This window comes from Bdellovibrionota bacterium (genome assembly GCA_035292885.1).
Taxonomy (GTDB): Bacteria; Bdellovibrionota_G; JALEGL01; order JALEGL01; family DATDPG01; genus DATDPG01.
In genome coordinates this window covers 1-55936 of record DATDPG010000164.1, presented here as the reverse complement: position 1 = coordinate 55936, position 55936 = coordinate 1, and the positions used below count along the sequence as shown (strand labels likewise).

At 55.9% G+C, this 55936-nt stretch carries 65 protein-coding genes, 1 tRNA gene and 1 pseudogene (1 of these 67 cut by a window edge); 37 read left to right on the top strand and 30 right to left on the bottom strand.

What is annotated here, in order from left to right; translation table 11 throughout:
- The 3 genes from VI895_12170 to VI895_12160 all read left to right on the top strand — a co-directional run.
- Positions 1-677 carry the 3' portion of a thiolase family protein gene (locus VI895_12170; protein ID HLG20554.1) on the top strand. It extends 502 nt beyond the left edge of the window, so 677 of the gene's 1179 nt are visible here — the last part of the coding sequence; its start codon lies off the left edge, out of view; its stop codon occupies positions 675-677.
- Between the two features lie 68 nt (positions 678-745).
- Positions 746-976 carry a CopG family transcriptional regulator gene (locus VI895_12165; GenBank protein HLG20553.1) on the top strand — a complete coding sequence of 77 codons (231 nt, stop codon included), beginning with the start codon at positions 746-748 and terminating at the stop codon, positions 974-976.
- Entirely contained in the window at positions 963-1220 is a 258-nt protein-coding gene (locus tag VI895_12160; GenBank protein HLG20552.1) for a type II toxin-antitoxin system RelE/ParE family toxin, read from the top strand. Before VI895_12165 ends, VI895_12160 begins: the two co-directional genes overlap by 14 nt.
- A 12-nt stretch (positions 1221-1232) precedes the next feature.
- Here VI895_12160 and VI895_12155 read toward each other — a convergent pair whose 3' ends face one another.
- Complete coding sequence (locus VI895_12155) at positions 1233-1445, bottom strand: zinc-binding dehydrogenase (protein ID HLG20551.1); 213 nt, start codon at positions 1443-1445, stop codon at positions 1233-1235.
- Between the two features lie 119 nt (positions 1446-1564).
- Between VI895_12155 and VI895_12150 the strand changes: the two genes are divergently transcribed.
- Together VI895_12150 and VI895_12145 are read left to right on the top strand one after the other, a co-directional pair.
- Positions 1565-4255 carry a membrane dipeptidase gene (locus tag VI895_12150; protein ID HLG20550.1) on the top strand — a complete coding sequence of 897 codons (2691 nt, stop codon included), beginning with the start codon at positions 1565-1567 and terminating at the stop codon, positions 4253-4255.
- A gap of 16 nt (positions 4256-4271) precedes the next feature.
- On the top strand, positions 4272-4955 hold the full coding sequence (locus tag VI895_12145; GenBank protein ID HLG20549.1) for a hypothetical protein: 684 nt from the start codon (positions 4272-4274) through the stop codon (positions 4953-4955).
- 58 nt (positions 4956-5013) lie between these two features.
- Here the strand turns inward: VI895_12145 and VI895_12140 are convergent, their stop codons facing one another.
- Positions 5014-6045 (bottom strand): zinc-binding dehydrogenase, encoded by a 1032-nt coding sequence (locus tag VI895_12140; GenBank protein ID HLG20548.1) that lies wholly within the window; start codon positions 6043-6045, stop codon positions 5014-5016.
- Between the two features lie 28 nt (positions 6046-6073).
- Between VI895_12140 and VI895_12135 the strand changes: the two genes are divergently transcribed.
- The 3 genes from VI895_12135 to VI895_12125 are packed head-to-tail and all read left to right on the top strand — an operon-like array spanning position 6074 to position 8936.
- Positions 6074-6988, top strand: a complete 915-nt coding sequence (locus VI895_12135; GenBank protein HLG20547.1) for an amidohydrolase family protein — start codon at positions 6074-6076, stop codon at positions 6986-6988.
- Between the two features lie 32 nt (positions 6989-7020).
- Positions 7021-8067 carry a zinc-binding dehydrogenase gene (locus VI895_12130; protein HLG20546.1) on the top strand — a complete coding sequence of 349 codons (1047 nt, stop codon included), beginning with the start codon at positions 7021-7023 and terminating at the stop codon, positions 8065-8067.
- On the top strand, positions 8064-8936 hold the full coding sequence (locus VI895_12125; protein ID HLG20545.1) for a 3-hydroxyacyl-CoA dehydrogenase NAD-binding domain-containing protein: 873 nt from the start codon (positions 8064-8066) through the stop codon (positions 8934-8936). Before VI895_12130 ends, VI895_12125 begins: the two co-directional genes overlap by 4 nt.
- Positions 8937-9035: 99 nt before the next feature.
- On the opposite strand, the gene VI895_12120 is transcribed toward VI895_12125, so the two are convergent.
- Together VI895_12120 and VI895_12115 are read right to left on the bottom strand one after the other, a co-directional pair.
- On the bottom strand, positions 9036-10955 hold the full coding sequence (locus tag VI895_12120) for an alkaline phosphatase family protein (protein HLG20544.1): 1920 nt from the start codon (positions 10953-10955) through the stop codon (positions 9036-9038).
- A 638-nt stretch (positions 10956-11593) separates the two neighbouring features.
- Positions 11594-12166, bottom strand: a complete 573-nt coding sequence (locus tag VI895_12115) for a pyridoxamine 5'-phosphate oxidase family protein (protein ID HLG20543.1) — start codon at positions 12164-12166, stop codon at positions 11594-11596.
- Positions 12167-12231: 65 nt separating this feature from the next.
- On the opposite strand from VI895_12115, the gene VI895_12110 reads away from it, so the two are divergent.
- The 8 genes from VI895_12110 to VI895_12075 are packed head-to-tail and all read left to right on the top strand — an operon-like array spanning position 12232 to position 19005.
- Positions 12232-12840, top strand: a complete 609-nt coding sequence (locus VI895_12110) for an MBL fold metallo-hydrolase (GenBank protein HLG20542.1) — start codon at positions 12232-12234, stop codon at positions 12838-12840.
- Positions 12837-14588, top strand: coding sequence for an NADH dehydrogenase (quinone) subunit D (gene nuoD / locus VI895_12105; GenBank protein ID HLG20541.1), 1752 nt, complete (start codon positions 12837-12839; stop codon positions 14586-14588). The genes VI895_12110 and nuoD overlap by 4 nt, the downstream gene beginning before the upstream one ends.
- Entirely contained in the window at positions 14585-16585 is a 2001-nt protein-coding gene (locus VI895_12100; protein ID HLG20540.1) for a 2Fe-2S iron-sulfur cluster-binding protein, read from the top strand. Before nuoD ends, VI895_12100 begins: the two co-directional genes overlap by 4 nt.
- Positions 16576-17061 (top strand): NADH-quinone oxidoreductase subunit NuoI, encoded by a 486-nt coding sequence (gene nuoI / locus VI895_12095; protein HLG20539.1) that lies wholly within the window; start codon positions 16576-16578, stop codon positions 17059-17061. Before VI895_12100 ends, nuoI begins: the two co-directional genes overlap by 10 nt.
- Positions 17058-17432 (top strand): DUF2203 domain-containing protein, encoded by a 375-nt coding sequence (locus VI895_12090; protein ID HLG20538.1) that lies wholly within the window; start codon positions 17058-17060, stop codon positions 17430-17432. Before nuoI ends, VI895_12090 begins: the two co-directional genes overlap by 4 nt.
- A gap of 4 nt (positions 17433-17436) precedes the next feature.
- Entirely contained in the window at positions 17437-17742 is a 306-nt protein-coding gene (locus VI895_12085) for a 2Fe-2S iron-sulfur cluster-binding protein (protein HLG20537.1), read from the top strand.
- Positions 17742-18548, top strand: a complete 807-nt coding sequence (locus tag VI895_12080) for a hypothetical protein (GenBank protein ID HLG20536.1) — start codon at positions 17742-17744, stop codon at positions 18546-18548. Before VI895_12085 ends, VI895_12080 begins: the two co-directional genes overlap by 1 nt.
- 1 nt (position 18549) lies before the next feature.
- Positions 18550-19005 carry a hypothetical protein gene (locus tag VI895_12075; protein HLG20535.1) on the top strand — a complete coding sequence of 152 codons (456 nt, stop codon included), beginning with the start codon at positions 18550-18552 and terminating at the stop codon, positions 19003-19005.
- Positions 19006-19021: 16 nt separating this feature from the next.
- On the opposite strand, the gene VI895_12070 is transcribed toward VI895_12075, so the two are convergent.
- The 4 genes from VI895_12070 to VI895_12055 all read right to left on the bottom strand — a co-directional run bounded on the left by VI895_12070 (position 19022) and on the right by VI895_12055 (position 22795).
- The gene (locus VI895_12070) at positions 19022-19450 is read right to left on the bottom strand and encodes a helix-turn-helix transcriptional regulator (protein HLG20534.1); all 429 of its coding nucleotides are present in this window, start codon (positions 19448-19450) and stop codon (positions 19022-19024) included.
- Positions 19447-19641: a type II toxin-antitoxin system HicA family toxin gene (locus VI895_12065; GenBank protein HLG20533.1), complete on the bottom strand. Its 195-nt coding sequence runs from the start codon at positions 19639-19641 to the stop codon at positions 19447-19449. The genes VI895_12070 and VI895_12065 overlap by 4 nt, the downstream gene beginning before the upstream one ends.
- Before the next feature lie 59 nt (positions 19642-19700).
- The gene (locus VI895_12060; protein ID HLG20532.1) at positions 19701-20852 is read right to left on the bottom strand and encodes a citrate synthase; all 1152 of its coding nucleotides are present in this window, start codon (positions 20850-20852) and stop codon (positions 19701-19703) included.
- Positions 20853-20980: 128 nt separating this feature from the next.
- Positions 20981-22795 carry a (Fe-S)-binding protein gene (locus VI895_12055; GenBank protein HLG20531.1) on the bottom strand — a complete coding sequence of 605 codons (1815 nt, stop codon included), beginning with the start codon at positions 22793-22795 and terminating at the stop codon, positions 20981-20983.
- A 44-nt stretch (positions 22796-22839) separates the two neighbouring features.
- Between VI895_12055 and VI895_12050 the strand changes: the two genes are divergently transcribed.
- Genes VI895_12050 through VI895_12030 form a run of 5 tightly spaced genes read left to right on the top strand, consistent with a single transcriptional unit; the run spans position 22840 to position 27017 of the window.
- The gene (locus VI895_12050) at positions 22840-23421 is read left to right on the top strand and encodes a molybdopterin-dependent oxidoreductase (GenBank protein HLG20530.1); all 582 of its coding nucleotides are present in this window, start codon (positions 22840-22842) and stop codon (positions 23419-23421) included.
- Positions 23422-23455: 34 nt separating this feature from the next.
- Positions 23456-24544 carry a DHHA1 domain-containing protein gene (locus VI895_12045; protein ID HLG20529.1) on the top strand — a complete coding sequence of 363 codons (1089 nt, stop codon included), beginning with the start codon at positions 23456-23458 and terminating at the stop codon, positions 24542-24544.
- A 55-nt stretch (positions 24545-24599) separates the two neighbouring features.
- On the top strand, positions 24600-25109 hold the full coding sequence (locus VI895_12040) for an NADH-quinone oxidoreductase subunit B family protein (protein HLG20528.1): 510 nt from the start codon (positions 24600-24602) through the stop codon (positions 25107-25109).
- Between the two features lie 9 nt (positions 25110-25118).
- Positions 25119-25481, top strand: coding sequence for a nuclear transport factor 2 family protein (locus tag VI895_12035; protein HLG20527.1), 363 nt, complete (start codon positions 25119-25121; stop codon positions 25479-25481).
- A 12-nt stretch (positions 25482-25493) separates the two neighbouring features.
- Positions 25494-27017: an FAD-binding oxidoreductase gene (locus tag VI895_12030; protein HLG20526.1), complete on the top strand. Its 1524-nt coding sequence runs from the start codon at positions 25494-25496 to the stop codon at positions 27015-27017.
- Positions 27018-27028: 11 nt separating this feature from the next.
- On the opposite strand, the gene VI895_12025 is transcribed toward VI895_12030, so the two are convergent.
- The 6 genes and pseudogenes from VI895_12025 to VI895_12000 all read right to left on the bottom strand — a co-directional run bounded on the left by VI895_12025 (position 27029) and on the right by VI895_12000 (position 31276).
- A complete protein-coding gene (locus tag VI895_12025) occupies positions 27029-27280 on the bottom strand; it encodes a hypothetical protein (protein ID HLG20525.1) in 252 nt (83 codons plus the stop codon).
- A 7-nt stretch (positions 27281-27287) separates the two neighbouring features.
- Positions 27288-28295: a quinolinate synthase NadA gene (gene nadA / locus VI895_12020; GenBank protein HLG20524.1), complete on the bottom strand. Its 1008-nt coding sequence runs from the start codon at positions 28293-28295 to the stop codon at positions 27288-27290.
- 3 nt (positions 28296-28298) lie between these two features.
- A complete protein-coding gene (locus VI895_12015) occupies positions 28299-28574 on the bottom strand; it encodes a type II toxin-antitoxin system Phd/YefM family antitoxin (GenBank protein ID HLG20523.1) in 276 nt (91 codons plus the stop codon).
- 3 nt (positions 28575-28577) lie between these two features.
- A pseudogene (locus tag VI895_12010) lies at positions 28578-28688 on the bottom strand (type II toxin-antitoxin system RelE/ParE family toxin).
- 60 nt (positions 28689-28748) lie between these two features.
- The gene (locus VI895_12005) at positions 28749-30131 is read right to left on the bottom strand and encodes a M20/M25/M40 family metallo-hydrolase (GenBank protein ID HLG20522.1); all 1383 of its coding nucleotides are present in this window, start codon (positions 30129-30131) and stop codon (positions 28749-28751) included.
- The gene (locus VI895_12000; protein ID HLG20521.1) at positions 30128-31276 is read right to left on the bottom strand and encodes an acyl-CoA dehydrogenase family protein; all 1149 of its coding nucleotides are present in this window, start codon (positions 31274-31276) and stop codon (positions 30128-30130) included. Before VI895_12000 ends, VI895_12005 begins: the two co-directional genes overlap by 4 nt.
- A 110-nt stretch (positions 31277-31386) precedes the next feature.
- Between VI895_12000 and gspG the strand changes: the two genes are divergently transcribed.
- From gspG to VI895_11985, 3 genes are all read left to right on the top strand, one after another.
- Complete coding sequence (gene gspG, locus VI895_11995; protein ID HLG20520.1) at positions 31387-31857, top strand: type II secretion system major pseudopilin GspG; 471 nt, start codon at positions 31387-31389, stop codon at positions 31855-31857.
- A 193-nt stretch (positions 31858-32050) separates the two neighbouring features.
- Positions 32051-32203 (top strand): hypothetical protein, encoded by a 153-nt coding sequence (locus VI895_11990; protein HLG20519.1) that lies wholly within the window; start codon positions 32051-32053, stop codon positions 32201-32203.
- Between the two features lie 109 nt (positions 32204-32312).
- Positions 32313-32409: transfer RNA gene (locus VI895_11985), tRNA-Sec, on the top strand.
- 13 nt (positions 32410-32422) lie between these two features.
- On the opposite strand, the gene VI895_11980 is transcribed toward VI895_11985, so the two are convergent.
- Positions 32423-32776 (bottom strand): HepT-like ribonuclease domain-containing protein, encoded by a 354-nt coding sequence (locus VI895_11980; protein ID HLG20518.1) that lies wholly within the window; start codon positions 32774-32776, stop codon positions 32423-32425.
- The gene (locus tag VI895_11975; protein HLG20517.1) at positions 32689-33990 is read right to left on the bottom strand and encodes a hypothetical protein; all 1302 of its coding nucleotides are present in this window, start codon (positions 33988-33990) and stop codon (positions 32689-32691) included. The genes VI895_11980 and VI895_11975 overlap by 88 nt, the downstream gene beginning before the upstream one ends.
- A 180-nt stretch (positions 33991-34170) precedes the next feature.
- Between VI895_11975 and VI895_11970 the strand changes: the two genes are divergently transcribed.
- Together VI895_11970 and VI895_11965 are read left to right on the top strand one after the other, a co-directional pair.
- Complete coding sequence (locus tag VI895_11970; protein HLG20516.1) at positions 34171-34569, top strand: nucleotidyltransferase domain-containing protein; 399 nt, start codon at positions 34171-34173, stop codon at positions 34567-34569.
- On the top strand, positions 34563-34991 hold the full coding sequence (locus VI895_11965; GenBank protein HLG20515.1) for a HepT-like ribonuclease domain-containing protein: 429 nt from the start codon (positions 34563-34565) through the stop codon (positions 34989-34991). Before VI895_11970 ends, VI895_11965 begins: the two co-directional genes overlap by 7 nt.
- A 14-nt stretch (positions 34992-35005) precedes the next feature.
- Here VI895_11965 and VI895_11960 read toward each other — a convergent pair whose 3' ends face one another.
- The 9 genes from VI895_11960 to VI895_11920 are packed head-to-tail and all read right to left on the bottom strand — an operon-like array spanning position 35006 to position 39855.
- Positions 35006-35410 carry a hypothetical protein gene (locus tag VI895_11960; protein HLG20514.1) on the bottom strand — a complete coding sequence of 135 codons (405 nt, stop codon included), beginning with the start codon at positions 35408-35410 and terminating at the stop codon, positions 35006-35008.
- A 41-nt stretch (positions 35411-35451) separates the two neighbouring features.
- A complete protein-coding gene (locus VI895_11955) occupies positions 35452-35658 on the bottom strand; it encodes a hypothetical protein (protein HLG20513.1) in 207 nt (68 codons plus the stop codon).
- The gene (locus VI895_11950; GenBank protein HLG20512.1) at positions 35655-36416 is read right to left on the bottom strand and encodes a TlyA family RNA methyltransferase; all 762 of its coding nucleotides are present in this window, start codon (positions 36414-36416) and stop codon (positions 35655-35657) included. The genes VI895_11955 and VI895_11950 overlap by 4 nt, the downstream gene beginning before the upstream one ends.
- Complete coding sequence (locus VI895_11945; GenBank protein HLG20511.1) at positions 36413-36826, bottom strand: DUF86 domain-containing protein; 414 nt, start codon at positions 36824-36826, stop codon at positions 36413-36415. Before VI895_11945 ends, VI895_11950 begins: the two co-directional genes overlap by 4 nt.
- On the bottom strand, positions 36801-37229 hold the full coding sequence (locus VI895_11940) for a nucleotidyltransferase domain-containing protein (GenBank protein HLG20510.1): 429 nt from the start codon (positions 37227-37229) through the stop codon (positions 36801-36803). Before VI895_11940 ends, VI895_11945 begins: the two co-directional genes overlap by 26 nt.
- A gap of 38 nt (positions 37230-37267) precedes the next feature.
- Positions 37268-38269 carry a farnesyl diphosphate synthase gene (locus VI895_11935; protein ID HLG20509.1) on the bottom strand — a complete coding sequence of 334 codons (1002 nt, stop codon included), beginning with the start codon at positions 38267-38269 and terminating at the stop codon, positions 37268-37270.
- Between the two features lie 49 nt (positions 38270-38318).
- Positions 38319-38540 carry an exodeoxyribonuclease VII small subunit gene (xseB, locus tag VI895_11930; GenBank protein HLG20508.1) on the bottom strand — a complete coding sequence of 74 codons (222 nt, stop codon included), beginning with the start codon at positions 38538-38540 and terminating at the stop codon, positions 38319-38321.
- 35 nt (positions 38541-38575) lie between these two features.
- Positions 38576-38791 (bottom strand): hypothetical protein, encoded by a 216-nt coding sequence (locus VI895_11925; protein HLG20507.1) that lies wholly within the window; start codon positions 38789-38791, stop codon positions 38576-38578.
- Between the two features lie 44 nt (positions 38792-38835).
- Positions 38836-39855, bottom strand: a complete 1020-nt coding sequence (locus VI895_11920; GenBank protein HLG20506.1) for a hypothetical protein — start codon at positions 39853-39855, stop codon at positions 38836-38838.
- A gap of 143 nt (positions 39856-39998) precedes the next feature.
- Between VI895_11920 and VI895_11915 the strand changes: the two genes are divergently transcribed.
- From VI895_11915 to VI895_11885, 7 genes are read left to right on the top strand one after another with little or no spacing between them, the layout of a single operon-like run.
- Positions 39999-40847 (top strand): carotenoid biosynthesis protein, encoded by an 849-nt coding sequence (locus VI895_11915; GenBank protein HLG20505.1) that lies wholly within the window; start codon positions 39999-40001, stop codon positions 40845-40847.
- 6 nt (positions 40848-40853) lie between these two features.
- Positions 40854-43481 (top strand): pitrilysin family protein, encoded by a 2628-nt coding sequence (locus tag VI895_11910; GenBank protein ID HLG20504.1) that lies wholly within the window; start codon positions 40854-40856, stop codon positions 43479-43481.
- A complete protein-coding gene (locus VI895_11905; GenBank protein ID HLG20503.1) occupies positions 43478-43858 on the top strand; it encodes a hypothetical protein in 381 nt (126 codons plus the stop codon). The genes VI895_11910 and VI895_11905 overlap by 4 nt, the downstream gene beginning before the upstream one ends.
- A gap of 59 nt (positions 43859-43917) precedes the next feature.
- The gene (locus VI895_11900; protein ID HLG20502.1) at positions 43918-45438 is read left to right on the top strand and encodes a peptide ABC transporter substrate-binding protein; all 1521 of its coding nucleotides are present in this window, start codon (positions 43918-43920) and stop codon (positions 45436-45438) included.
- A gap of 27 nt (positions 45439-45465) precedes the next feature.
- A complete protein-coding gene (locus VI895_11895) occupies positions 45466-45627 on the top strand; it encodes a hypothetical protein (protein ID HLG20501.1) in 162 nt (53 codons plus the stop codon).
- A gap of 45 nt (positions 45628-45672) precedes the next feature.
- Positions 45673-47046 carry a pyridoxal-phosphate dependent enzyme gene (locus tag VI895_11890; protein ID HLG20500.1) on the top strand — a complete coding sequence of 458 codons (1374 nt, stop codon included), beginning with the start codon at positions 45673-45675 and terminating at the stop codon, positions 47044-47046.
- Positions 47043-48218, top strand: coding sequence for a cystathionine gamma-synthase (locus tag VI895_11885; GenBank protein ID HLG20499.1), 1176 nt, complete (start codon positions 47043-47045; stop codon positions 48216-48218). The genes VI895_11890 and VI895_11885 overlap by 4 nt, the downstream gene beginning before the upstream one ends.
- A gap of 313 nt (positions 48219-48531) precedes the next feature.
- On the opposite strand, the gene ispH is transcribed toward VI895_11885, so the two are convergent.
- The gene (gene ispH, locus VI895_11880; protein ID HLG20498.1) at positions 48532-49503 is read right to left on the bottom strand and encodes a 4-hydroxy-3-methylbut-2-enyl diphosphate reductase; all 972 of its coding nucleotides are present in this window, start codon (positions 49501-49503) and stop codon (positions 48532-48534) included.
- 6 nt (positions 49504-49509) lie between these two features.
- Here ispH and VI895_11875 point away from each other — a divergent pair, with 6 nt between their 5' ends.
- Positions 49510-50433 (top strand): HEAT repeat domain-containing protein, encoded by a 924-nt coding sequence (locus VI895_11875; GenBank protein HLG20497.1) that lies wholly within the window; start codon positions 49510-49512, stop codon positions 50431-50433.
- On the opposite strand, the gene VI895_11870 is transcribed toward VI895_11875, so the two are convergent.
- Positions 50427-51962, bottom strand: coding sequence for a serine/threonine-protein kinase (locus VI895_11870; GenBank protein ID HLG20496.1), 1536 nt, complete (start codon positions 51960-51962; stop codon positions 50427-50429). The two genes, VI895_11875 and VI895_11870, sit on opposite strands and share 7 nt — an antisense overlap.
- Before the next feature lie 15 nt (positions 51963-51977).
- Positions 51978-52490, bottom strand: a complete 513-nt coding sequence (bamC, locus tag VI895_11865; GenBank protein ID HLG20495.1) for an outer membrane protein assembly factor BamC — start codon at positions 52488-52490, stop codon at positions 51978-51980.
- 120 nt (positions 52491-52610) lie between these two features.
- On the opposite strand from bamC, the gene VI895_11860 reads away from it, so the two are divergent.
- Complete coding sequence (locus VI895_11860; protein ID HLG20494.1) at positions 52611-52892, top strand: HU family DNA-binding protein; 282 nt, start codon at positions 52611-52613, stop codon at positions 52890-52892.
- Between the two features lie 122 nt (positions 52893-53014).
- Here VI895_11860 and VI895_11855 read toward each other — a convergent pair whose 3' ends face one another.
- Positions 53015-54670 (bottom strand): sigma 54-interacting transcriptional regulator, encoded by a 1656-nt coding sequence (locus VI895_11855; protein ID HLG20493.1) that lies wholly within the window; start codon positions 54668-54670, stop codon positions 53015-53017.
- Positions 54671-54714: 44 nt separating this feature from the next.
- The gene (locus VI895_11850; protein HLG20492.1) at positions 54715-54996 is read right to left on the bottom strand and encodes an HU family DNA-binding protein; all 282 of its coding nucleotides are present in this window, start codon (positions 54994-54996) and stop codon (positions 54715-54717) included.
- Between the two features lie 132 nt (positions 54997-55128).
- Here VI895_11850 and VI895_11845 point away from each other — a divergent pair, with 132 nt between their 5' ends.
- Positions 55129-55578 (top strand): hypothetical protein, encoded by a 450-nt coding sequence (locus VI895_11845; GenBank protein ID HLG20491.1) that lies wholly within the window; start codon positions 55129-55131, stop codon positions 55576-55578.
- Between the two features lie 7 nt (positions 55579-55585).
- Positions 55586-55936: aromatic amino acid lyase (locus tag VI895_11840; GenBank protein HLG20490.1), on the top strand; the 351-nt coding region annotated here is incomplete at its 3' end.

The following is a 55936-nucleotide window of genomic DNA, read 5'->3' as shown; positions in this document are numbered from 1 at the left end:
AAGAAGGGATCACTCGGGCGGATCAAGATGCGTATGCCGCCGAAAGCCAGAAAAAATGGCTCGCCGCGGATCAGTCGGGCCGTTGGAATCGGGAAATCGCGCCGGTCGAAGTCGCCGCAAAGGGCGGGATAAAGATGGTCACGAAGGATGAACATCCCCGGCCGGACTCCACTGTGGAATCGATGGCGAAACTTCCCCCGGTCTTCGTCAAGGACGGTTCGGTCCATGCCGGGAATTCCTCCGGAATTACGGATGGCGCAGCGGCATGCATCGTGACTACGGCGGAAAAGGCTAAGAAGTTAGGTCTGAAGCCGATGGCTCGTCTTGTGGCCCACGCCACGGTCGGCGTTGATCCGTCGATCATGGGGATCGGTCCGGTCTCGGCCGTCGAGAAACTTCTGGCCAAGACGCAGTTAAAGCTCAGAGAAATCGACCTCATTGAACTCAACGAAGCCTTTGCGGGACAGGTTTTGGCCTGCGCCAAACATCTCGAGCTCGATTTGTCGAAGGTAAATGTCTCCGGCGGGGCCATCGCCCTCGGTCATCCGATCGGCGCTACGGGGGCTCGTATCGTCACAACGCTTCTTCACGAGATGGAAATTCTGAACGCCAAGCGCGGAATCGCCACGTTGTGCGTGAGCGGCGGAATGGGGATCGCCGCTTTGTTTGAGCGCTAAGGCCGGGATATTCTTAAGACATTCAAGCGTCTTGACGTTATAAGGCTATGATGCTTTAATGAATTTTAATGGCAAACACTTCGAGAACGACCATTTACTTTGATCGCGACCTTCATAAAGCCCTGAAACTCAAGGCCGCCGAGATTGAAAAATCGGTGTCGGAGATTGTGAACGAAGTGATTCGGCTCAATCTTTCCGAGGACCTTGAGGATCTGGCCTCGTTCGACGAGCGCAAAAAAGAGAAGAGCCTCCCGTTTGAAGATGCGTTGAAGAGACTGCGCTCGAGTGGAAAATTATAGTCTCTCCATCAAGCCATCGGCGCTCAAGGAGCTCGAGGGTTTTCCAAAGAAAATTGTTCAACAGATCGTCGCGCGAATCGAAGGCTTATCTTTGAATCCCCGGCCGCCCGGCTCGCAGAAGCTTTCAGGCGAGGAAAAATACCGGCTGAGACAAGGACCTTATCGAGTCGTCTATGCTGTCGATGACGCCCGCAAAGTTGTGGACGTCGTGAAGATCGCCCATCGGAGTGAAGTGTATCGGTAGCGGGAACCGGATCTACGGGATCAACACGATTTTTCCGAAAGACTTCCGCTCTTCAATTCGGCGATGAGCTTTCGCGGCGTCTTTCAACGCGAACGTCTGATCGAGGAAGACTTTTAGACGCCCCTCGAAGCGGATATCGATGCGAATCCAAAGCGTGTGGTTTCGCACCTTGACCGAAATCGCTCGGACATCGCGGAGTCCATCGATCTCCTCGGCCACACCCATTCTCGCCCCAATACAACCGCCGGATTCTTGAAATTTCCTAGGAGGTTTACCTTGACTAGGAGCGTCATGTTTGACATGGGAGGCCGATGCGCCCTCCTCGGCAACCGAAGAGACCGCTCGTGGGCGTTTTTCTACCCCTTCTTGGATGGTTAATCGTCGCATTCGCCTTCACGAACGGTCTCGGCGTCCGTGCCGCGACGGTCGCTGGCAACACCCAGAAGCATAACCCTAACGGGCCTGGCGGCGGAGGGGGGCTGAATGTTCAGACTCAAGTCATGGGCTTCGACTCGTTCGCCTTGTTCACCCAATCGGCCAATGGATCGATCACGCCGGTCAGCGGCGGAAATGCGTCGGCCGGGAGCGCCGCCGCGGCGTCCATCGTTACCAACGATCCTTTCCTTTACATTACCGCTTGGGGCGACGATGTCGGCACGCAGGGCCTCCTGTTTCAAATTCAGGTCAACCGTAAGATGATTTTGAGCGGGGACCCATTGGTCCAGGTGGTCCCCTCTCTCATTGATCTTGACCAGCCGTTTCCCTCACAGGGGCCCGGTTCGGCGGACATTCGCTCGATCGCCGGCGACGCGGATACGAATCTCAAATGGCGAATCCCGACGATCGGGGGCGTAAACAACGGAACCTTTCCCGTGGAGAGCCCGTTTCCAGTAGTCCCAGCCATTTCATCCAACGCACATTGGATTTGGTTTAACAGTGGAAACGACACCAGCCACGCGTCGGCTCCATTCTATCCCGGGTTTAATCACAAAGAGTACCTGATCTTTCGCGTCCCCCTGTCGAACCAAGCGGCCGCGCTGAGTCCGGTCCCTGGGTTTGCCGATACGCACATTCACACGTTTTCCGAACTCGCCTTCGGCGGGAACTGGCTTTGGGGAAACGCCGCTGGACCCGAGGATATCGCTCTCGCGCCATGCGACGGTTTTAGCCATGGTCGAATGTTCTTGGAGCGTCTGACAGCGCTCAATCCGTGCGCTCACGCGACAACGATTTTAATCCACGTGCTGGACTTCGTACTTTCCGAAATTTTGGGGAAAGACACAGGCTTTCACCTTTTGCGAACGTTCGGCTATCCGACGTATACCGGCTGGCCCCGTTGGGATGTCTCGGCTCACCAGCAAGTTTGGGAGGGGTGGTTAAAGCAGGCGCACGACCGGGGACTTTCGTTAATGGTCATGTCAGCCGTCGATAACGCTTTTTTGTGTAATCTGAACCCGCCGACGCTATTCAACCCCTTCTGCGATGAGATGTTCGCCGTCGAACAAGAGATCAACATGGCGCACAACTTTGTTCAAAATCACCCATGGGCCGAGATTGCGCTCACACCGCAAGATGCGCGGCGGATCATTCATGAGGGAAAACTCGCGATCATCCTGGCCATTGAAGCTTCCCGCCTGTTCGAAGGCGCGCCCGACTATATGGCTGAGCTCCGTCGTTTTTACGACCTGGGCGTTCGATCGGTTCAGCCGGTGCACCAATTCGACAATCAGTTTTCAGGCGCGGCCCCTCATCACACCGTTTTCTTCATCGGCGAATTCATGGACACGTGTCACATCGAAACAGACTGTTCGGATCGATATCCCTTCGGTTTTGATCTTGACTCAAGTTGCAAGAACGTAAAGGGCCTTACGGCGGACGGTGTCGCCCTGGTCAACGAGATGATGAATCTCGGGATGCTCATCGATCTCTCCCATGTATCCGAGAACGCTGTGAACGAAATCTATAACATCTCCGTCGCGAGAAACTATTACCCCCTCTTCATGTCCCACGGTCACTTCCGCGAGATCATGACACCAAAAAAGCAGTTGGAAGAGAAAACGACACCCGCGAACATCGTAGACATTGTGAAGGAGACGGGAGGAATTTTCGGCCTTCGAACGGCTAATGAAGAAGTTCTTCACTATCAGCCAGCCTTGGTTCCGAACGACTGTCACGGATCCGCTAAATCATTTGCGCAAGCGTATGCCTTGGGGCGCAACGGATTAAACGTCGACATCGCTTTCGCCACGGACCTTAACGGTTTCATCACACAGACCCGCCCGCGGTATGGAAACACCGACGCCTGCGAGACGTATGGAAAAACCGATCCCTGCTCCGGAAGCGGTATCCGGAGAGAAAGCCGCTGTCAGGCTCGAGCGGAATGCAAACGGTCCTTTAACGGCGTCGGGACCGAGTTCGATATCCTGGGTCTCGGCCACGAGGGGCTCCTCCCGGATCTGGTACATCAGCTCGACAATTTCGGAATCGACACGACGAACATCGAAAATTCATCGGAGAAATTCATTCGTATGTGGGAACGAAGTATCGGACCTCGGACCGGCCCTGTGGCAACGGCCCCATCGGATCTTTCCGGCATTCAAGCGTACGTATCCAAAAAAGATCGGAAACGCGCGTACCGCCAACAGAAACAAAGTTGTAAGCCGAATCGCCACACCTGCCGAACGGGGTGCAGAGACTCGTTCCAGTCCTGCAAGAGCGACTGCAAGACTGTGAAAGGTCTGTGCGTTCAAACCTGTGAAACACAAAAGGCGAGCTGCTCCACTTCATGCGTAAATACCAAAGACACATGCTACGCCAACTGCGATCAGTACACGGGGTCGCAGCGCAGAAAGTGCCGGAGGGAGTGTAGACAGGACAAACGGGAGTGCAAACAGACCTGCCGACAAACCAAGCGGGATTGCAAGCAAACGTGCAAGGACACCAAACAAGCATGCAAACAGCAATGCAAAGACGCCAAAGCGTCCTGCAAGGCGGGCTGCAAAGATACTTTCCAATATTGTCGTTGCAACATCTAGATCGGAGGATTGAAAGATGAACCCATTTGCGAAAAATCGGAAAGCGACTAGAGGAAAACGCCTACCATCCGCAGCGTCCATCGCGTGCAGCGTCGGATTTCTGTTGACGCTCTCTGGCGCCCAGGCACAGGAGCCATGTCCGAACCTCACTCAGGACGCCATCGACGATCTGACGCTTCAGGCGGCGGATGTTATAAGCGAATCCACGGCTACGTCGACCGATATCCTAAATGAATTGGCGCTTTTGGAATCGGACAATACGCATAACAGCGAGTTCAGCGAAAGCGAGTATGCGGAGGACGCCCTGGATGCGGCAAACAACGTGATCGCGGACTACAGCGAACAAGACACCGATTCGGATGGGGACCTCTCCGAGGCGGTAAGCGACGAGATAAATGACACGTTCAACGATCCCACGATCGTTCAATGCAAATCTGAAAATTATCTCACACAAACCTTTGCGAATACGTCGGGAACCGCCGTGACGGCGGCCAACAATCTGATAGCGGCGTTGCAAAACGCGAATTCTCGGATTGGGAGCGTTGATGCCGCCACGACGACCGCGATCAACCATGCGATCGCTTCGGTGCAAGCGCACGTCGGAAAATTGACGACGGTGACCACCGCCATTTGCTGCAGCAGGACACTAACCAAGCCCGCGAACAGCGTAAAACAATCCGGAAAATCCAAATCCCGGTAAGGCCGAACTTCGCAGGAGATCTCTTTCGCCAGATCCGTATCGGTAGCGGAAACCGGATCTACGGGATCAACACGATTTTTCCGAAAGACTTCCGCTCTTCCATTCGGCGATGAGCTTCGGGTGCCTGTTTAAGGGGGAAACTCTTATCAATGATTGGTTTCAGTCGGCCTTCGAACACAAGTTTCAGGACTGAATGCAGTTCCGCGTCGTTTCCCATCGTCGAGCCCAAAATCCGGAGCTGCCGAAAAAAGATTTGGCGGAGATCTTCTTTCGGCTCGAAACCGGCCGTCGCTCCGCACGTGACGAGCGTTCCACCCTTCCGAAGAGAACGAAGCATCGGAAGCCACTGTTCACCCCCGACATGGTCGATGATGACGTCGACGCCCCGTTTTTCCGTCAGGGTTCGAATCTCTTTGTCGATCGGCGTCGTCGTGTAATCGATGACGACGTCGGCGCCCGGGTCCTTTTTGGCCCGGTCGGCCTTCTCCGGCGTACTCGCGGTGGCAAAGACCTTCGCGCCCAGCATCTTGCAGATTTGGATGGCCGCCGTACTGACGCCAGAGCCGGCGCTCATGACGAGCACGGCATCTCCCGCTCGTACACGAGCCTTCGACACGACCATGCTCCAAGCCGTTAGATAGGCCAATGGCGCCGCGGCCGCCGTTTCAAAGGATACGGAATCCGGGATCGGCAAAGCATTGACGGCCGGGATCGCGATTTTTTCGGCATATGTGCCGTTGCCGTGCTCTCCCAGAATTTGGTAGCGGTGACATAGGCTCTTTTCTCCGGCGCCGCACTGCTCGCATACGCCACACGAGGTCCCTGGATTGATGGTCACTCGCTGACCCGCTTCAACGTTCGTGACGCCCGCGCCGACCGCGTCGACGATCCCGGAGCCGTCACAACCCGGGATGTGGGGGAGGGGAGTTTTCATTCCGGGAATGCCTCGGCGGATGTGAATGTCGATGTGATTGATTCCGGCGGCCTTGAGACGCACAACGGCCTGCCCCGGGCCGGGCACTGGGTCCGGAAGATCGACGTAGGCAAGGACTTCCGGCCCGCCGTGCCGCGAATATTGAATGGCTTTCATCGGCGATTGTTTTATTCTGTTCCCACGCGTGACGAAAGCGAAAAAAGAGACGACAAATCCGAAACGGAAAGCTTCGGGAGCGCAGGTGCGGCGACGGGAGGGGATTACCGATTTTCATGTGCATGTTCAGCCCTGGTACATGTTCAAACCGGAAGCGCTGCAGAAAATGCGGCAAAAGAGACCCGATGCCGATTTAATCGCCCGCTACGGAGAAGATCCACTGGAGTTTATCGATCACATCGACCGCGTCGGTATCGATCGTGTGTGCGTCGTCAATTACGTGAGTCCCGACATCATGGGATTCACCGACGACGTGAATTCGTGGGTTTCAAAGTTCTGTTCGGTCTCTCCGGCGCGGCTCTTGGCTGTCGGCTCGGTGCACCCGCGCCTTTCCCCGGCCCCGCAAGATCTGATGGACAAACTTTGCGGTGATCTGGGAATCCGGATGATCAAAATCCATCCGCCGCATCAGCTGGTGTTCCCGAACGAATACCGCGGCGGTCTTCACGCTCTTGGAGTGATCTACCGGAAGGCGGAAGAATATCGCGTTCCGGTCATGATCCATACCGGGACGTCGATTTTCCCGGGCGCGAGGAACAAGTATGGAGATCCCATGACCTGCGACGACATCGGCGTTGATTTTCCGAACCTCCGCGTGGTGCTGGCCCACGGCGGCCGGCCGCTTTGGATGAACACCTGTTTCTTTCTGGTCCGGCGACACCCCAATTTCTTCATGGACATTTCCGGCATACCTCCGAAGTCGCTGCTCTCCTATTTCCCACGCCTGGAGGAGATCGCGGACAAGGTTCTCTACGGCACGGACTGGCCGGGTCCCGGCGTCCCCGATATGGCGGAGAATCTTGCGGTGTTCGAGTCCCTTCCGCTTTCGGAAGAGGCCAAACAAAAAATGCTGGTCGAAAACGCCCGAAAAGTTCTTCCTTAGTAAAACGCGGAACATCCGGTAGATTCCGCGACGTGAAGGCGGTTCGAATTCATAAACATGGCGGGTTGGAACGCCTGACGTACGAGTCTGTTCCCGACCCCAAGATTCAACCGAACGAGGTCTTGGTTGCCGTAAAGGCGTGTGCGCTCAATTATCTCGACCTTTGGACCCGGCAGGGCATTGCTGGAATTAAAATTCCGCTGCCCGTGATTCCCGGCACCGACATTTCAGGAGTAGTGCATGAAACAGGGGACATGGTCAGTGGAATCAAAAAGGGGGACAAAGTTCTTCTCTCCCCCGGAGTCAGCTGCGGAGAATGCAAATATTGTCTCGCGGGGAACGACAACATGTGCCCCGACTACACGCTCCTGGGGTTCAAACGGGACGGCGGCTGCGCCGAATACGTGAAAGTTCCGTCCACGAACGTGATCCCGATGCCTCAAGGGATCAATTTCGTCGAAGGCGCGAGTATCCCCCTCGTGTTTCTGACCGCCTGGCACATGCTTGTGGCGCGGGCGAAAGTTCAGCCGGGGGAGGATGTGTTGGTCTTGGCGGCGGGGTCCGGAGTCGGAATCGCGGCGATCCAAATCGCGAAACTCTTCGGAGCGCGCGTCATCGCCACGGCGAGCACGGAAGAGAAACTCGCAAAGGCCCAGGATTTGGGCGCCGACGACACCGTCAATTACGTGAAGAAAGATTTTCACGCCGAAGTGATGAAATTGACGGACAAGAAAGGCGTGGAGGTCGTGATCGAGCATGTGGGTCCCGCCACGTGGGAGAAAAGCATTCTGTCGCTGGCGCGAGCAGGCCGCTTGGTCACCTGCGGTGCCACCACCGGCCCCATCGTGAAGCTCGATCTCCGCTACATATTTTCCCGCCACCTTTCCGTCTTGGGTTCGTACGTCGGGTCGAAAGCGGAGCTTTTGGAAGTTCTCAAGTACTTTCCGGAGAAAAAACTTCATCCGGTCGTGGATCGCGTGTTGACGCTCAAGGATGTAAAAGTCGCTCATAAGTTGCTGGAAGACCGGAAACAGTTCGGCAAAGTCGTCTTGACTCCCTCCGCCAGCAGCCGGACATGACGGCGAATCCGGTCAAGAATGTTCTCGTAGTCGGCGCCGGAACGATGGGCCGGGGGATCGCTCATGTTTCGGCGTTGGGTGGTTTTGCCACCACCGTTCAGGACGTTTCGGAAGAAATTCTGGCCCAGGCCAAAGCGAATATTGAAGAGAACCTGAAAAAGGGGGTCGAAGTCGGAAAAGTAACGGCGGAAGGAATGAAAAGCGCTGTGGGCAATTTGGTTTTTGTCACCGACTTCGAGGCTTCCGCCCGAAGTGCGGATCTGGCGATCGAGGCGATTCCGGAGGATCTCACGATGAAGCGCGACCTCTTCGAGCGCCTGAATTCCCTCGCCCCGAAATCGGCGATTCTTGCCACCAATACTTCCGCATTACCGGTCGGCGAGATGGCCGCCGCCTCCGGGCGGCCGGATCGTTTCATCGGAATGCACTTCTTCAATCCGGTTCACAAGATGAAACTCATTGAAATCGTGACGTGCGAGGCGACGAGTGAGGAGACGATTGAAACGGCAAGGCGAGTGTCTCGGGCGATGGGAAAGGAGACCGTGGTCGTGAAAGAATCTCCCGGATTCGTCACGTCACGAATGAACGCCCTGATCGGAAATGAGGCCTTCCGGATGCTGGAGGAAGAGATCGCCTCGCCCGAGGATATCGATAAGGCGATCAAACTCGGTCTCAATCATCCGATGGGACCGTTTGAAATGGTCGACCTCGTCGGCCTCGACGTACGATTGACGACCCTTAAATACCTTCACAAGACTCTCGGGGACCGTTTCCGCCCGAGCCCGGTACTTGAAAAGTACGTCTCCGAAGGCCGCCTCGGCCGGAAAACGGGACGCGGCGTTTATTCTTACGACAAGCTAAAGAAATAGCCGTTCGCTGTTCTGATTTATCGCGTGGTTCCGTAAGCGGGGGAGTTGCCGGGACACCTGATCGAACGTAAACACGGTCGGGTATTTTGGAAACTGCCGTTAGCGGATGCCCGGAGGAGAATTCGTTTTTGACGGCACCGGGGTCGGGAGGGCCGGGTCATGCGGGAAAACGGCATGTTCCGCCGCGGGCGCGCCGAGGAGAGCGACGACCCATCCGGGAAACACACGGATATCCGATCGCCCGAGATAGCGGTTGCGGGGGATTCCGTCCCCCGCGGCGGCGAAAACAGAATCGCGGTGGTGGCGGACCATGTCGCGACTCCCGTGGTCGCTCAAGAGGATGAAGATGTCGTCGGCATCCATGAGTTTTCGGAGGGTGCCGATGCTGTCGTCCGCATAACGGTAAAACCCGTGAAGGTCTTCCAAGAAGGTGTCTTGGGAAGACGTGAGCACCGACCCGTAATGATGGATGAGATCGAAACTCGCGTACCGTACGATCACCAGATCGAACGCTCGCGTTTTTATAGCTTCCTCCGCCAACAGCCGGCGCGCGTGCATCGCTTTCCATTGGGTTTCAACGAATTTCCTCCGAAGCTTCTTCGCATCTCCGTCGAAGTGAAAATATCGGACAAAGAAATCAGGAAACGCGGCCTCCGCGCGCTTCTCATAGAGTTCGATCGGACCGAGGCCGTGCGCCATCAAATCCGCCGCTCTCGCCTCGTCGTGGGCGTACGCATAGGGGTCCGAGAAGATGAGGTTTAACGAAGACCGCCCGTGCCGCTTGAGGTGATCCCAAATCGCAATCTGGCCCGTGGGGAGGAGCGTTTCAAGCAAAACATCGGGGACAAAAGACTCGAGCATTTCAATCCCTTTGAGCTGAAGTAGGCCGAGGCGCGCCCATTTCCGGAGACTCCACTCCGTGGTGGAAAAATGCGTGAGCTTTTCCGTAGCCACGCTCGTGATGGGCGGATCGGAGTCGAGGATTCCGAATGCGCCGGACTCCATTAAGGCTTTGGTGTTCGGCGCCTGATCGGAATGAACGAGCGTCATAAAATGGAGCCACGTACCGGAATCCGGCCAAAGAACCACGATCCGCCGGCGGCCGTCGCTCTTTGCGGCCGGCCGATCCGCGTTGCGGCGGTCCCCGGAAACATAAGGCCTGACATCGATTCGACGGTTTGCGGCGGCGGAGGCGTGAAACGTGGCGATCCCGACCGGGCGCGAGGAAAACGCCCGGAGAGAATCCTGCTCGCTGACGACCGCAACGTAAGGGAGATCCGAATCCGTCCGCAGACGGATTTCACGCGTCCACGTTTCGTCATCCATGTCGTCGGCCTTTGTCATCGGGAGGGGGGCCCACCCGGTCACTGCGTCGTGCTCGCCCCTCTGGTTCCAACTTCCGCGAACGATCAGAGACTTTCCCCTTCCCACGGATCTCGCGAACCGGAGCGTCACGTTTATCTCCGGCGCGTCGGAAGGGTGACGGAGGCCAGCTTTAAGGTCTTCCGCATCCTTGAGGAATCGTTTCAACTTGTATTGTTCGTAGGCATCTTCATAACAGGCCACCGCTTCTCGGACTCGGTCCATCGAGGCCAGGGCGGCGCAGAGGCGGTACGTCGCCTCTTTCCGAAGGGAAGCTCCGGAGCTTTTCGAAAGATCGATCGACTTCTGAAAGGCTCGGACGGCCGGCTTAAAATGGGACTGATTGTTGTGGACGGATCCGATCTTGTACCACAGGGCGGCTCTCGATGAAGCCGGAAGCTCGTCGCCAAACTCCGCCAGGATTTTTTGCGCGATGACAAGGGTGTCTTCTTGGTGGAAACCGGCCTCGGCCTCTTTCAAGCACCGGAGCGCTTCCTTAAGAGTCGCTCCGCAGGGCTTCCAGATTCGCCCCTCGAATCGGTGTTCTTCGACTCCTCGATAGGCATAAAACGCAGAAACAAGAATGGCCGCGAGCCCGGCGAACAACAAAGCGGTCCAAGCCGTCCAACGCACGAACCGCCGAAAGACTTTCTTCACAAAGGGAGGGGACCGGTTTCGCCCCAGCCGATTCTTGGAGAAGCGTGTTGCCGACGGGCGCCCCGGCCGCAAATCCAGGCGCGGCGCTTATTCGTACGACAAGCTGAAGAAATAGCCGTTCGTCTCCGTCATCAGATATCAACCCCGCAATTGCCCTCGCACAGGAGGTTTAGTGCTTTGGGAGTCCGTGGTCGTGCCTTCAGCGTTTACCTCCCCTTTGAGTTCTGCCTTCACATAGTCGCGTATGAATCGAACCATTGCCGGGGAGAGACGGTCAAAACGAATGCCTGTTCCTACCGTGCCCCGGGATGGATCGGTGTTTGCCCACACAATTCTTCCTTCAACCATGCAGGACCTTTGGCGGCCGGTTATGTTCAACGTGAAGTTTAGGATGACCCCATTTCCCACGGCCAGTTTTTCAGCTGTGGCTAAAAATGCGCCTCCTTCGCTTAAGTTTAATACCCTTCCTTCAAACATATTCCGACGATTAGGCTTGGCTTGAGCGGTAAGTTCTGCGTTGACTCGGGGGTGCTTTCTGCGGGAGGACTTCATAGTCGTATTCGTTGTTCATAAACATTACCCGAAAACGCCCCTAAAATTCCACCCCCGGAGGGGCCAGGGTTCCCCGGGTGCGGCCGCTATCGGCTTGGGGGCGCTTCGCCGTGGAGAAGCGAGACTCTTTCCTCGCTCCAGACGCCTTTGCGATTTCGGTAAAGAACGCGCCTTCCCTTTCGGTAATCTTCCATGGCGATCGTGCAGATGTCCCAAAGCGTCGGTTGGAGCACGATGACTCCCAGCGTGGAACACCGTCGATCGACGTCAAACGAGGACGAGCTTTGATCCTCCCAATAGGCAGCGCGGACGTCGGGCCGGATTTTGGCCCACATCGAATCGAGAAGCGGATCGTGCCCGCCGCCGTCCGCGAAACAGCAGGCTTCGGCTTCGAACCGAAATTGGATCAACCTTTTCGTATCGAAATAGCAGCCTGACGCTTTCGGATTTGCTTTGAGGTGGGCCCATTTCGGTGAACGGACGTGGGCATTGAATGCAAGAACGTCAAGTTCGGAAAGATAATGAAAGTGGACGGTCCGGATCTGGGAATTCCCCTCGGCATCGGTCGTGCCGAATTGGGCGTAAGCCGGTGCCTCCGCATCGGAAAAAGCCTCCACAACCTGCTTTCGAATTGGCTCGGGAGCAAATGAAGTCGCCATGGGGTTCTCATATCTCTTCTCGGATCAACTTGAAAGCTGCGCCAATGGCGGGCAGGGTTAGCCGAATGATCATCGTTGAATCGTTTGGTTCGAAGGATGCGGCTCGAACCTATTTGGTATCCGCTTCCGGTAGGAAAGAGGCGATTTTGATCGATCCCGCCAGCGACCTCGAATCGATTTTGGCTCGTGTAAAGCAAGATTCGCTCGGCGTTCGGGCAATCCTCTTAACGCACGGCCATCTTCGCCATGCCGCTCGAGCCCAGGAAGCGGCTGTTCGGCTCGGCTGCAAGATCGGCGCCCATGTTGCCGAACTTCCGGCGCTTCAACAGTTACCTTCTTTAGCTGAGCAATCGGGTCTTTGTGGTGTTAAGGCGCCGCTCGTGGAATCGCTCTTGAAAGATAAAGACGTAATGTCGTTCGGAGATATTGTAATTGAAGTTCTTGAAACTCCAGGACATTCCATTGGAGATATTTCCTTTCATATTGAATCCCAATGGTTTGTCGGCGATCTTTGCGAACGTTCGCCGCACGACGCTGTACTTTGGGAGGAGAGTCTACGGAAGTTGATTCGTCGGATCGGTCCATCCGGAAAAATTCATCCGGGGCACGGTTTTCCCTTTGATGCCAAGGAGTTGTCGACATACCTCCCTTCAAGTAAAAAGGGGCGCAAGTGAGCCAGCCACTTCCTACGTATTCCCCGAAACCGGCGACCGTCGAGAACCACAGTGCCGGCGGCGTCGATCTCGTGACCACGAAGCTGGCGGACGCCGTCAATTGGGCCCGGAAAAACAGTCTTTGGCCGATGCCGATGGGGATTTCCTGTTGCGCGATCGAGATGATGGCGATCGTCGGTTCCCGGTTCGACGTCGCTCGTTTTGGCGCGGAGGCGTTCCGTTTTTCACCCCGGCAGGCGGATCTCATGATTGTGTCCGGGACGTTGACGAACAAGATGGCCCCGGTCGTCCGGCGGGTTTACGACCAGATGCCCGAGCCGAAGTGGGTGATTGCGATGGGCGCTTGTCTCATCACCGGCGGAATGTTCGACAGCTATCCCGTTGTGCAGGGGCTCGATCAGGTGATTCCGGTGGATGTCTACGTTCCCGGTTGCCCGCCCCGCCCCGAAGGTCTGATCTGGGCGATCATGCAGGTTCAAAAGAAAGCGCAGGCTACCAAGAAAATCAACCCGACTTCCAGAGCCACTACGTACGAGGCGAAGGTTAATCTTCCGCCGGTTCCGACGAACGAGGAACCGACGCGAGAAAAAACGATGATCATGAATATGGGGCCGCAACACCCAAGTACGCACGGGGTTTTGCGGTTGGTGTTGGAGATCGACGGCGAAGACATCGTCGCCGCGTATCCTCACGTCGGCTATCTGCATCGAGGTTACGAAAAACTCGGCGAGCACAAGACGTACCATCAATACATCCCCTACACCGACCGGCTCGACTATCTGGCGCCGCTTTCGAACAACGTCGCGTACGCGATGGCCATTGAAAAACTCATGGGGATCGAACTCACGCCGAGGAACAAGACCATCCGCGTGATCTGTTGCGAGTTGTCCCGGCTTTCGGCACACCTCTTGAGCCTGGGCACGTATGCGATCGATATCGGAGCGATCACGATTTTCTTTTACACGTTTCAGCAACGGGAATTGATCTACAACCTGCAGGAAAAACTGACGGGCACGCGGATGACGACCAGTTACACGCGGATCGGAAGCCTGATGCGGGATCTCCCCGACGGTTGGTTAAACGAGCTGAGGACTTATCTGGATGGGTTGGGAAAGGTGATCGACGAATGCGAACAACTCCTCAGTCGAAATCCGATTTGGGTGAATCGAACGGCGAAGATAGGAACGATCACGAAAGAGCAGTGCATGACCTATGGAATCACGGGGCCGATCCTGCGGGCTTCCGGCGTGCCGTACGATCTTCGGAGGGCGAAACCGTACCTGTCGTACGCCGATTTTGATTTTGATGTTCCGATCGGTACCACGGGGGATGCCTACGATCGATATATGGTACGAATTATCGAAATGCGGGAATCGATCAAGATCCTGCGGCAAGCCGTAAAGAATATTCCCGAAGGACCCATTGCGTCCGATGTACCGGGCGTCGTTCTTCCGACGAAAGACAAAGTCTATTCCAAGATGGAAGAGTTGATCTATCACTTCAAGATCATCGGAAGCGGTTTCCGACCCCCGGTCGGCGATGTGTACGAATCGATCGAGGCTCCGAAGGGGGAATTGGGGTTTTACGTTGTTTCCGACGGCGGGCCGAGGGCGTGGAGAATGCGGATCAAATCCCCGTCGTTCACCAATCTTCAAATCTTAGGCGAGGTTTTACCCGGACACAAAGTCGCCGATGTCGTCTCGATTGTGGCGAGTCTCGATCCGGTGATGGGGGAATGCGACCGATGAGTCCGAAAGTGAACCTCAAGATCGACGGCAAAGTTGTTCAGGCGGAAGCCGGCTCGCCGTTGCTTCAGGCGAGCCTCGACGCCGGGATCGAAATCCCTCATTTCTGTTATCACCCCGGCATCGGGGTCGAGGGGAGCTGTCGTCTCTGTCTCGTGGACATCAAGGGTATGCCGAAAATGCAGACCTCCTGCACCGTTCCGGTGAAGGAAGGTCTCGATGTGAATACCCAATCCGATGCGGTGAAAAAGGCCCGCAAAGGAGTTCTGGAATTTTTTCTTCTACATCACCCGCTCGACTGCCCGTTTTGCGACAAAGGCGGAGAGTGTCCGCTTCAAAATTTCACGCTCGACTCCGGCCAATTCGCCAGCCGTTTTGAGTTTCAGAAGACTCACCGGCCGAAGCACCAAATTATCGGAGATCACATCATTTTGGATAAAGAGCGTTGTATTCTCTGCAACCGCTGCGTGCGGTTCTCGCGCGATTTTACCGGCCGGGAGGAATTGCAGATTCGCAACCGCGGTGCCGGCTCCGAAATTTTTGTTCCGGAAAACGCGCAGCTCACGAACGGATTCACCGGCAACCTGGCGGATATTTGTCCCGTCGGCGCGTTGACGGCCCGGGAGTTTCGATTCAAGGCGAGGCCGTGGGAAATGAAAACGGTAGACACAGTCTGCGGGGAGTGCAGCTTGGGTTGCAGCGCCCAGGTCTGGCGCAAGGAAGACAAGATTTTTCGAATGACGCCGCGGATCGAACCGGCCGTGAACGAATGGTGGCTCTGCGATCGTGGGCGTTTCAGTTTGGATCCTCTGGTCGGTGGTGAACGCCTTCAACAGCCGCTTATCCCGGGCAACGGCAGCGCGCCGCAGACCGTTGAAGAAACGGCGCGTCTTTTGGCGCAGGAAATCCGCCGTGTCCCGGAAGGATCTCTGGCGTGGATCGTGGATTCATCCGTGACGAACGAGGAATTTTATCAAGTGAAATCGCTGGCCAAGGCGGCTTTGAACGGCCGTGTTTTCGCCCCGGTGTCGAGAGGCGGAATCGAGATCTGGGAGACACTTCGAAAGAGTTCCGTTCGCGCCGATTTTCCCGCCTCGCTGGATCGCGCTCCGACCGTTTTGATTCTGGGGGAACGTCTGGAGAACGACCATCCCGTCTTGGTCTTGCGCCTCCGAAGGCAGGTTCATTTCCACCGGACCCAAATGGTCACGATCGGCGGAGAGAACATGGGATTCGACGATATTGAAGCGGGGCATCTGACGGCGGAAGGGGAGCGCCTGGAACGCGTATTCCACGCTCTCGATCGAATAGAAAAAGGCGAAACGGTACCGGCAAAAAACAAGGCGGAGGAGATCGTCTGGCCGATCCTATCCACGGATCAACCGCTATTCGTTTTCTTGTCGGAACACGTTTTATCGGATCCGAATATCGCGGCGGTGAAGAAGTGGCTGTCGTCAGCCGCCCAAAGGAGCCCGCGGCGCATCTCCGTAGCTCTGCTTCTGAGTGCTTCGAATGCACACGGAATGCTCGACCAGTGGAGCGATCGCGTTCGGCCTTTCTCGGATCTCGAAGAGGAGATCCAGCGGGGAAAAGTCCAAGGGTTGCTATGGATGGGTCGGACGCCATCGACGCCGATTTTCGATGAATACGCCCGGGGGATGCGCCTGTTCGGTCAGTGGGTGACGCGCTCGGGAGAGGCTCATCCCGAAGCAAAATGGATTCTTCCACTCGATACCTTCTATGAGAAGCGCGGCACCTATACCAACACGTTCGGCCGCGTTCAGAGACTTCGCCGGTCGACCCGCAGGATCGCGCCGGGATATGAGCCGTTAACGTTTCTTTCGGCTTTGAGTGCTTTGTTGGGCGCGGCCACGCCCAAAGAGGCTGGGGCCGTGTACGAGGATCTGGCCCAGGATTTGACCGGATACCCGAAGAAAGTGACGGAGATTCCGGAGTCGACCCGAACGTACGCCCATTATGAAAGAGCCGTATGGCGGTAGTCGTCGCGCCTCGTCCCCGCCTCGGTTGGTGGGATCGCCTGTACATTCCCGCGATCGTGAAGGGACTCGGAATCACGCTTCGGCACCTGTTCAAAAAAAAGGTGACGCTTCAATTTCCGGAAGAAAAATGGACCTATCCACCTCTATACCGCGGCTATCCAGAACTGATCATGGGGGAGAACGGAATCGAGAAGTGCGTGGCGTGCAAATTGTGCGAAGTGGTCTGTCCGCCCATCGCGATCACGATCAATATCGGGGAGTATTCGGATCAGGACAAGCGGGAGCGAGTTCCGGCGGAGTTTGTGATCGACATGGGTCGTTGTATTTTGTGCGGGATGTGCGAGGAAGCCTGCCCGGTTGACGCGATACGGCTTTCAAATGTACATGTGATGTCGTCCGGGTCGAGGGAGAGCGTCGTGTTCAAAAAACAGCTCTTGCTCGAGGATTACCAGACGATCGAGACGATGCGACCATGAATGATGTTGAAAATGCCAAAGTCCTTTATTTGAACCGGCCGAAACGGTTTACGCTGAACGAAGCCCGGGCAGCGCTGCCGCAAGTTCAGGAACTGACGAATCAGGCGGTCCGGGAAACGGCGTCCCTGATTCACGCCCTCGAACCCCCCAATTTGGACGAAGACGAGCGCGAGCAGTTGAGCCGGGAACTTCAGAAAAAAATTGACCGGTGGGCTACGCACATCACTCGATTGGGCGCTGTGCCGAAGGGGCTCTGGCTCGTCGACTTCGATTCGGGCAACGGATTCTTCTGCTGGCGGTACAACGAAGAGAGTATTTCGTTTTTCCACAGTTACGATCAAGGGTTTGCGGGGCGGACGCCGATCCAGTGATTTAGTGTCCGTAACCACCGCTAAAATTACCTTTCTTCCCGGCAACCGGAGCATTGATGTTCGCCGAGGCCGAACGCTTCTAGACGTGTCCAAAGAGCACCTCGTGGGAATTCCGTACGATTGCGACAGCAAGTGCGTTTGCGGCATCTGCTATGTCATCGTTGAACAGGGGACCGAGAACCTATCGCCCGTCCACGAAGTGGAAGCATCGCACCTTCGCCGGCAGAACCTGGCTCCCTCCGCGCGCCTCTCCTGTCAGGCCGCCGTCCTGGGGGATGTCGTCGTGAGGCTTCCGGAGCGGAGGTTGTAATGGAGATCCTTCCTCTGGGAGGGTTGGCGTCGCATCTTTGCGCTCAAGTAGCGATCGGTGTCGTCGGTGCGATGCTCATTGTCCGCCCCGAAGATGTTGAACCCAAGTTCTTTCGTCTGAACGGATTAATCGCGGCGGTTCTCGGAATCGCTTCGGCGTTGCTCACCCAATGGATCGGCGCGGATCGAATGTCCTTTGTCGTTTTGATTCTTTTTTCACTTTTACTCGCCGTCTATTCGGCGACGGTCGTGTCGCTTCCCCGGGGAATCGAACGGGCTCTATTGGGGATTGCAGTTGTTTTGGGCGCTTTGTTCATCTTTGGACCGTTGCGACAACATACGCCGATTCGATGGCACACCCTGGGGGACGCTACATCAATGTTCCTCGGCGGCCTTATTATGGGCGCGGCGGTGGTCGCGATGAACGTCGGTCACTGGTATCTCTCCGCGTCGCAGCTTTCGATCCGGCCACTGCGCCGCACCACGTCCTGGCTGGCGCTGCTCTTGATCGTAAGAACAACGCTTCTACTGGCGGCGACCGTGATTCTCTACCGAGGAAACGCGGATCTCGCCACGTGGATTCTCCCGCAGGTACGCGTCGATCCGATTTTCATCGTCTCGGTCTCCACGATGCGCGTCCTGTTTGGGATTTTGGGGCCGTTGTTGCTCGCCTATATGGCTTGGGAAACGACGAAGATCCGATCGACTCAATCCACGACGGGAATCCTTTTCGCTCTTTTGGCGATGGTATTAGTGGGCGAGGGGACGGCGCTCTACGTAAGCTCCATCACGATTTTGCCGGCCTGACATGTGGATTCGATTCAACTGCCGCGAGTGCAAATCCGTTCTTCCTTGGATCGAGATCAGCGACACCACGCCTCTTTTAGGTGTGCTTTTATGCAAGAGGGGTCACACGGTGACGTACCGGATGGCCGAGTCTCTTGCTCAAAAAGGGGAGTGGGAGGAATGCCCGTCGTGCGGATCGCTTGACGCTTTTATTCAGAAAGATGTTCCGAAGAAACTGTTGCTGGGCATTTTGATTGTTTTCTTGGCGTTCGCGTTTTATTTACTTTTATTGGAATGGATCCTTGGAATGGGCGTTCTCTTCGCTCTGGCTCTGGTCGATGTTGTCCTCTACCTAACGCTGCCCAATGTTCTCGTTTGCTATAATTGTGGTGCGCAGGTGCGGGGTTTTCAAAAAACAGAACAGTTGACCGCATTCGATCATCATGTTGGCGAGAGATATCGGCAGGCGCGCTTGTAACTCGAAATCGGGTGTTTTAGGCTAACCGCAACCGCTTCCAAGTGAACTGAGCCTCCGGTGCAACGGCACGAAGCAGTTGAGTGAGTTTGTCGATCGTTGGCGAAGCCCGGCCAGATTCATATCGCGACCAGGCTTCAGGTGAAACGGAGCCCATTCGTCTGGCTGCTTGTCGCACGGTTAATCCCTTTTCCGTTCTAAGACGTTGCAGCCATCTTCCGATCAGAGGCGCGGGATGCTTGGCCAAAAGCAAGAAGCGACCATCCCCAAAGGGCCGGATCTCGACGCGAAAGCCTTTTTGATCCACCACTGTTTCTACGGCATCTACCGCCATCGCGTAGGCATCCTTTTCCGATTTCCCCTGCGTGAAGACCCCAAGGTCCGGAATCTTTACTTCCCAATAACGTTCCCCTTTCTCGGGGGGATAAATACGTCCTTCAAACGTCATGACTCTTCCTCCTTTTGGCCATACTCATCGGCTTCCTTCAGAATCGCCCGAGCGGTTCCTTCCGCAACTCCCTTATGCCGAGGCACGGCGATCGTATGAATTCCGTTGGTCCATTTTTCGTGCTTGGACCCGCGACCCGTGTCCCACCATCCCCGTAATCTCAGCAGCCTCTTGAGATCGCGGGCCTTCATTTATACATTGTATACATATACGTATACATGTCAATATGCCGTTGCGCGAGCCCTGCCGATTAACGCTGATCGATCGGAGGGTACGGCTTTTGGTGGCTCCCCTCGTAGATCTGCGTGGGGCGGTAGAGACGATTGCCGTCCAGCTGCTCCAGCCAGTGAGCCAGCCATCCGGAAATCCGCGCCATGGCGAACAAACAGGTGTTGAGATCGCCGGGAATAGCGAGCTGGTTGTAGACGATTCCGGAATAGAAATCGACGTTCGGATAGATCCCCTTCGCGGACAATTTTTCGAGGGCGACTTTCTCAACCTCCTCCGCCACCGCCATCAAGGGATCGTCCTGCTTGTCCGCAAAGAGCTGCCGCGCCAGTTTTTGCAGAATTATCGCGCGGGGATCCTTGGTCTTGTACACACGGTGGCCGAGCCCCATGATCTTTTCTTTTTTAGCGATCCGCTCTTCGATGTAGGGACGGACACGGTCGGCCGAACCGATTTGACGGAACATGTCGATCACCTCTTCGTTGGCGCCGCCGTGCAACGGGCCGGAAAGTGTGCCGATCGCCGCCGCGATGACGGCGAAAGGATCGGCGAGCGTGGATCCGGTCACGCGGCCCGAAAATGTCGAGGCATTGAGGCCGTGCTCGGCATGCAGAATTAGACAGATATCCATCATCTTCGCGTCGCGTTCCCGCGGCTCTTGGCCGGTGAGCATGTAGAGAAAATTCGCCGCATGATTTAATTCGTCTTTCGGGATCATCGGCTCGAGATTGTTCCGCACGCGATGATACGTGGCGATAATCGTGGGGATTTTCGCGATCAGGCGAAGCATCGCATGATAATTCTCCTCGGGATCGGCGACATTTTTCATCGGATGAAATACGCCCAGTGCAGCGATCGCCGTCTGCAGCGCACCCATCGGGTGACCGTCTTCGGGCAGGCATTTGATGATATCGGCGAGTTTGAATTTCAGCCGCCGGTGCCGGCGAAGATCCCAGTCGAACTGATTCATTTCATCTGCCTTCGGAAACTTTCCTTTCAACAACAGATAACTGGTCTCTTCGAACGTCGAGTGTTCCGCCAATTCCTCGATTCGGACGTCGCGATACTCCAAAATACCGGCCGTTCCGTCGATGAAGCAGACTTTCGAATGGCACGCCGGAATCCCTTCGAGGCCGGGGCTAAAGAGATCTTCTTTGGAGAGTCCGTCTTTCATAATGCGGCGGTAATATGGATGTTAATCCCTGCTTTGCCAAATTTCGCAGGCGGGCTGCCGACTGCCTGCAAGAACCCGGTTATTTTACCATGCCGATTCAATGGTGGAAATCGTGCCTCCCGCGCTCGTCAGCCCAGAATCTCCGCGATGTCGGCCACCTTGACGTTGTCCTTTCCGCGATCGCGCACTGCGTCGGTGATCATCAGCCGGCAAAACGGACAGCCTGTGGCAATGACCTCGGCTCCGGTCGCCAACAGCTCATCCGCGCGTTCGTGGTTGACCCGTTTCCCCTGCTTTTCCTCCGTAAAGAGCATGGCGCCTCCGGCACCGCAGCAAAACGAGCGGCTGCCCGACCGGGTCGGTTCCACGCGGTCTTTTGACACGTGATCCAAAACGGCGCGGGGATTGGATACGCCGCCGGCATCGGTGTAACGGCTCAAATAGCAGGGGTCGTGGTAAACCAGCTTTTTGGTCTCGTCTCGGCTCTTAATTTTTCCGTTCTCGACAAACGGTCGCAAAAACTCGGTGTGATGAACGACCCTAATCGAGGAATCCAGGCCCATGTCCTTGTATTCTTCGATTGTCCAAATGCAGTGGGGGCACGTGGAGACGATCGTCTTCGGCTTCGCTCCATTGAGCGTAGCGATGTTCTGCCGAGCTTGTTGCTGAAAAAGAAACTCGTTCCCGGCGCGCCGGGCGGCATCGCCGGTACAGGTCTCGTTCCGCAATACGCCCCACGAAACGCCACTCTGTCGTAAGAGTCCCATGAACGCCTTCGACGTCTTTTGATATTGAGCGTCGTAACGCGCCATACATCCCATCCAGTAGAGAACTTCCTGGCCGCCGTACGTGGGAACCTCGTTTTTGTTCAAAAATGGCTCCGCGCTTCCTGGATCGTAGGACCAAGGATTTCCGGTGGTTTCGAGTCCCTTGAAAAGATTCGCCATCGGGGCCGGGAATTTTCCCGCCGACATCACGCTTCCGCGCCGCAGTTCGATCATCGGGATGAGATGTTCAATCCCCACCGGACATTGTGTCGTGCAGGCTCCGCATGTCGTGCACTGCCAGATCGCTTCCGAATTCACGAACTCCCCCACCGCCGGGCCGCCGGGCTCGGTTTCGTATCCCCTGCGGAGGTCGAGAATGAACTGTTTCGGATCGAGAACCTTTCCCGTGCTGTTGGCCGGGCAGTGGTCCTTGCATCGGCCGCATTCGACGCAGGAATACGCGCCGAGAACCGTGTGCGGGTGAAGATCCAAGAGTTTTTCGGCGCCGAGTTCCTCCTTTTCGAAATCGAGCGGCCGGATCCGAGCGATTTTCAGGTCTTTTAGGAACGTTGTAACCGGAGATAAGACGAGATGAAGGTGTTTGCTTTGCGGAATCAGGACCAGAAACGCGAGAATGACGAGGGCATGAAGCCACCAGTTCACCTGACCCGCCCAGGTACCTTCCTCCACCCATCCAAAATATTTCGCGAGGTACGTGACCATCAGGATCGAAATGAACGCAGATACCGTCAACGAGGTGGGAGAAAATTTTCCAAGAGTCTTGGGTCGCAAAACGAAGCGACGGTACGTAAGGCCCAGGATTCCGATCAGGACCAGAAACGCGAAAAAAGCTACAAACGTAGAAAACGCTTGATGGAAAGCCCCGGTTCCAAGAAAGGTTGTCCCGTATCCTCTGGCAAAGTGATCCACGGTTTCCAGCCCGAACGCGAGGAATCCCCAATAGACCAGGGCGTGCAAAAAGCCGGGGAGGGGGCGTTCTCGGATCACCTTCGACTGAAAGAGAACCTCCGAGATAAAACGTCCGATACGGGGACCGACCGGCTGAAGGAACAGCGTTCCTTTGGCCCTCTTCATCAGTTGAACGATCTTGAACAGTGGTAGAAGGAAGCCCGCCAGGCTCGCCAAGATCAGGAGTGTGAGGATCAGGGCTTGCAACGTGGTGAAAACATATACAATATCGCGTAGTTAAGCGAACTTTCATGCCTGAAAAAGTCCCAGATCATTTGAAAAAACGTCTGCCGCCGGGTCAGACGTATTCGGAAAAGTGGCCGGTGCTCCACGAAGGTTCCCCGCTGGAATTCGATCCCAAGAAGTGGCGCCTCAAAGTGCATGGACCTGTGGAGAACCCGCGGAATGTCTCGTGGGAGGAATTTCTGGCCTGGCCAAGAACGGAGACGATGAGCGATTTTCACTGTGTCACCCGCTGGTCCAATTTTGACAACCGGTGGAGAGGGACGCCCTTTACGGAATTCGCTAAAATTATCCGCCCGAACCCAGATGCGAAGTTCGTTCGATTTGCCGATCACCAAGGTTACGACACGTCCCTCCCCCGAGAAGCTTGCGCACGGGTTGGCGTACTTCTGGCGACGCATTGGAACGGAAAACCTTTAGAGCCGGACCACGGGGGACCCATGCGACTCATCGTGCCAAAACTCTACGGTTGGAAAAGTTGCAAATGGGTGGTGGAGATTGAATTCCTACCCAAGGACAAGTTAGGCTATTGGGAAATTCGGGGGTATCACAACGACGCCGATTCTTGGAAAGAGGAACGGTTTTCTTAATATTACACCCTAACTATTTAGTATTATTAAATAAATGCCGGACGAGACAAAATCCCAGGAATCGGTCTTACAGCGATTTTTTGATCAATTCCGCCAGGGTGAATCGTTTTTGATTCTTACCCACGACCACCCCGATCCAGATTCGATTTCCAGCGCCGCGGCGTTGAGGGAGATCGCGTCTTTTATCGGACAGGCGAGCACCACGGTGGCGTACGGTGGAATTATCGGCCGGACGGAAAACGCCCATATGGTGAAATACCTCCGGATGAATCTCCGCCCCATCGACCGGGTCCGTATCGAGGATTACAACCATATCGCTCTCGTCGACACTCAGCCGGGGACCGGAAACAATTCTCTCCCTCCCCGAAGGATCCCGGACCTGGTCATCGATCACCATCCGATGATCGCGCCGACCCGAAAGGTGCCCTTCGCCGATGTTCGTGAAGGGTACGGCGCGACGGCGTCGATTCTGGCGGAATACCTTTTCAAGCTGGGAATTCAGATCGACCGGAATCTCGCGACAGCGCTTCTCTACGGAATTAAGTCCGAAACGCAGGACTTGGGAAGGGAGGCGTACCAGATCGACACCGAGTGTTACATGAAGCTTTTTCCCCTCGCGAACAAGAAACTTCTGGGAAAGATTGTTAATTCACGCGTTCCGCAGAGCTATTATTCCTGGATTCAAGACGCCATTGAAAACGCCCAGATCGTTGGAAACGCCCTGGTCACCCGTCTGGGCGAAGTCGACACACCCGATATCATTCCCGAGGTCGCCGATCTGATGCTTCGAATGCAGGGAATGGTTTGGGCCTTCTGCGTCGGCCAGTACAAAGACGCGGTCGTTCTTTCCATGCGGACGACGAATATCCGGAAGAATGCCGGCTCATTGATGAAGCGACTGGTGCGCGGAAAAGGGAGCGGCGGCGGTCACGGCCTGATCGCGGGAGGCAAAATCGACGTCCCGGGTTTGGAACCGTGGCAAATTCATGATCTCGAAAATGAGTTGGAGGAGAATTTTCTTCGGATGATTCATCGCGACGATCGCCCGCGCGTTCCGTTGGTCGGCGAGGACGGAGAGCGCAGAAAAGGGAGTAAAACCAGGTCGTTGGTCTTGGTCCGTTGACGGGCCCGGACTTGCGTGATTTCGTATTATAGTTATAGGAGAAAACGGCGCCCCGATGAAAAGCTTGCATCAAGAAATCGACGGTAATTTTTTTACCACGCGTGTGGACGAAGTGATCAACTGGTCCCGCGCCAGCTCGCAGTGGTATCTGCTTTTCGGCCTCGCCTGTTGCGCCATTGAACTGATGCAAACCGGCGGCCCGCGGGCCGATATCGACCGGTTTGGATCCGTTCCTCGGGCCACGCCACGCCAATCGGACCTCATGATCGTGGCCGGCACACTGACGTACAAAATGGGCGTGCGTCTAAAGCTTTTGTACGAACAGATGCCGGAGCCGAAGTACGTTTTGTCGATGGGAAGCTGCGCCACATGCGGCGGCCTCTTTTCGCTCGCGTATTCGGTGATGAAAGGGGTCGATAAGATCATTCCCGTGGACGTTTACGTTCCCGGCTGCCCTCCGCGACCGGAAGCCCTGACCGAGGGCCTTCTCCTTCTGCAGGAGAAAATCAAGAAAGAGCATTTCCTTCGGCGGCCCGAAGAACGCACACCGGTTATTATTCAATAGAGGATCTGCGTGGAAGTTCCTTCCTGGGTTCGCGAGTTATTTGATTCCATCGACCGGAAGGACGCCCGTGCCTTTGCGTCGTTTCTTACGGAGGATGCCCGGTTCCGGTACGGGAGCCAAGCGATGATTCAAGGCAAAAGCGCCATTGAAAAATTCGTCGCCGGATATTTCGCATCCCTTCAGACGATTCGACACACGATCGAAGAGGTGTGGTCCGCGGATCAAGGAAACACCTGGTTCATCGAAGGTACCGTCGAGTACACGCTGGCCAAGGGGCGTTCGGTCCAGGTTCCTTTTTTGAACCATTTCTCGATGCAGGAAGGCCGGATCCGGGATTATCTCGTCTTTACCGATCCGACGCCCTTGCGCTAAAGCACGATTGGGATGTGGGATGCCGATGCGACGCTGATCCGTGACCTCCGACTGGAGTTGCGCGGAGAGGTGTGGGAGCAGGAAGAACGCCGCGCCGCGTATTCGACCGACGAATCGATTTTCAGCATTTTCCCTCTGGCGGTGGTCCTCCCCGCCGACGAAGAAGATGTTCGCGCGCTGCTTCAAATCGCTTCCCGCCATGGTGTTCCGCTGACCGCGCGAGGAGGAGGATCCAGCACGGCCGGCCAAGCGATCGGCCCCGGCCTCGTTGTCGATTTTTCAAGACACTTCAACCGAATTCTTTCGATCTCCGAAAATTCCGCCGTTGTTCAACCGGGCGTCGTCCTGGAGGATCTCAATCGGGAACTAGCCGGCGCCGGCCGGCGTTTTGCGCCGGATCCTTCCAGCCGGGCGTACTGTACGTTGGGCGGAATGGTCGCGAACAACGCCTCCGGCCCGCACGCGTACAAATTTGGGGCGACACGGAATCACGTCCGCCGGTTGCGTTTGGTTCTGGCCGACGGCCGGATCGCCGAGAGTACGGAGGTCGGTTCGTTTTTTCCTTCGATCATCCGATCCATCGTAGCGGCCCGGAACCGGATCGAAAGCCGGATTCCAAAGACGAGAAAGAACGCCAGCGGTTATCACGTGAGCACTCTAATACCGCCGATGACCGATCTGACCCCTCTCTTGGTCGGCTCGGAAGGAACGCTCGCGCTCACGACGGAAATCGAACTCGCGACCGTGCCGCTTCCGGAAAAGTGCAACACGGCGGTCTTCTCGTTTGACTCCCTTTCTGTCGCCGTTGCGGCCGCGGAACCGCTGCGCAGTTCCCGGCCTGCGGCGATCGAGTTGGTCGACCGATACATCCTGAAAGCCATGCAAACCGGTGACGCGGGTTTTATCGATTCATTGGGTCTTACGACTGCACAAGCGTCGCTTTGGGTGGAATGGGAGGGGGAGATTCCGTCGGTCCTTCGAAAGGAAGCCGCGGCCTTGCTCGAGAATTCAGACGTTCAGAAGCATTTGTGGGCGCTGCGTTCCGACGCGTCCAAGATTTTGCACGCCCAACCCGGCGCGCGGCGACCCCTTCGTTGCGTCGAAGACGGCGTTGTCCCGACCGATCGCCTGGGAACGTACGTTACCGAATTGCGCGAGATTCTCCGCCGGCACGATTGTGACGGCGCGATTTTCGGCCATGCGGGGGACGGGAACATTCACGTGAATCCGAACGTCGATGTAGGTAAGCCCCGGTTGCCGGCGCGGATCGAGTCCCTGATGAACGATGTTTACGACCTTATTTTTCGCCTCGAGGGATCGATCAGCGGCGAACATGGCGACGGATTGCTTCGAAAGAACTATATGGCCCGGCAATGGGGCGACCTTCTGCCGCTCTTTCGTGAAATCAAGGCGGCATTTGATCCCAGGGGCATCCTTAATCCCGACAAGAAACTTCCGGACGGCGAATTTCGAATTCCCGGCTTCCGGGAACTCAGCCGTGAGGCTGCGCCCATTTGTCTCGTGCGCCAGTCCTAAACGCGATCGAATTATTTTTGCTTGTTGCGCGTGGAATAACAGGTCTCGATGCGGATCTGGCAGGAATTTCGACAGGCGCCGGAGGCTTCGTTGAACGGACCCGAAAGCGATTCATCCCCCGTGCCAGCGCGCCCCTCACAACGGGCGACGCACCGTTCGTACTCCACGTCGCATCGGTCCACGGCGGGGCCACGAGCTGCCGGAACGGGTTGGCACGTGGCGACTCCGAGAATCAATGCAAGGGGGAGGGCTGTCTTGAACATTTTTTTCTTAACTCTGTGGTTTCGGCAGGCCAATTTCCAGCATTTTGTTTACGGCTCGCAACGCACGGAGCCGCGTTTCCTCCGGAACCGTAATCACGCATGTTTCATTCTGAAGAGATCGAAGCACGCTACGGAGGCCGGTCACTTTCATGTAGGGGCAGGCGCACGACTGATCGCAGCTCTTGTGGCGGTAGATCGGATGAATTTCTTTGTCCGGACAAAGTTCCTGCGCTTTCTGAATCAAGCCGATCTCGGTACCCACGACGAACTTTTTTTCCGGCCGCCGTTGTATCGCTTCCAGCATTTGGCTCGTGCTTAGAACTTCGTCGGCGAGGTCGACCACGTCGGGATTGCATTCGGGGTGGACGATGACGACGGCGTCGGGGAAAAGCTCCAATGTTTTTTCGAGCATCTCCCGGGTGACGGCGCGGTGAACCGGGCAGTACCCGTCCCACGGGATCACGGTTTTTTTGGCCTTCTGTTTTACATAGTTCGCCAAGTTTGCGTCTGGACCGAAAAGGACCGGATCGCCTTCAATCGATTCCACAACGTGCAGAGCGTTGGAGCTGGTGCAGATCGCGTCGGACTCGGCCTTCACGTCGGCGGAGCAGTTGATGTACATGACCACCGGTTTCCCCGGATAACGGGCTTTCCAGGCCCGGACGTCATCGCCCGTGATGGTGTCCGCCAAGCCGCAGCCGGCCATCTCTTCGGGGAGCAGAACTTTCTTCGATGGGTTTAAAATGTGCGCCGTCTCGGCCATGAAACGGACGCCGCAAAAAACGATGATGTCACAGGCCGCTTTTTTTGCCGCCACCGAAAGGCCGTACGAATCGCCGACGGCATCGGCCACACGGTGGACCTCCGGTTTTTGGTAGTTGTGGCAAAGAACAAAAGCTCCCTTCTCCCGTTTGAGTGCCTGAATTTCTTCCACGAGTCGGTTGTCACGTTCGATTCCCGTGCGGTCCAGATGCCGGGGCGGAACCGGCTGAAAATAATCAAGCGGCAGTCCCATGGATTATTGCTTCTTACGCCTTTGCGGTCGGCCTTTCCAGACCGTGTACCTACCGGCGGCAACCTCCCTCTCCGCCGCCCGTAACTTGGCCAAAATATCCGGTTCTGTTTCGAGGATATCGAGCGTTTCCAGCAACGCCTCATATTCCTCAAACGGCAATAGCGCGCTCACGGGATTTCCATTTTTGAGAAGGATGAAGGACTCTCCGAGTTCTTGGTTCCTTCGTGCTAGTTCGAGCAGCCGTTGTTTCGCTTTTGTGACCGTTACCAGTTGCGGCATTTTTCACCCCCGAAAACGTTCATAGACTTCCTTTCGATGCTGGATTCTCAAAACTTCCACGACAATTTCACGGTCTCGTATGATGTATAGGATCCGATAAATTCCCACGCGATATGACCAGTATCCTTATAAGAACCACAGAGTTTTGGGGTCAAGGGGCGACCCGTGACGGACCTATCGGCTCGCAGCCAACAGCTCGAAATATTTCACAAAAGCTTTTATGCCTCCCGCCAGCTGTTCCCACGCGAAAGACTCATTGGGGCAGTGGTAACCGTCTTCGGGCAGGCTTAAGCCCAAGAAGACCACAGGAACCTTGAAGGTCTCTTCCATCGTGGCGACGGCAGGGATCGAACCCCCTTCCCGCGTGAAGGCTGGTTTTGCGCCGAAGGCGAACTCCATGGCGTCGGACACCAAGGCGATTTGGGGGATTCCCTTTGGCGCAGCGTAGGCCGGATATGCCTTTTCAGGCATAAGGACTTCGCAATCCGGGTTGATCTTTTTTACGTGCGTTCGCACCAGGTCAATGATCTTGTTGAATTGCTGACCCGGAACCAAACGCAAACTGATCTTCGCCGTTGCCGAATGAGGAATCGCAGTTTTTATTCCCGGCCCTTGGTAACCGCCGGCAATTCCGTGCACTTCAAACGTCGGCATGGCCCAAATCCGCTGGGCCACTTCGGCCGTATTCTCGGTTCGCAACGTGGTCAGCTCATGATCCTTCTTAAACGTAGTCACTGAGAAACCCGACCGGAGAAAATCAGCCACTTCCCTCTCACTCGGCGGTGTCCAAGTCTCTCGAATGCCCGGGATGGTGATGTCTCCCGTCTTGGCATCGATGCACGAAGAGATGATCTGGCACATTTCCGCCAAGGGATTCCGGGCCACGCCTCCGCACAATCCGGAGTGCACATCCTTTTTGTTCAGATCAAGCCGTAGTTCCAATGCAACGAGGCCGCGCAAGGCGGTCGGAATGGCTGGCTTGCCTTTTGTTATCCAGATGGTATCCGAGACGACCACCGACTGGGCTTTGATCCGCTCCTTCGCCTTCGTACAGAATTCTGCAAAATGTGGAGACCCAATTTCTTCTTCAAATTCCCAGATAAACTCGACGTTGATCGGTATCTCGAATTCTTTTGCGATCTTGGCGGCCCAAAAAGCGGCCATCGCCGGGCCTTTGTCGTCGGTAGTGCCTCTCGAATAAAAGCGGCCCCGCTCCTCCGTGAACTGAAAAGGCTCACGTTCCCACCCGTCCTGCCCCTTGGGTGACACAGGTTGAACGTCGAGGTGATTGTAAACAGCGACGGTCGGAGCTTTGGACTTGTTTTCGATGTGTCCAAAAACGACCGGATTTCCCGGAGTTTCAATGATGGTTACGTCCGCGCCCGCTTTCTTCAGGTAGTCGCTTGCCAGTTCCGCGGTCTTGCGAATGTCCCCCTTGTGCTTAGGATCGGCACTCACCGAGGGCGATTCCACGATCTTCTTATACTCCTTTAGGATGGAATCCTTGTGTTTGGCGATTCGTTCGTCGATTTGCGCTGCCGTGATTTTTCCGGTCATGATTTCCTCCGCTCAAATATTTCCTTTGCGATGATCAACCGCTGAATCTGGCTCGTTCCTTCGTAAATCTGAAAGATCTTCGCGTCCCGCATCAGTTTTTCCACCGGATATTCCGTGTTGAATCCGTAGCCGCCGAAAACTTGAACGGCATCGGTCGCCACTCGCATCGCAGTGTCCGCGGCGAAAGACTTTGCATAGGCGGCAAAGAGGGTGTTGCGCTGGCCCTGATCGATCGTCCATGCGGCTTTCCATGTGAGGAGTCTCGCCGCCTCAATGTCCTTGGCCATGTCCGCGATCATGAAAGCGACGGCCTGATGCTTGGCGATCGGCACGCCGAATGTCTCCCGCTCCCCGGCATACCGGATGGCGTGCTCCATGGCCGAACGGGCCAACCCCACCGCCGCGGAGGCGACAATAGGACGGCTGTGATCGAACGCCGCCATCGCGATCTTGAATCCGTCGCCTTCGTTCCCCACCCGATTTTTCTCGCTCACTTTGACGTTGGTGAACGTGATTCCTCGCGTGTCGGAACAACGCTGTCCCATGTTCTTTTCTTTTTTCCCGACGACGATGCCGTCGGTCTCGCCGGGGACGAGAAATGTCGACATCCCCTTGTACCCCTTGGAGGGGTCTGTGTACGCGAGGACGAAATACCACGAGGCCACCGACGCTGAAGTGATCCACATCTTTTCACCGTTGATCACATAGTCGTTCCCGGCTTTCTTGGCCGTTGTCTTGATGCCCTGGACGTCCGACCCGGCGGCCGGCTCGGTGACACAGTATGCCGCCAGCTTAAACTCTTCCGTCATCGGCGTGAGAAACCGTTTTTTCTGTTCGTCGTTGCCGCCGACGATCACCGGAGCTTCGGACAACATGTTGGCTTCCATCGCCGTGGCGATTCCCGTGCAGGCCGCGCCGGTTTCCTCGGCAATCAGGCAACCGTCCAGACACTTGAGGCCCGGTCCGCCGTATTCCGTGGGAATTTGGTGATTCATCAGGCCGACTTCCCAGGCCTTCTTGAGAATCTCTTTGGGAAACTCGCCGGTTTGATCGTAATGGGGCGCCTTCGGGGCCATTTCCTTTTGAGCGAAGTCACGCGCAAGTTGTTGAAGCTGTTGCTGTTCTTCGGTGAGGTCGAACCCGATCACGGCCGTGTACCCTAATCCAATTGAGGCCTTCGATCAAATGCTTACGGTTCCTGGCCCGACGTCAGGAGGCTTGAGGAGCAGAGCCTTGGGTGCTACCCTCCGCCGTTATGAATCGGATCAAGAAAGCCTACGTCGGAATCGGTCTTCTCGGAATCGCGCTTGTGTTAGCCGGAATCTTTATTGTGCCCTGGGCTCGTTTCAATCCCTTTTACATGTCTCAGGACGATCGTCTCCGCCGCCTCATGGTGCGCGATCAATTGCAACGGCTCAGCGTCGCGCTCGAGTCATATAAGCAGGACAACGGCTTTTATCCGACAACCGAACAGGGACTCGATGCGCTGGTGAGGCAACCGCGCGTTCCGCCGCGGCCGCAGAAATATTATCAAGACGGATATATCGGACGCATTTCGGTTCCCAAAGACCCGTGGGGAAACGCGTTCATGTATAAGGCGCCGGGCGGAGACCGGCCGTATTCAATTACTTCGCGCGGGCGTCTGGCATGGTATAGCGGGGACGATCTGCGATATCCGGAAGCGAACGAAGCCTTGGCGAAAGGCGCCGAGAAGCCGCAGCAATAACGGCCGTTGACGCTTGTGCGCGCTATGGAAGAGGAGGGGCGGGGGTATATTTTGACGAAGGACGGTCGTGCCGTCGGAGCCCTTTTACCGATGGAAGATTATGAAGCTTTTTCCGAAACGTTCGACGTTCTGAATAATGCGGATTTGATGAAGAATTTGAAGGAGCTTTGGAAGATGAACGGAAAGGAAGGCTTTGGGAACGGGACAAGAAGGGAAAGTGGATCCGAGTTCGGCGGCACAAATATCATGGGTGAAGGCGGGTGTGCCCGAAAGCGCGATCATGATGGTGTTCTGGTGGACCGTGCCTCCGCTATTTGCGCGGTACGAGATTGTCGACCAAGGGTGAGTTCCCGGATCTGGAATGGGCCATTTCCGACAAAAAGCAGACACCAAAATGGACACTTCAGAACGACCTATTTTCAGGCAACCCAAAAAAGGGTAATGATTCCGGCGACGGAAGTGGCTGGGGACTGGTGTCCTTCCTGGTCTTCAAAACCAGCGAACGCCCGCCGAGCGAGTGTTGGTCGGTTCGATTCCGATGCACTTCCGCCACTCTCGCGGGTTTTCAGTTTTTCATGAGCCCCAGAATCGACGCGGTATATTTAGGAAACAATTGAAGGGCTTTTTCGGTGCCAGCGAAAACATTTCGGGCGTCGAGAAGGCCGTATTCATGAACAATTCGATTTTGCAATCCGACCGAGGGAGCCAATGCTTCCGCGAGGTCCAGAGGCAATACGCTTTCTTGAGCCATCATCCCGAAATTTTTGGCCGCGTCGCTCCGGAGCAAAGTTATAAGACGAATGGGTTTGTATTGGGCGCGTCGTTTTTGCGCTACTGAGACCTTGTCATTTCGAATACGGCGTAAAGATTTTGAAGGGGAGAAAAGAGATTCTTTATGGAACAAGTCATATTCGAACACGACACCTGCGGGGAATTTAATCCGAGTGCTTTTTCAAGCTTGGGCCAGTATTGGTAGCCGTCGGCGTAGTTCTCTACAGGGTTTGTTGGGAGGCCAGAAGCGGGGTTCGTAAGATCAGGCCCACCGACCTTGCCCACCCATTTTGCTACGAAATCGAACGAATCGATGACCGCTCCGACTTCGGGGTGTTCGGAGTGAAGTGAGAAAGTGGCCTCGGCGGTTTTGCCGAGAGGCGGAAATTTAAGTGTTAGAGTGCTCGGCTTCGCCGCGTTGAAGACCGATTCGGGCAGGAGGCTCTTGGCAAACCAACAGTCTTGGTTCCCGTCGGCCTGGGCGACGAAAGAGAGAATGACGGGATAACCTGAATAGCCGAGATCCTTTATTTTTTGTTCGATGCTTTCAAACACATTCCCTGGAGATGACGAGCCTGACACGCAGGGCACTCCGAACTCACGCAGAGGATGGTTGGTTTTCAGGTTGTCGGAGAATACTCCCGCCAAGGGGAGGTCCACTTTAGCCGCGCCGGTTGCGTCCTTTTGGAAGGAGGCCCCGTTAGAGAATTGCGGGAAGCCGGCGATATATCCCCCAAAGTCGTAGCCGAGGTCAATGCCGCCGAGTACGACCCTTTTGTCGGATTTAGCCGTAAATCCAAGCTTGAATGTGGATCGACCTTGCATGTTGTCGAGCTTCACATAGGCATAGCCGCCAGTCAGATTCCCGATGACGGAGGTTGTCCAACCGGCCTGGTTATTGACGTCGTCGCCCGTTTTTCCAGCCACATTCGATAGGAAGTTACAGCCGTCGCCGTTTCCATCGCACGCCTTTACTAAGTAAACCGAACCAGCACCCAATGCCGAAGCCATCCAGACGTACTTCCTATTCTTGACCCACCAAGAAGGTTCATCGCCGTCGGGTGTTTCGTTGTTGTTGCAATCCGGGTTGTCAACACAATCGGGCCCTAGGGTAGGGTCATTCGCTTCGTCGGTATCGCAGATGCCATCACCATCTGAATCGACATCGCCCGTTTCCGCACAGAGCGTTTGAGTAATTTGTTCGCCAAGGCTGTTGCCGGTGCCATTTGGGTTGATGGGGGTCGGCGTAACGCCATTTTTTCCACATCCACCGAGAACAAGCAGTATTGACAATCCAGCTGCTTGAAGTGCTGAAATCGATCGGCGAATCATGGCGTCCTCCGGCTGTAATTTCATCTTCATACCCAGGAGTATCCCAACATCCGTGCCAGGCAGACCAGCGTTAAATATTTAATATTATTATATTTTATTGGCTGTGTTCGATCGGTTGAATGAGCGGCTTTTCGGCATCGGGGAACCGCTGCCCGAAAAATGCCGCGGCGAAAACTGACCCCGCCAACCCCCATGGTACTGTGCACTCCCGTGCGAGCCCATCAACTGCGCCGCAAGCTCTCCCCCTGGATCCAACGCCGACGCCCCCGCCTCGTCCTCCTGTTCGGCTCCGCCGTCACCGGCCTTCAAGGCCCCGAACCCGACCTCGACATCGCCGTTCTTTTCCAGTTCAAATTCGACCACGGGAAAATCATCACCGAACTCAAAAGCCTCCTCGGCCGCGACGACGCTGACGTCATGTTCCTGGACCACGCCGACCCCATCGCCCGATTCGCCGCCTGCCAGGGCCGACTCGTCTACGAACGAAAGACCGGCGAATTCGACCGCTTCTTCTCCCTCGCCAGCCGCCAGTTCATGGACAACGAAAAATTCGACGGCCTGCGACGGGAATTACTGGACGACTTCCTTGACGAACGCCTCACATGCTGACGGCACTCGACAAACAGATCATCGTCCGAAAGCTCGACTTTATGCGTGGCACGTTACTGGAGATGGAAGAAATTCTCCGGAAGGGGGAGCGAGCGTATCGGCGAAACCGAATGGATCAGTTGGCGACCGAACGTCACATCGAACGCCTCGTGGAATGGGCGGTGGATGTCGCCTGCATTATCCTGAAGAAAAATTACCAACTAACCGTGCCCACGTATCCGGATGCATTCCTGGTGCTCGGTCGCCGGGGTGTCCTATCGACCAAGCTGGCCTCGGGCCTCGCTTCATCCGCCCGAATTCGGGACGCCATTGCGCACCTGATCGACGACCTTACTCCCGGGAAGGTGTTCACCGGAGCCAAGACGGCCCTTAGGCACTATCCGGCGTTCATGAAGACGGTTCGAACGCTCACGAAAAGGTGAAATCTTAACGAATCCTATTTCGGTTTCGACTTGAGCAGTCGCTCCAGATAAGCGCGATCCTGCTGATCCTTTGGCCGAATGCCGGCTTTGGTTTTCAAGAGTCCGGCTGCCGTAAGGTACGGGATGCGGACTCCCTGTAATTCAACCTCCTCGATTTGACTGCGTAAATCCTCAAAGGAATGACCGCAAGCTTTCGCCATGAGATCCACGACGATCTCGTCCGCCACACGCACAACCGTATATTTTGACAGATCGTCCGGAAGTAGATCTCGGGCAGCCTGGTCTTCCAAGTAACCCATCGCCGTTTTGATCTTTTCCACGTTGGCCTGTTTCTTCTGAACCAACAGGTCGATGTCGGCTGTCGCCCGGAGATATCCGTGGTGAATCACGGCGAACCCACCGATAACGACGTACTCCACGTTCTGTTCGTTTAGGTGGCGGCAAAGGCGGACGAGATCGTCTATTGTAGGGACCCGAGAGACTCGCGAGCCATCATCTCGATCATCCATTCATCCGCCTCATCGAAACTTTTGAACCGATAGAGGCCCCGGGGGCAGATTCCCTTTCCCTTTCGCAGAGCGGCTACCGTGGCCAGCCACTGAGACGCGGCCTCAGGTGAATTTTCAAGTTCTCCCGACCGCCTGCCCAGGACCTTCGTCGATTTCACGAATTCAGTATATCACGACCTTTGATTCTCCATTCAGCGCAAAGAAATGCCTCCCGGTTCCCCTTGGGGCCCGGCAGAACCGAATCGGTGAGAGTCACATCGTGAAGCCCGAGGTCCGTTACGGCGTATTCCTTCATCTTTTCCAAAATGGCCTGTCGCTTCGTTTCATCCCGAAGGACTCCCTTTACGGCGTCTCTTTTTTGCGCCTCAAACTGCGGCTTAATGAGCGCGAGGAGGGTTCCGCCCGATTTCAGGCAGGGCAGAACATGGCGAAGGACTTTTTTGAGGGTGATGAACGAGACGTCCACGGCGGCGAGTTCGAATAATCTCCCGAATGTTTCCGGCGTCAGTTCATTCACGTGAAACGATTCTTTCCACGTCACTTGAGGATGGTTTCGAATCTTGGGATCGAGCTGGCCTCTTCCCACGTCGATCGTACAGACATGTGCGGCACCTCGTTGCAAAAGGCAGTCGGTAAATCCCCCGGTCGAGGCTCCCACATCGAGGCAATGCCAACCGCTTAGATCGATCTTGAAGTGATCGAGCGCACCCGCAAGTTTGACGCCTCCTCGGCTGACATATTTGGGTCCGGGAAAACGCAAAGCGATCTCTGCGTCGGACGGCACAAGTTGCCCGGCCTTGGAGGCGATGGTTTCGTTGACGATGATTTCCCCCGCCATAATGAGCGCCTGCGCCTTCACTTGCGTTTCTGCGAGACCTCGTTCGTGGACGAGCTGGTCGAGGCGTTTTTTTCTCAAAGCAATTTGGAGACTGCCGCGCAAAAGCGCCGTACCGAAGACAGATCCCTTCGAATCGCTTGATGGACCTGGCCGTGATCTAGTTTTGAGTATCCATGAACGAGCACATTGCGCATGCCTACCCATGGCCGTAACTGATGTGCCAAACGCTCAGGAATCACGCCCCCTTCAGCCAGACGAAAGATCACGTCTCCATAGCTCTGCGGAGGCCCCAGATTCCGGGCCGACACGATATGACTAGATACGTCGAGCATTGCTTCAAGCGCAAGATGCAGTGCTCTTTCCGCCAGCATATGGATCTCCGGATTCTCAATAAATCGTTTTCGAGCGTTTCGTGATAAGCGCTCCGCGAGCCGGAGATAATCGTCGATCAACTTAAGACGTTCAGTGACGAGTGCTCGGTCGACCACGACCCGTCCTTTCGTTAAGGCGCTTCTTAAGCGCCGGAACGTATGCGTCCACTAGGTACATCTGATCGTCTAGGTCGTGCATGAGCTGGACAAAATATCGAACATATTTGGCCGTGTTCCTGCAGAAAAGTCGCTTTCCGGTTAGTGCCGCCTTTGCCAAGGATGGCGTGGCACAGTTCAAAATGACGACATCAACGGAGTCCGTGCGCAGTTCTTTGGAAATTTTCAGGTAAAGGTCCAAATATTTCTTTCCGTGCGGTCCGTCTTTCGGTGGCGGATCAAGAAATACCGCGATATCCCAATCGCTTTGAGAATGCTGGTATTGCTTTGCCCTTGAGCCAAAAAGATAGGCAAATACGACGGTGCGGTCGTTCTTCAGTATTCGGGCGACTAGGTCGAGCATTAACCGATCATATCTCTGGTCCCAGAAAGTGTGAATGGCTACGACCGCCGCTCGATGATGTAACGGGCGAGGGCGGTTAACGCTTCAGCGCGCTTACCTAAAGGTTTGAGAGCCAAAAGTGAGTCCTCGAGCAGATTCGCGGCGCGGCGGCGGGATTCATCCAGGCCGAGGATCGCGGGGTACGTGGCCTTCTTTTTGTCCTGGTCCTTGGCCGCCCCTTTGCCGAGCTGCTTGGTTGTGGCCGTCACGTCGAGGACGTCGTCGGCGATCTGAAACGCCAGACCGATCGCCTCACCGTATCGTTTGAGGCTGTCGAAGAATTCTCCCTCGGCACCGCCCGCTCGGCCGCCGGCTAAAACAGCTGCACGAAGCAGCTTGCCGGTCTTGTTCCGGTGAATTTGCTCCAATTCCTTTTCGCCGACGTCTTTCCCTTCAAACTGAAGATCGAGGACCTGGCCTCCCACCATGCCGTTGGCGCCGGAGCCTTCGGCGACAATTCCGACGATGTCGATGCGGCATTCGGCTGGGATGTTCCACGAGGGATCGGCCAGGAGATTAAACGCTTCGGTCAACAAAGCGTCACCGGCCAGAATCGCGAGACCTTCTCCAAACACTTTGTGGTTTGTCGGTCTTCCCCGCCTTAAGTCGTCGTTGTCCATGGTCGGCAGATCATCGTGAATGAGGGAATAGGTATGAATCATTTCGAGTGCGCAGGCGACGGGAAGCGCGGCGTCACTCTTTCCGCCCACGGCTTCACAAGCAGCAAGAGCGAGAGCCGGACGGATACGTTTGCCCCCCGCAAAGAGACTGTATTTCATCGCCTCGACGAGACGGGGGGCCACTGCAGAGGTGGAGAAATATTCTTCGAGTCTCCCCTCGACGGAACGGCGGCAGGTTTCGAGATATTTTTCGAGATCCACAGTTAGTGTCCCGGGTCCGAAATATCTTGATACTCGGCCGCCGCTGCATCCCGGCTGGCTGTGTTGCTCCTCCTCGACGCACAGCTTTGCAAGTACGCCATCGTCGTCGCGCCTTGCCATCCGGCCGCATCGACGTCCTTCGTTATCAATCTATTTCGGACCCGGGACACTAGCTACTTTGCGTTTCTTGAGGTTGATCTTTCGCCAGCTCCGCCACCAGGGCGTCGACCTTCTTTTCGGCTTCGGCCAGTTTCTTGGAGCAGAGGCGGGAGAGCTTGATCCCTTTTTCGAAGAGCTCCAAAGAGTCCTCCAGCGGAAGTTCTTCGGATTCGAGCTTGGAGACGATGGATTCCAACTCGGAGAGGGCGCTTTCAAATTTCTTCTCGGCCACGATGGGCGCGATCTTCCGGGAAGCGATGGGAGAAGTCAACCTTCGATCAGGAGCTTGGTGACATAAAGGCTTAAGCCCGCGAGGCAAAAGCCGAGGCCGATGAGGCCGGCGTTGGGGAGAAAGGGTTTGTGCTTTTTGAGCTCGGAAACGCCGAGGCCGACAAAGAGCGTGCAGAACCCGAGGAAAATGACTTCAAGGATCAGGGAAAAAACGACATACCGAAACCCGATGTCGTGATGGAGGCCGTGCATTGGTTACCAATCGCCCAGATTTTTTCTGAACGCAAGAAACGGTTCTAGTAAGTAGGGGCGCTTGTGGGTCCATTTACCCAGAATCCGAGGTATCCCGGTGAGTAAGAAGCCTCTGCCTTCGTGGCCATGTCAACTGTTCGGACCCAATCCTTTACAATTTTCTCCGTTTTCCCCGTCACTTCCTCGTTCTTATAAATTCCTGAGAACTCTATTTTGTAACTACTTGAGAGTTCCATGTGAAGATTTAGAAAAATTATGTGATTGCCCGAACAATTTGGGTCGTTCGTTATGCCGTAACAGGGGTCGACGGCCCCACTGATATTGAGTTTATCGAAGGTTTGAGTGACATCGATGTTATTGACCTGCAGTGCGCCCGGGTCAAACTTCTTGCCGTCAGCATTGCCAATTTTCCACAGTTTGAGCGATGAACCATCTAACGGGTCCGCTGTTTTGTCGGTTGCGTCCGTAACGCCGGGAAGCTTGCTTGTCTCAATATCTCCGCAAAACTCGATGGTCGCGGCCTTTCCGTCGACTTTGCCTTGTACCAGGAAGAATACGTTGTTGGGGGTGTCGCACTTTGAGTCCCCTCTTAGAGTTGGTTGAAATTTTGGGTGTGTGATGTTCTTGAGCGGGCCAAAGGCCATTTGTTGTTTGTCTACCGAAACGGTATGTCCGGCCGGGGCGCTTCTGGCCATAGCTGAAGAACCCAGCATTAGTGAATTCGCCAATTCATTGTACATCCGATTCTTATTGTCCTGGCAGGCGACGTCGCACTCATCCGCGGGTTTGTGGCTGCAATCGATCGGGTTATCCATGCCGTCCGGTATACCGTTCCCATTGCAGTCCGGATTGTTCGGATCGGTGCCCAAGAGCTGTTCGCATTGGTCGGGAATTTCATCGCCGTCGGTATCCGTTCCTTGATAGCCGGCGGCACAGGGTGTGGTTCCAAGAGCCGCCTGATTTTGCGGGTCGCCAGTTTTTGGGGGAAGCGGTTCCGGGCCGCCACATGCGATCAGCGTCAGGAGTGAATACAACGCGGCCGGTCTTGAAAGATTCTTAAGCACGACTCAATCTGCTTTCACAAGGGATGTGCCAAGGCGGAGTAAGAAAGAAAACAGTGCTATTCCTGCGGGTTAAGTTCTTGGCTGGATGGTCGATCTACCGATTTTTCGGGCTTTTTGAGCAGTCGTTCGGCAGATTCTGACCCATGCATGTCCTGATTCTTTTCTTCAAAACAGTCGCTTTACGCCCGTACGTGTTCACTTTTTTAGCCGCGTTTCTCCTGACCGGCATCATCTCGATGGGGCTCTGGCGGACGTTCACGTTCTTCGGCGTTGTTTGGGCGATCGCGTTCCTGTCGGAGATCTCTTCCACGCGGACCGGCTTCCCCTACGGCCTCTATCATTACACCGGCATCACGCGCGGTCAGGAACTCTACATCGGCAACGTTCCGTTCATGGATTCGCTCTCGTATACGTTTCTTTTGTTCGCTTCGTTTTCTCTCGCCCTGTTTTCCCTCGCTCCGCTCCGAATTCAAAAGGGCGACGTCCAAGTGGCGGATACGTTTCGAATCCGCTGGAGTTGGAGCGTACTTTTTCTAACCTCCGTCTACATGATGATGATTGATTTCGTTATCGACCCTGCGGCGCTCCGCGGGGAGAGGTGGTTCTTGGGAAAAATCTACTATTATGAATACGAAGGACATTACTTCGGCGTGCCGCTCTCCAACGCCCTGGGATGGGGGCTGATCGGCTTGGTGGCGATGTTCCTTTATCAGCGGATCGAAAAAAGGTGGTTCGGGCCCGGCTTTCGAGATCGCGGGATTCGGGTATGGCCGCTTCGGGGTCTCTTTGGCGTTGGCCTTTATTACGGTGTGCTGGCGTTTATTCTCACCGTGACCTGGTGGATCGGCGAGTATGGCCTTTTCATCGCCGGATGTTTTATTTACGTCATTCCGGCGACTTCTTTGATTTTGAAACTGGTCGATCGGCGGGCGAGGGGTACGGAAGCGGAGTGGCAAAATCATCTGCACGATTTTCAAGTCGTGTTACGATGACGCAAGTTGCTGACGGGCGTTGAAAAGCGAAAACTCGGGAACGGCCTTACGGTTCTCGTAAAACCGGACCGCCGATTGCCTCTCGCGTGTGTTCTGACCTGGGTCGGTGTCGGATATTTCAACGAACCGGACGAACTGACCGGAATTTCGCACTACATCGAACATCTTTTCTTTAAGGGGACGCCCAAGCGCGGCGTCGGGATCATCGCGCAGGAGACCAAGGCGATCGGCGGGTATTTAAACGCGTCGACGATTTACGACCATACGTACTATTTCACCGTGGTTCCGTCCGGCAGCGTGAACCAGGCGCTGGATATCCAGTCCGATGCGCTGCTTAACCCGCTCTTCGATGCCGAAGAAATGACGCGGGAGAAGGAGGTCGTCATCGAGGAGCTGAAGCGAAAATACGACAATCCCAATCCGTACGCTTGGGAAAAGCTTCTCGAGATGGCGTTCGAAAGACATCGAATCAGGCGGTGGCGAATGGGGAGGGAAGAGGAGATTCGCCGGTTCAGCCGCGATGCGGTCGTGGAATATTACAATCGTTATTACCGCCCCGCCAACATCACATTGGTCGTTGTGGGGGACGTGAATCAGAAATCGGTGATGGCGGAGGTCGAACGGCGGTATGGAATGATGCCGGAGGGGAACGTACGGCACGAGGTTTCGCCGGTCGAACCGGTGCAAAAAGAGCCGAAGATGTCCCGTCTCTTGGGCGACCTGTCCCGGGTTTTGGTGAAGATGGGATTTCAATCTCCGCCGATCACGCATCCGGACTACTACGCCATGACGTTCTTGAGCACGCTTTTGGGACGGGGTCGGAGTTCACGTCTCTACCGCTCGCTTCGGGAGGAAAAAGGGATCGTCGATTCGATCGGATCATCGCTTTATGCGTCGAAGGACGTCGGGTTTTTCACGATGGAAGCCGAACTCAAACCGGAAAAGATCGCCGTTTGCGAGGAGGAGCTGTGGGTGGAAATGGAGCGGCTTCGGCGGGACCCTCCATCGATCGAGGAGGTCTCCAAAATCCGGAACATCATCGAAGCCAATTTCTTTTCCGAACGAGAGGATGTGATGGGCCAGGCGTACGGATTGGCTTTTTTTGAGTCGCTCGGAGGGTACCCAAAAGCGGTGGAGTACGTGCAGAAGATGCGAGCGGTGACGCCCGCGGAAGTGGTTCGCGTGGCGGAGCAATATTGCGCGTTCTCCATGATGAATCTCTTGGAATACGTGCCGAAATCGGTGGGTCAGGGTGCGAAGGTGGACGACCGGCTCGAGAATTTGCGCAAGCGGGTCTCCGGATTGGTGGAAAAGCTGGGTCCGGTGATGAAACCCGCGAGCGCTCCGAAGGCTCCGGAGCTTCAGTTGCCCCAAGGCGTGACGGAGCCGATCGGCCGAGGGATCGAGGCCATTCCGCTGGACGGAGGGGGGACGCTTCTTCATCTGCGGACGGGAGCCTTGCCTCTCGCCACAATCGCCGTCTATTTCCCCGGGGGACGTCTGGATGAAACGGTCGACAACTGCGGGATCACGCAGTTCGTTCTTCGTTCGACGCTCAAGGGAACGGAAAATCGGACGGCGGATGAAATCGCGTTTGAAATGGAGTCGTTGGGAAGCTCGATTCAGGTGGAATCGACGGCGGATCTTTTCGGATATTCGACCAACGTGCTTTCTCGAAACCTGGAAACGGCGATGGATCTTCTCTGCGATGTCATGCTTCGGCCGACGTTGCCCGAAGCCGAGATCGAAAAGGAGCGGACGTCGGCCTTGGCGAAGATTCAGAGAATTCGGGACGACATGTTTCGATACCCGATCGAGCTCTTCTATCAGTCACTCTTCGGCCTTCACCCGTACGGCCTCCCCCGCCAGGGAACGGAGGCATCGGTGCGCAACTTCTCGCGAAAACAATTGTGGGAGTGGTACTCGGAGACGTTTACGTGGAAGAAAATGGTTGTGGCGATCGTCGGGGACGTCGAACGGGAGCGGGCGATCGAACTGGTTCGCAGGCGATTTTCGGTTACGGGCGACGCCGACCTGGAGCCGAGGGCGCAGCTCTTTCCCGTCGTTCCCAACCGCGGAATGAGAGAAAAGGTCGAAACGCGCGACCGGAAGCAGACGGGGGTTGTCCTCGGATTCAACGGCGTCAGTCTTCGGGACGACCGTTATTTCGCATTGGAAGTCCTGCGGAACCATCTTTCGGGGATGGGAGGGTCACTGTTCCACGAGCTCCGGGAAAGGAGGGCGCTGGCCTATACGGTCACGGCATTCAACATAGGCCTGATGCGCGGAGGGGCATTCTTCACCTATGTTGGCTGTTCGCCGGAAAAAGAGAAAGATGTACGGGATCTCTTGATGTTCGAGTTGGAGCGGACGAAGAGGCGCGCTCCCACGGCAGAAGAGGTTCGGACGGCGAAGGCGTACACGCGCGGCAGCCACGCCATCGGACTTCAGGGAAACCGCGCGATCGCCTACGCGTATCTGCAACAATTCATCACCGGTCGGGGGTTACAGGCGGTTACGGAATACGATCGGTACATCGACGCGGTTACTCCCGAGCGGGTGCGCGCCGCCGCCGCGGACGTGTTCGATCTTGAAAATTGTGCGATCGGGATCGTTCGAGGAGAGGCCGCGTGAAGCTCGACCAGTTTGGGGATCCGAATCGTCTGTTCAGCGTCGTCCTTTTTTTGCAACCGGCGGACGTCGAGCCGAACCGGGAGGAGATCGAAAATGTGGGCAAACAACGAAATGTCCAGCTGGTCGTTCAACCGTGCGCGTTTGAAGGGATCGAGTTTCTCTACCGCGTTGCGGACGACTTAATCGGGCATTCGGTCAGCATGGATAAAGATATCTTTTGGCAAGCGATCGAACTGAAGAAAGGAACTTCGCCCGACATCTTTAAGAAAATTTCCCAAAATCACCATGAGTACTTATGTGCGATTCTCGAACAAGATGTGAGCCGCGTCCGAAAGGCCCGCAAGGCGCTCGAATCGTTGGCTACGCATTTTGCCTAGCTCTCGGTTTCGCGGCGATTGCAGCGGGCGATCAAAAGGCGCCGGCGCCCGCGCCGGCGGTGGCAAGCGCACCGAAGCGGGTCTATCGCGTCGCCGTGGCCGGCCCGATCGAAACATTCGATCCGGTCGCCGCGGAAACCAACGCGGAACTCCTGCTTGTTTCGAATCTTGTGGAGCCGCTTCTCTTTCGGGATCCCCAAACCGGGAACGTCCTACCTCTAGCCGCCGAAAGCTACACGGTCTCGGATGACGGACTTCGGATCAAATTTCTGCTTCGGGCCGATCTTTTTTGGTCGAACGGCGAAAAGGTAAAGGCCGAGGATTTCGTTTATTCGCTCCGGAGACTTCTCTCTGCATCGACCGACGCCTGGGTGGCCGACTTTTTGACGTCGATCAAGGGGGCTGAGGACTATCACGAGGGGGCGATAATGCTCCCGGCACAGCTGGGAATTCGGACCGACGGCGACCGAACCGTGATTTTCGACCTGAGCTCGCCTAATGCATTTTTGCTCGATTTTCTCACACAGCCGGCCACGGCTCCGGTTCACCGGGAAATGCTCGAACGACATCCCACAAATTGGTGGCGCCCGGAGAATTGGGTTGGAAGCGGGCCTTTCTTGCCGGCCGCAAAAGGGGAACTTGTTCACATCCTCAAAAAGAATCCGCATCATCGCTGGGCCGGAAGAATCCAGCTCGGTGAAGTGCACGTACATCTGGTTGCCAGCCGAGAAGAAGGAACGCAGATGTTTTTGGACGGCCAGGTCGATCAGTTCGGCTATCGGGATTTTTCGGTCCAGCGAAACGATTTTTTGAAATTCGCTTCGAAAAAAGGTCTGGTGTACCAGCCTGATCTAAGCACAGTCTTTCTCCGCGTTAATCCGCGGCGGGCGCCGACCAGTCAACTCAAACTTCGAATGGCGCTTGCCATGGCGATCGATCGCGAATTATTCGCGGCCAGCGTGGGTAAAGAAGGGCAGAAAGCCGCGCTATCGATTCTTCCGGAGGGGATCAAGAGCTACGAAGCTCCGCGAGGTTTTCTGTTCAATGTGCCGGGGGCCCGGAAGATTCTTCGAGATCTCGGTTATTGCACCAAAGGGATCGCCTTGGCCGGATGCAAGCCGCCCCCCGCATTCGAGATGGTCCACCGGGAGGGGTTGGATGTCCGGAAAATCGCTCTGGCTTTGGCGGCTATTTGGAAGCGGGAGCTCGGAATCTCGGTCAACGTGACGGAAAAACTGCCCGAAGAGTTTCTGCACATCATAAAGAGCGGTGAATATGCAGTGGCTCTGGACGATGTGTCGGTCCTGCCCGAGCGGCCGTTCGGATTTTTGGACGCCTTCCGTTCCGACGGGCCGTCGAGAAAAGTTTTCAATCGGCTGCTCAATTCCGCGGACAACGCTCCGAATTGGACGGAGGCGAAAGGTAATCTGCGGCGGGCCGAAGCCCTTTTGTTAGGTGAAGGGGAGGTGATTCCTCTTTATTACGATGCGATCGCCGTGGCGGTTTCCCCGCGCGTCAAAGGGTACACGCCGAACATTTGGGATCAGCATCCGTTCGCCAATATTTCGATCTCGCCTTAGTCCAACTCCGTTGCGTTAGAAGAGAGAATGCTGGAGAGCCTTTGGTTCCGCGGGACGCCGTCCGATCGGCTTTACGCGCCGATCGGCGGCTCGGCTCTCGGCCGTCTCGTCATTAGATCCATTGATGAGACGGCCTCCGAGACGCCCGCGTCGCCAAAGGCTCTCCCTCATTCTCTCCGCATCGCATGACGAAAGATGAGTTCCGATTTCGGCTGAGGTATAAAAGATCCAACCGTGGCTAAGATATATGAGAACATTTTGGAGTGTGTGGGGCAGACGCCGATTGTAAAGCTTCACAAACTGGGCGCGGATATGCCGCATAAGTTCTACGCGAAGCTGGAGTTTTTGAATCCGGGGGCGTCGATCAAGGATCGAATCGCTCTGCAAATCGTGGAAGACGCCGAGGCTTCGGGAGAACTCAAGCCGGGCGGAACGATCATCGAATGTACGTCCGGAAACACCGGCATGGGGCTCGCGATGGTCGGCGCGGTGAAAGGATACCAGTGCGTCTTTGTCATGCCGGACAAAGTTTCGGACGAAAAGATCAAAGCGCTTCGTGCCTTCGGAGCGCGAGTCATCACAACGCCGACGGCCGTCGAGCCCGATGACCCGCGCAGTTATTACTCCGTCGCCAAGCGTCTTTCTCAGGAAATCCCGAACGCATTTTACTCAAACCAGTACCACAACCCTTCCAACGCGAAGGCGCACTACCGAATGACCGGTCCGGAGATTTGGGATCAGATGGGAGATAAAATCGATTATTTGGTCGTGGCCACCGGAACCGGCGGAACCATCAGCGGCACGACAAAATTCCTTAAAGAAAAGAACTCGAAAATGAAATCGCTTTGTGTCGACCCCGAGGGATCGGTGTTTTACGAGTATTTCAAAACCGGGAAACTGGTGAAAGTTTTAACGACTTATAAGGTGGAAGGATTCGGAGAAGACTTTCTTCCCGGGGCCATCGACTTCAAAATGATCGATGAGATGGTTCAAGTGAACGACAAAGAATGTTTTCAAACCGCGCGCGATCTGGCGAAAAAGGAAGGACTCTTCGTGGGCGGGTCTTGTGGCGGCGCCGTGGCGGGAGCCTTGAAGTTTGCGAAGAGTCTTTCCGGCAAGAAAACGTTTCTCATTCTTCTACCGGACAGCGGTTCGCGGTACCTCTCGAAGTTTTACGACGACGGGTGGATGCGTGAAAACCGTTTCCTGGAAGATCGGCGTTCGGTCGGATCGGTGCGGGACGTCTTGGGAAGTCGCTACGGGAAGGTCATTTCGGCGGAACGGGGAGCCAACGTCCGAGAGGTCGTAGCGATGATGAAGAAAAGTTCGATTTCCCAGCTTCCGGTTTTGGATCGCGGAAAACTGGTCGGCCTGATCAGCGAGGTGGACCTCTTGAATGCCATGCTGAAGGATGTGGAGGCGGCCGATCGAGCGATCGACAAGTACGTGGACCAGGACTTTAAAATCTTGGATCCCACCGCCGGGATCGGCGAATTGGGTCCGGCATTCCGTGAAGGAAAGATCGTGATCGTCAGCGATAACGGCAAGGTCGTCGGGATCGTCACGAAGATCGATTTGGTCGATTACCTTTCGGCAAGAGTTCAATGAAGGACGAAGCCCGCTTCGAAACCCGTGCGATTCACGTGGGCCAGGCTCCCGACCCGTCCACCGGAGCCGTCATCCAGCCGATTTACCAGACAAGCACATATGCTCAGTCGGCTCCCGGAGAACACAAAGGATACGACTACTCCCGGACGCGAAATCCGACGCGCGAAGCGTTGGAACGATGCTTGGCGTCCCTGGAGGGAGGGAAGCATGGCGCCGCGTTCTCTTCCGGAATGGGAGCGGCCGCGACACTGCTTCATCTTTTGGAGGAGGGAAGTCATGTCGTCTGTTGTGACGACGTGTACGGCGGGACCTACCGGCTCTTTTCAAAGGTTTTGCATCGGCGAAATTACACCTTTTCGTTCGTGGATTTAACGAATCCGAAGGCGTTCGATGACACCGTTACGGCCAAAACCCGAATGGTCTGGATCGAGACGCCGACGAACCCCTTGCTTAAACTGATCGACATCGAGGCGATCTGTTCCAAAGCGCGCAAAAAGAAAATCTTATCGGTCGTCGACAATACATTCGCCAGTCCGTATTTGCAGAATCCGCTCGCGTTGGGCGCCGATATCGTTCTTCACTCCACGACGAAGTATATCGGCGGCCATTCGGACGTCGTGGGTGGAGCGGTGGCCGTTGGCGACGATGCTCTGGCCGAGCGGATCCGCTTTCTTCAGAACTCGATCGGCGCCGTTCCCGGTCCGTTCGATGCCTGGCTTACGTTGCGGGGACTTAAGACGCTGGCGCTTCGGATGGAGCGGCATACGGCCAATGCAAAAGCGATTGTCACGTTCTTGGAGAAGCATCCGAAAGTGGAACAGGTGTTTTACCCCGGACTCGCCTCCCATCCGCAACATGCCCTGGCGAAAAAACAGATGAAAGATTTCGGCGGAATGATCAGCGCGCGGCTCAAGTTAAATCTTCAACAGACAAAAAAGTTTCTCTCGTCACTGAAGATCTTCACGCTCGCGGAAAGTTTGGGGGGTGTCGAGTCTCTCATTGAGCACCCCGCCATCATGACGCACGCGAGCCTTCCGCCGGACGTAAGGGGAAAACTTGGCATAACGGACGGATTTATCCGGCTTTCGGTAGGAATTGAACACGCCGACGATCTCTTGAACGATCTTCGGGCAGCTCTTGATCATCGGGCGGACGATTCCGTTCGGTTTTAGTTTTCGTTTGGGATCAAAACGCACCCAGCGGTGCGTTTTGTCGGTGTCAAAACGATTCCATTCTGCACACCGATGGCCACGTAACTAATCGATATTACTGAAACTCAAAATTCAAGATCGGTGGCACAATCGCTGCACATCACAAGATCAAACACGGGGAAGCGGGGGCTTCCGGGTTATGGAGAGACTGGCGGGAGTCCCCAACTTTTTTGAAGTAAGAGGGAAATGAGGTTGCCCTGACAGCGGTACGTTGGGGGTCGTCAGGAATCGAAGGGACCGGGAATCTTCGGAAGAGGGTTCCCGGTTTACTTTTTTAGCCCGCCGCCGCCGTCGGAAGCAGGCGCAGCTCTTGACTGTCGACCAATTGGGTCAGCTCCGTGGGCAAAGCGAAATTGACGTCTTCCTGAATGAGGTCGAGTTCCTCGGTCTTGGCACCCTGTTGTTCCAACCAACGGATAACTTCCTGGACGATATATTCGGGTGCGGATGCACCCGCCGTCAGGCCGATCGCTTCCGTTCCTTCTAACCACTTCGGGTCAATTTCGGCCGCCCGATCGATGAGATGCGCCTCCACGCCCAAGGCTTCGGCGACCTCGCAAAGTCGAACGGAATTGGAGCTGTTTTGCGAGCCGACGACCAGCAACAGGTGGATTCCTTGGCTGACCAGCGCTTTTACGGCGTCTTGGCGATTCTGCGTGGCGTAACAAATATCATCCTTCGCGGGTGTCTCCAGTTTAGGGAACCGTTTACGAAGCGCGTCGATGATGATGCTGGCCTCGTCCACGCTTAACGTCGTCTGTGTGAGAGCGACGACCTTGTTCGGATTGGGAACCTGAACTCTGTCCGCCTCTTCCGCCGAGCCGACGACATGGATTATTTCCGGAGCCTCGCCCAACGTACCTTGCACTTCGTCGTGATCCTCGTGGCCGATCAGGAGAATCGAATACCCTTGCTTGCGGAACCGGTGGACCTCGGCGTGAACTTTTGTCACCAGCGGGCAGGTGGCGTCGATGACATGAAGGTTCCGGTCCGAGGCCTGTTTGCGAACCTCCGGCGATACGCCGTGGGCGCTGAACACCACCAGGCTGCCGGAAGGGGCTTCGTCCAGGGCATCGATGAACTCGACGCCTCGGGCCCGAAATTGGGCGACGACGGCCTGATTGTGAACAATCTCCTTGCGGACGTACAATGGGGTTCCGAAGTGTTGAAGCGCGATTTCAACGGTGTCGATGGCGCGCACCACACCGGCGCAAAATCCGCGGGGCCTGGAGAGGAGAACTTTCATCGAATCATGACGTATCTCAGAAAACGACTCATCTTTCAAGCGAGCCTCATCGGGTTCGTCTTGGCGACCTTCGTCCCGAAAGGCTTTTCGCAACAGGAATCGGAAGAGCCGATTCGTTTCGGGGATCCAGAGACGTTTCTCCCGATTCCGGAAGAGAGCACGCCGACGCCCACCCCCACACCCGCGCCGGCAAAGCCCGGCCCAAAAGTGACTCCGCAACCTACGGCGACACCCGTGGCCACGCCGAAGAGTTCGGCCGAGCGGGTTCGCGAAATCATCGCCTCGGTTCCTCCGGGGGACGAATATCCGAACCAATTTTCGGACCTGGTTGCCATTGGGGAAGAGGCGGTTCCGCCGCTGGCGGAAATTTACGTCGACGCATCGGCTCTTTGGCAGTCCAGATGGATCGCCGGAATGGCTCTGGGCCGCCTAGGGGGTGAAGAGGCCCGCCTGGCTTTGGAGAAAGGGCTTAAAGATCCGCTCTTTTTGGTTCGATTGGCGGCGGCGCAGGCGCTCGGCAAGATGAAAGATCCGCAGGCCGCGCCACGTTTGCGAGAAGCTTTATCGGACAAGGCGATGGTGGTTCGCTCGGCCGTGGTCGACGCAATGGCAGAGCTTAAGGACCGAGAAGCGGTATCCCTCCTTCGCGCGGAACTCGTGTCGCCTAGGAGTTTCTATCGAGGGCGGAGTCTTTGGATACGGGAACACATTCTGGAAGCCTTGGTTTCCATCGGAGGCGAAGAGGCCGCAGAGACGCTCTTGGTCGTGCTGAAAGAAGAGGATCCTGTGCTGCTCGAACGCGGATGTTCCGCTCTCGCGCAACTCGTGCCGGAAGCCCCGCCGGCGAAGGAATTGAATCTCTCTCCGCACGATTGCGCGAAACAATGGATTGCGTGGTTCGAGTCGAAAAAGACTCCACCGGCTCAATGAAGCTTCTGGATGCTCTCGATGGTAATCGCTTTGGGTTGATCCCGGATCGAGTACGAAATCTGATAACCGTCCTGGTTCAGCGACCAAGACCCGGGCCGCTCGGGGTTGAGCTGCGCCGCGGAGGGATGCGGGTCGAAGGAAAGATCCAACGTTCGATCGCGAACTCGCTCGAACGTCTCAAACGGCAGCGCATTCATCTGTTTTTGGACAGCGAACGAAAGCTGTAATGCATAGAGCGGTTCCGGCACTTCGGGCAGTGCCAGATCGAGAATCGTCGGCTGAGCACTTGGTTCCGTCGTACGAAATTGCTGCACCCAGTACACGGCTCGGACGATCTGCCGATCGTAAAGCCGGAAGAGGTGCTTTGGAGAAAATTTCCAAAAAAATGCGCCTACCAGTGCGACCGTCGCCAGAGCCGCGGCCATTCGCGGAACCCAGTCGGGTAAAGACCAGCGAATCGCCGGCCGGCGCTTTCGCCGGATCGGGACAATTCCTTCACTGCTGGCCTGCACCGTGTCCGCTATGGCCTGGTCGATGCCACCCGCGAACAGGTCTTTGGCGGTGACTTTTTTGGACGCCGCCACGGCGGGGACTTCATCCGGTGTGATCCCAAAAATGGTTCGCACAAAAGCCGCGAGGTCCGCTTCCGTGACATTGCCAAATCGGTCCTTCTGAAACGCTTCGAGAGCGGAAGCGAACTCGGCGGCGGTTTGAAAGCGCTTTCGCGGCTTTTTCTCCAACGCCTGCATCACGATCGCTGCGAGATCCCGTGGAATCTTTTTGTTCACCGCCGATGGATCGCGGATCTCGCCGTTTCGCACCCGTTCCAACAGCTTGATGTCGGTTTCAGCCTGGAAGCAGCTTTCCAGCGTCAGCATTTCCCACAGAACGATACCCGAGGAATAAATGTCGGTCCGGACGTCGACGTCCTCGCCCTGGGCCTGCTCCGGCGACATGTAACTGAATTTGCCCTTCAAGATTCCGGCCTGCGTCTCACTCGCCATCGAAGCCGCTTTGGCGATACCGAAATCGAGAATCTTCACCTGACCCCAGAGCGAGACGATGATGTTTTGGGGGGAGATATCCCGATGAATGATTTGAAGGGGACGGTCGAAGTTGTCCCGTTTGTTGTGGGCGTGATCGAGTCCCGCCAATACTTGGCGGAGAATGAACAGAACCATCGGGATCGGTAGGTCGGCCTTACGGGTCTTGGCCCGGATCATGATCGACTTGAGATCCTTTCCCCGCACGTACTCCATGGCGAGGAAGTAGTCACCATCGATGATTCCAAAATCGAGGACGGGGACGATGTTGGGTTGCGAAAGCCCGACCGTGAGCCGCGCTTCGTTCACGAGCATATTGATCAGTTTTTTGTCCTGGGAGAACTGGGGAAGAATCCGCTTGATGGCGACGACGATGTTGGGGTTGCCTAGATACTCCGCCTTATAGACTTCGGCCATGCCCCCCATTCCGAGCTTGGAGACCAGCGTGTATTTTCCAAAACGGCGAGTGGGGGACGCAGACGTCATCCGGTCCGAGTATTTTTACTTATTCGCTCCGCTTTTTCGGGCGGCCAACTGGGTTTCAATTTCCGCCAAAAGGCCGCCTTCTTTCGCGCGGGAGCTTTCCGTCGGGAGCCATTGGTACAGGGAACCGGTGAAATCGGTCCCTGCCGTCACGGAGTCGGAATAATATTGTTCCTCGTTGCTCACTTTAACTTCCACTCCCGACCTCGACGGCCGAAGGTGGAGCGTCAATTTGAAACGAATGTTGTACGGGATTCGCGTGTCGCCGTATCCGGAATACAGACGGTCCGATTTTCCCAGAATCCAATCGGTCGTGATGGCGCCGCTGTCGCGGGAAGCACTGCCGACCGTATATTTCTTGGATTGAAGCGCGGAGAGGGTCGCATTCCATACGTCGCCGTAGCTCCCGACGAACGATTTCTTCGTCGGTTCGGACGTGGCGGGGAGGATCCCCGGTTCATTGAACTCTTTCGGCGCGCAGGATGGGAGAATGAAGAAAAGGCAGAACCAAAAAAGGTGTTGTGATTTCATAGGTGAAGATCGGAATTATCGCATTCGCCGGTTCCATGGGCAAGAGAAGGCCAATCTCGCGGGAGCTGCTTGACAGGAGTCGATTTGCTCCGGTATACCGCATGCTTTCCCGGAGGATGTATGACGAAACAGGAATTGATCGAGAAGATCGCGACCAATCACAAACATCGCAGCATTTCCAAGGCCGCCGCCTCCGATTTGGTCGAAAGCCTGTTCGATAATCTCTCGCTCGCCATTCGGCGCGGCAAACGATTTACCTATCCCGGGTTCGGAACCTTCGCGGTCAAGAAGCGCAAGGAGCGCAAAGGCCGAAATCCCCAGAGCGGCGAAGAGATGATGATCCCGGCTTCCAAGACCGTCGTCTTCCGGGCTTCAGCCAATCTCAAACAAGATCTGAAGTAGAAATCGTAGCGTTACGGGCTCCGGTCTCGGCGTGCACCCCCATTGCTGCGCCGTTTGCTCGCAATGGGGACCCCCGCCTCGCCACCCGCAACGCTACGTAAAAAAATGTTTGACTGAAGCGCCTAATCTTCCTGAATATTATACTTTCGAATCTTCTCGTGGAGCGTCGATTTCGCGATGCCGAGGACTTTCGCCGTGGCCTTCTTGTTCCAACGATTCCGTCGGAGTTCCGTGAGGATGCGATCGCGTTCCACGTCTTTGAGGGAACGGGAAACGGCCGCCGGTCCCTCGTCTTCATTAAAATCATGTGCCGTCAGATCGCGTACACCCAGGGGAGTGAATTGCAGGTCGCCGGGGCCGATCGTGTCGGTTTTGCATTCGAGTACCGCCCGGCTGATCACGTTCTTAAGTTCCCGAATGTTTCCGGGCCAGGGATAGTCGACCAGGCGGTCCATCGCCGCGGGCTCCACTTTCTTGAGCGCCCTCGATTTACTGGACGCGAGCTCCTGTTTGAGGAAGTGGTTGACCAGCAAGGGAATATCCTCGGGCCGCTCCCTCAACGGCGGCAGCTTGATCGGCACGACGAACAATCGAAAGAATAAATCCTCCCTAAATTTTCCTTTTCGGACCTCTCCGGCGAGATCGCGATTGGTGGCCGCGACGACGCGAACGTCCACGTCGATCAATTGCGTGCCGCCGACTCGCTTGATCTCGCCCGTTTCGAGCACGCGCAACAATTTGGGCTGGAGGTCGAGCGGAAGTTCGCCGACTTCATCGAGAAAGAGGGTGCCGCCGTTGGCCTGTTCGAAAACTCCGCGATGTTGCTGGTGCGCGGACGTAAACGCGCCTTTCTCATGGCCGAAGAGTTCGCTTTCCACCAAATCCCGCGAAATCGCTCCGCAGTTGATCGCCACGAACGACTTTCCCGAACGGCCGCTCTGGTTGTGGAGCGCCCGCGCGACAAGTTCCTTGCCCGCGCCCGTCTCTCCCTGGATGAGAACGGTCGTGTCGGAAGTCGCCACGCGCGCAATGAGGGAAAACACTTCCCGCATGCGGGGGCTGTTGGAGTGAATTCCCTCGAACTGAGAATCTTTCATCGCTTCGACGGTACGGACCTCCTGCAACGAAAAGAGCCGTAGCTTTGTTTGTCCGATTTCAATCGTCGAATTGAACGGCAGCGCGGTTTCAATCACCTTCTGCCCGTTGAGCAGCGTGCCGTTGGTGCTGCCCAGGTCCTTGAGATAGAAAATTCCCTTCCGGTTTTCGATCTTGCAATGAAACGTCGAAACGAATTCGTCCGTGATGACGATGTCGTTCGCCTTGGATTTTCCGATGGTGACGATCGATTTGCCGATGGGGTAGGGAGGGGTTCCGGTGCCCATCCGTTCCAAAAGAGCCCGCTCAAACACCAGCTCATTCTTTTCCGGCCGAAAGGAGAGGACCCGAGTGGGGTCGCGGTCGGAGAGAACGACGGTTTTCTCCTCCGGTTCTTCCACGGTGGAGCCGAAAATAATCGTCCAATTGCCGACGCGGATCTGATCGTTCGGCTTCAATTCATGACTGGTGATTCGTTTGTTGTTGACGAAGGTGCCGTTGGTGGACCGGTCCGTGGCGAGGTACTGGTCGCCTTGGCGGAGAATCGTCAGATGGACGCGGGATACCGTGGCATCGGGGAGGCAAATGTCGTTTTGATTGGACCGACCGATCGTGGTCGTTTCCTTTTTGAGGAGATATTTCATCATCTCCTCGTCCCCTTTTCGGATGGCGAGTTCGATCATCGAGGCGAACCTAACATAGCGCCTCTTGAGGCGCAAAACAGGTTCTAGCGAAGGGATTGCTTTAGTAACGGGGCGGGCCGAAACGCGATGGCTCGGCGTGCTTCAATCATGATCGGCTCGCCGGTCTTCGGATTGCGGCCCGTTCGCGCCTTGCGTTTACGCAGCGTGAAAGCACCGAAACCGGGATAGGTGAATTTGCCGTCCCGTTTGATCCCTTTGGCCAAGAGATCGAACGTGCCGTCGATCATTTCGGTAATGGCTACGCGAGAGATTCTTCGTGGCTTATTGTCTTTAAAAACGCGTTCGATCAGTTCCGCTTTGGTCATGAACTCCTCCGAATACTTCCTGCCGTTTGGAGGGCGCATCCTAGGTTGACTCCATTCGCCTTGTCAAGCGCGCTGTGCGGAGTTCCCATCTGCATTGCCCGGATGGCGGAGGTTCGTTATAAGAATGCACGCGTGTTCGGAAGACGGAAGCGGGAGGCGGTTCTCTTCCTTGCGGGAATGGGAAGTTTACTCGGTCTTTTGGTTCAATGCGGTGGCGGGGGGCTCTCTTCCAGCTCTTCCGAAATTGAGTTCGCACCGAACCCGGCCTTGGCTTCTTCCGGAACCTGTTCGAGTGAAGCTCGAATGGTGGCGCTGTCGGGATCGAGTGTCACGCTGGTTTCGCTTTGGGCCATGTTCGTCGATCCGCAGGGCCACTCCGCCCAATACACGCTGGATGCGAACCAGCTCGGATCCTTGATCGGTTCGGTCGAGCTTCCGGGACACTCGACGGTGGTGGCTCCACTTTCGTTCGACTTGGCCGGCCAAGGATTGACGGTTCCGGCGGACGGCACGGTTGTCGTGATCGGTGTCGGTAGCGCCGGGGCCACTCATTTTGTCGGCTCCCTGCGCTGTGAAAGTTGAGGAGGAAATGGAAGCAGAAATTGAGATTGGAATCGCACCGCTAACGCCCGAACAGCTTAGAGACGTCGCCGATGGATCGAGAAAGGTGCGAATCCCCGCCGCGGCTCGAGAGAGAATTCAAAACGGACGGCGCACCGTCGAGAAAATGATCGATCGAAACGACCGGCCCGTTTACAGCATTAATACCGGCTTCGGGAGTCTCAAGAACGTCCGAATTCCCAAGGATAAGCTGGACCAGTTGCAGTTGAATATCATTCGGAGCCACTCCGTCGGCGTCGGAGATCCCCTTCCGAAGTCAGTGGTTCGGGGAATGATGCTTCTTCGGGCCCATTCGCTGGCCACGGGACATTCGGGCGTT

Bases quoted from the DNA above. Each gene is read 5' to 3' on its own strand.
- VI895_12165 (HLG20553.1), top strand. From the start codon at position 746: ATGGCAAACACTTCGAGAACGACCATTTACTTTGATCGCGACCTTCAT.
- VI895_12155 (HLG20551.1), bottom strand. From the start codon at position 1,445: ATGGGTGTGGCCGAGGAGATCGATGGACTCCGCGATGTCCGAGCGATT.
- VI895_12145 (HLG20549.1), top strand. From the start codon at position 4,272: ATGAACCCATTTGCGAAAAATCGGAAAGCGACTAGAGGAAAACGCCTA.
- VI895_12140 (HLG20548.1), bottom strand. From the start codon at position 6,045: ATGAAAGCCATTCAATATTCGCGGCACGGCGGGCCGGAAGTCCTTGCC.
- VI895_12125 (HLG20545.1), top strand. From the start codon at position 8,064: ATGACGGCGAATCCGGTCAAGAATGTTCTCGTAGTCGGCGCCGGAACG.
- VI895_12115 (HLG20543.1), bottom strand. From the start codon at position 12,166: ATGGCGACTTCATTTGCTCCCGAGCCAATTCGAAAGCAGGTTGTGGAG.
- VI895_12110 (HLG20542.1), top strand. From the start codon at position 12,232: ATGATCATCGTTGAATCGTTTGGTTCGAAGGATGCGGCTCGAACCTAT.
- VI895_12100 (HLG20540.1), top strand. From the start codon at position 14,585: ATGAGTCCGAAAGTGAACCTCAAGATCGACGGCAAAGTTGTTCAGGCG.
- nuoI (HLG20539.1), top strand. From the start codon at position 16,576: ATGGCGGTAGTCGTCGCGCCTCGTCCCCGCCTCGGTTGGTGGGATCGC.
- VI895_12090 (HLG20538.1), top strand. From the start codon at position 17,058: ATGAATGATGTTGAAAATGCCAAAGTCCTTTATTTGAACCGGCCGAAA.
- VI895_12080 (HLG20536.1), top strand. From the start codon at position 17,742: ATGGAGATCCTTCCTCTGGGAGGGTTGGCGTCGCATCTTTGCGCTCAA.
- VI895_12075 (HLG20535.1), top strand. From the start codon at position 18,550: ATGTGGATTCGATTCAACTGCCGCGAGTGCAAATCCGTTCTTCCTTGG.
- VI895_12070 (HLG20534.1), bottom strand. From the start codon at position 19,450: ATGACGTTTGAAGGACGTATTTATCCCCCCGAGAAAGGGGAACGTTAT.
- VI895_12065 (HLG20533.1), bottom strand. From the start codon at position 19,641: ATGAAGGCCCGCGATCTCAAGAGGCTGCTGAGATTACGGGGATGGTGG.
- VI895_12060 (HLG20532.1), bottom strand. From the start codon at position 20,852: ATGAAAGACGGACTCTCCAAAGAAGATCTCTTTAGCCCCGGCCTCGAA.
- VI895_12050 (HLG20530.1), top strand. From the start codon at position 22,840: ATGCCTGAAAAAGTCCCAGATCATTTGAAAAAACGTCTGCCGCCGGGT.
- VI895_12045 (HLG20529.1), top strand. From the start codon at position 23,456: ATGCCGGACGAGACAAAATCCCAGGAATCGGTCTTACAGCGATTTTTT.
- VI895_12040 (HLG20528.1), top strand. From the start codon at position 24,600: ATGAAAAGCTTGCATCAAGAAATCGACGGTAATTTTTTTACCACGCGT.
- VI895_12030 (HLG20526.1), top strand. From the start codon at position 25,494: ATGTGGGATGCCGATGCGACGCTGATCCGTGACCTCCGACTGGAGTTG.
- VI895_12025 (HLG20525.1), bottom strand. From the start codon at position 27,280: ATGTTCAAGACAGCCCTCCCCCTTGCATTGATTCTCGGAGTCGCCACG.
- nadA (HLG20524.1), bottom strand. From the start codon at position 28,295: ATGGGACTGCCGCTTGATTATTTTCAGCCGGTTCCGCCCCGGCATCTG.
- VI895_12015 (HLG20523.1), bottom strand. From the start codon at position 28,574: ATGCCGCAACTGGTAACGGTCACAAAAGCGAAACAACGGCTGCTCGAA.
- VI895_12005 (HLG20522.1), bottom strand. From the start codon at position 30,131: ATGACCGGAAAAATCACGGCAGCGCAAATCGACGAACGAATCGCCAAA.
- gspG (HLG20520.1), top strand. From the start codon at position 31,387: ATGAATCGGATCAAGAAAGCCTACGTCGGAATCGGTCTTCTCGGAATC.
- VI895_11975 (HLG20517.1), bottom strand. From the start codon at position 33,990: ATGAAGATGAAATTACAGCCGGAGGACGCCATGATTCGCCGATCGATT.
- VI895_11965 (HLG20515.1), top strand. From the start codon at position 34,563: ATGCTGACGGCACTCGACAAACAGATCATCGTCCGAAAGCTCGACTTT.
- VI895_11940 (HLG20510.1), bottom strand. From the start codon at position 37,229: ATGCTCGACCTAGTCGCCCGAATACTGAAGAACGACCGCACCGTCGTA.
- VI895_11935 (HLG20509.1), bottom strand. From the start codon at position 38,269: ATGGCAAGGCGCGACGACGATGGCGTACTTGCAAAGCTGTGCGTCGAG.
- VI895_11925 (HLG20507.1), bottom strand. From the start codon at position 38,791: ATGCACGGCCTCCATCACGACATCGGGTTTCGGTATGTCGTTTTTTCC.
- VI895_11915 (HLG20505.1), top strand. From the start codon at position 39,999: ATGCATGTCCTGATTCTTTTCTTCAAAACAGTCGCTTTACGCCCGTAC.
- VI895_11895 (HLG20501.1), top strand. From the start codon at position 45,466: ATGCTGGAGAGCCTTTGGTTCCGCGGGACGCCGTCCGATCGGCTTTAC.
- VI895_11885 (HLG20499.1), top strand. From the start codon at position 47,043: ATGAAGGACGAAGCCCGCTTCGAAACCCGTGCGATTCACGTGGGCCAG.
- ispH (HLG20498.1), bottom strand. From the start codon at position 49,503: ATGAAAGTTCTCCTCTCCAGGCCCCGCGGATTTTGCGCCGGTGTGGTG.
- VI895_11875 (HLG20497.1), top strand. From the start codon at position 49,510: ATGACGTATCTCAGAAAACGACTCATCTTTCAAGCGAGCCTCATCGGG.
- VI895_11870 (HLG20496.1), bottom strand. From the start codon at position 51,962: ATGACGTCTGCGTCCCCCACTCGCCGTTTTGGAAAATACACGCTGGTC.
- bamC (HLG20495.1), bottom strand. From the start codon at position 52,490: ATGAAATCACAACACCTTTTTTGGTTCTGCCTTTTCTTCATTCTCCCA.
- VI895_11860 (HLG20494.1), top strand. From the start codon at position 52,611: ATGACGAAACAGGAATTGATCGAGAAGATCGCGACCAATCACAAACAT.
- VI895_11855 (HLG20493.1), bottom strand. From the start codon at position 54,670: ATGATCGAACTCGCCATCCGAAAAGGGGACGAGGAGATGATGAAATAT.
- VI895_11850 (HLG20492.1), bottom strand. From the start codon at position 54,996: ATGACCAAAGCGGAACTGATCGAACGCGTTTTTAAAGACAATAAGCCA.